The following is a 56,236-nucleotide window of genomic DNA, read 5'->3' as shown; positions in this document are numbered from 1 at the left end:
GGTCACCGCAAGTTCATGCAGTTCGGTTTCGGTCAAAAAAGGCGCGACGCGGTCGGCGCGCGCAACTTCAGCAAGGGCCAGCGCCGCAAAAGGTTTGCGAAACCCCGCCGGATCGTCGGGCGCGGCGAGAATCGCGGACAGGCGCACCAGGGCATAGCGCATCGCATCGGGCTTGATATGCTGGCCCCGGGATCCTTCGGTCCACAGGGCAAGCGCCAATTCGTCGCGCACCGCCGGATCAGTTTCGTCGAAACAGGCCAGCAAGCGGTCAATGTCTGACGCGCCGGCCGCCGGAAAATAGCGCGCCGCCACGGCCTTGAGATCGCCGTCGGTCGGAACGGCAAGGTGGCAGATTCGCCCCGCGTCCGGCTCCGTCTCGGTTGCGAACGTGGGCACGGCGCAAAGCATCATCGCCGCCATGATCGATTGTCGCATCCGCTGCCGCCCGTTTTCAAGAGAAGAGCCCGGCGAATTGCTTCGCCGGGCTCCCATGTTTCGTGGCTGTCCGTTCCGCTTATTCGCGGCTGCCCAGCAGATTGAGCAGAAAGGTGAACATGTTGACGAAGTCGAGGTAGAGCGTCAGCGCGCCCATCACCACCGACTTGCCGACAAAGTCGGTCCCGCGGACATAGAAATACATGCTCTTGATCTTCTGCGTGTCATAGGCGGTGAGGCCTGCGAACAGCAGTACGCCGATGACGCTGATCGCCATGCTGAGCGCGCTCGACTGCAAGAACAGGTTGATCAGCATCGCGACGAGGATGCCGACCACGCCCATGATCAGGAAGGTGCCGAATCCCGACAGATCCTTCTTGGTCGTATAGCCATACAGGCTCAGACCAATGAACGCCGCCGCGGTCGCGAAGAAAGTCGTCGCGATCGAGGTACCGGTAAAAGCGATGAAGATCGTCGACATCGACAGACCCATCACCGCGGCATAGACCCAGAACAGCGCCTGTGCCGCCGTCGTCGATAGCTTGTTGATGCCGAAGCTCAGCACCAGCACAAACGCCAGCGGCGCCAGCATCACCACCCACATCAGCGGGGTACCGACCATTGATGCGGTAAAGCCCGACTGGAAGGCGAGCAGCGCGACGATACCCGTCAGCAGCACGCCCGACGCCATATAATTGTAAACCGACAGCATGTACGACCGCAGGCCGGCATCGACGGCCTGGTCCATTGCGTTCGCGCCGGCCCCAAAACCGGAAGCCGCCATATTGGGGTCGTTCCAATTCGCCATTGTCATTACTCCATCACCGGTCAGCCCATACCGACCGTAGGTGGCAATATCGTGATTTTCTTCCCGGCTTTCAAGCGAAACCGGAAATTTGCCAAGTTTCGGTGGTGGCGCCAGCGCGAGCCATTATGCTGACAGCGCCATGTCGACCCACCGCCTGTTCGTCGCGCTGCGCCCGCCGCGCCCTGTCCGCGACCTGTTGCGCTCCGCCATGCACGGCATTTCGGCGGCGCGCTGGCAGGACGATGACCAGCTTCACCTGACGCTTCGCTTCATCGGCGAGGTCGACCGCCACCGCGCCGAGGACATCGCCGCTGCTCTGGGCGCGCTCCACGCCCCCGCGATCATGGCGCGAATTGCCGGGGTGGGTATGTTCGAGCGCAGGGGGTGGCCGCACACCGTCTGGGCCGGGGTCGAACCGGCTGCGGCACTGGCGGGACTACACCGTAAGGTCGATCAATCGCTTGCGCGGGTTGGTATCGCCGCCGAAACACGCACCTTTATGCCGCATATCACGCTGGCGCGGCTCAACCGTTCGGCGGGACCGGTGGCGCCCTTCCTGGCGTTGCACAGCGATCTGGCGAGCGCGGCCTTCCTTTTTGATCATGTCATCCTGTACGAAAGCGAGATGGGGCATGGCGGATCACGCTATCATCCGGTGGCGCGCTATCCGCTCGATGTTTCGGCGACGAGCGCCGCGGCAACCGCGCTGACGTCGGCCCAAGTTGCGGCGAAACCATCGTCGGCGCCGTAATAGGGATCGGTCACGCTCTCGCCCCGCCGTCCCGGGACCAGATCGAGCATCAGCCGCAGACGCGCGGTCGCATCGGGCGGCGCGAGCGCGCGGGCTTCGCGCAGATTGTTCGCATCGGCAGCGAGGATCAGGTCGAAGCGGTAGAAATCGTCCACCGCCAACTGGCGACCGCGCAGGTCCGAAATGTCCGTGCCGCGGCGCCGGGCCTCGGCCTGCGCGCGCTGGTCGGGCGGATGGCCGATGTGCCAGTCGCCGGTTCCGGCCGAATCGAGCGTGGCATCGATGCCGGCGTCGGCGAAGGCGGCGCGCGCGGCGCCTTCAGCGAGCGGCGAGCGGCAGATATTGCCCAGGCAGAGGAACAGGATCGCGGGTCTATTGTGCCCGTCGGTGCGCATCGGACTCCCCTTCGCGGCAAAGTTGAACCGACTTTCAACTTGCGCCTTTTGGCGGCTCTGCTAGCCATGGCTCATAACAGATAGTGGGTCAGGGAGAGGGTTGCCAGATGGCCGAGACCGCCAGCCAAACCAACGCGGCCGCCGCGCCGGAATTTCAGGAACCGAAAGCGACCGGCTATAGCTGGTACGTGCTGTCGGTGCTGGTTGTCGTCTATATCCTGAACTTCATCGACCGGCAGATCCTCAGCATCCTCGCCGTCGATATCAAGGCGGACCTCGGGCTGACCGACGCCGATATGGGCTTTCTGGGCGGCGCCGCCTTTGCGGTATTCTACGCGTTGTTCGGGATCCCGCTCGGGCGGCTGGCCGATAATTGGAGCCGGGTGAAGCTGCTGTCGATCGGCCTTGCCCTATGGTCGACCATGACCGCCTTGTCGGGCTTTGCGCGCGACCAGATGACGCTGACCTTTGCCCGCATGGGGGTCGGCGTCGGCGAAGCGACCGCAAGTCCGACCGCTTATTCGCTCATTTCGGACTATTTCCCGAAAAAGCAGCGCGCGACCGCGCTCGCGATTTATTCGTCGGGGCTGTATATCGGCGGCGGCGTGTCGTTGTTCATCGGGGCGCTGATCGTCAAGGCGTGGAACACCGCCTATCCGGGCGGGGGCCCGCTGGGGCTGGTCGGCTGGCAAGCGGCGTTTCTGGCGGTCGGCATTCCCGGGCTGATCGTGGCGCTGTGGGTCGCGTCGCTGCGCGAACCGGTGCGCGGCGCGATGGACGGGGTGGCAAGCCCCAGTTCACCCGCCCCGTTCCGCCAGTTCGCGCAGGACTTGTCGACGATCGTGCCGCCCTTCACGCTGATTGGCGCGTGGCAGCGCGGCCCCGCGGCGCTGGCGATCAACATCGGTTTTGCCGCCGCAATTGCCGCCTTTGCCTGGTGGATGATCGAATTGACCGGCAATCTGCCGCAATGGTCGGCGGTCGGGCTGGGCTATTACGCTGTGTTCTCGTGGGCCTGCACGCTGCGTGCGCGCGATAGCGCGACCTTTGGCCTGATCTGGGGCACTCCGGCGTTTATCTGCACGACATTGGGTTACGGGCTGGTGGCGCTCGCGGCCTATGCGCTGGCCTTCTGGTCCGCGCCCTATGCCGAAATCGTGCTCGGGCTACCCAAGCAGGAGTTGGCGTTCTGGCTGGGCGCCAATGGCGCGATCAGCGGTTTTGTCGGCGTGATCCTGGGTGGGCGCATCGCCGACGCGCTGCGCGCGAAGAATCCGGCTGGCCGCATCCTGATGATCATCTTTGGCGTCGTGGCGCCGATCATCCCCATCTGGGTCGGCTATACGACTGACAATACGACCCTATTCTATGTGATGAACTTTCTTGCGGGGATGTTCGGCGCGACGGCGCTGGGCGCTGCCGCGGCAACGACGCAGGATCTGGTGCTGCCAAGGATGCGCGGGACCGCAACGGCTGCCTTTTTCCTGGGTACGACGCTCGTCGGGCTATCGTTCGGTCCCTATATGGTCGGGCAGATTTCCGATCTGGCCGGGACGATCGTCGATGGCAAGCCGGTCGGCGACCTGCGCACCGGCATCCTTTCGCTGATCGGCGTGGCGCCGATTGCGCTGATCCTGCTGCTCTACGCCTATCGCGCCGTACCGCAGGCCGAAGCGACGATCGTCGAGCGCGCCGCCGCCTAAACGCTGCCGTCGCTTGAGCCGTGGGCGATCAACCCGCAGGCGCCGCCATAATCACGCCGCAGGCGATGCGGTCGCCGCTGTTGCCGCTGGGGTCGGTTTTCATGTCGTCGGGAGCGGCGTGAATCACGAAGCTGGCACCGTCGGCATCGAGCATCGCGCCGTCACCGGTCAGGCGGGTGCCGACCAGCTGCAACGTCGCGCGGCCGATGGTGTCGGGTTCGACGACCAGATTGGGCAGGTCGCCATGATGCGCGCCCATCGGGTTTTCGCGGCCATGCTGGGCGCCGGTCGGATTCCAGTGCGGGCCGGCGGTGGTAAATTTGGGGGCGTCGCACAGGCCGGTCGCGTGGACGTGCATCCCATAGGTACCCGCGCCAAAGCCGCGCGCGACCAGTTCGAGCCGCAGTCCGCTGCCATCCTTGAAAATATCGACGCGGCCGCGGTCGGCGCCGCGTGCATCGACGAGATTGGCATAGGCATCGGGAACCGGCAGGTTGGAAGTGGGCGTCTTATTCATATTGGCGCAGCCCGCAAGCGCCAGCGCGGCGAGCAATGTGGCGGCCGGGATCGTCCAGCTTTTCGCATATGGTGGCTTGATCATGTTCTGCTCCCCGAGTGGCGGTTTGGACATAGAACGCCGCAGCGGCGTTCGCGATCCCTCCGCGGATGACGATGCCCGGATTCGGCCCGAGTTCCAAGCCTGTATGTCGGTTTTGGGGTGGGGAGCGGACATACGATCCTCTCCCCTTGAGGGAGAGGATAGCGCAGCTTGGTCCGTCAGGAGCTAGCGAAGCTTGGTGAGGGGGTGAGCCGCCAGCGGGCGTAAACCCCTCTCAACTGCGGCTAGGCAGCAAGCGACCAACCTTCGTATCTCTCCCTCAAGGGGAGAGAGGAAGAACGTGCGACGTCCATTTCTGGCCGCTAGCTGCCATTTCCTATCTTCGTCATCCGGGACTTGATCCGGGATGAAGATGAGCAGACAATCGTCCCGGTCGCGCTGCCATGGGGCGGTTCCCACGGTCAGAGGCGGTCGCAGGCACCCAATTGCGCGCCACCAAGAGAAAAGGGCCGCGAATTGCTTCGCGGCCCCATCATTTTTGCCGGACGGCTTTTGATCAAAGATCAGAAGACGCGAGCATATTGTTCGTTGCCGACGAAGCCCAGCTTGCCGACGCCGCTGCGCTTGATCACCGCCAACACGCGATCGACGACAATGTAACGCGCATAGGGATCGGGCTGAACCTGCAATTCCGGTTCGACCGGCAGCGCCTTGGTCTGTTCCAGATATTGCGCCAGCTGCGCCAGATCGACCGGCGAACCGTTCCAGGTGATCGTCCCCGCGGGGTCGATCATGACCTTGTTCTTTTCCGGATCGACATTGCTGGTGCTGTTGTCAGCAATCGGCAGGTCGATCTTCACTGCATGGGTCTGCACCGGGATGGTGATGATGAACATGATGAGGAGCACGAGCATGACGTCGATCAACGGCGTCGTGTTCATGTCCATCATCGGTTCGTTTTCGTCCCGTTCTCCAACTGCCATGGACATGGGTCTATTCCTTTTTATCTATGCGGAAGGCGCCGTTAGAGGCGGCTCACCGCGATCGAACCAGCGGCCGGTTCGGAAATGAACCCGATTTTCTGGAAGCCCGCGAACTGCATCGTGTAGATCACGCCGCCAATACACTGATAGGGGGTGTTCACGTCGCCGCGAATATGGACTTCGGGGAAATTATCGTCGTTGATATTTTCCGGACCGCCAATATCCTCGATCAGCTCTTCGAGTTTCTTTTGTCCCCGCTCCAGCAACTGCTTCGAATCGATCGGGGTCTGCCCCCAATAGACTTCGCACGATGCGCTGTCGGCGTTGGGCAAGCCATCGCCGTCGGTATCGGCCGAGCGAATCGACAACAGCACATTTTCAGGCTTGGTCGTCGTCACTTCGAACGCCACGTCGGGAAGCTCGAGATTCACCGTCTGCACCACCACGGGAACCGTGATGAGGAAGATGATGAGCAGCACGAGCATGATATCCACGAGCGGTGTCGTGTTGATCTCGGACATCGGGGCATCTTCGCCCCCCTTGTCGCCTACACTCATCGACATAGGATCTTATCCTGTCACAAAAATTCATGTCACGGACATCGGGTTAACGGGCCATTGACCGTGCACCCTGTCCAGCGGACCCCGCCCCCGCCCAAAGACGGGCAGCGGGGATCCAGAGAAGCTTAGGCCTTTTTCGGTGCCGCGACCGGAGCAGCAGCCTTCGGTGCCGGACCAACCGGAACCGGCTTTACCTGACCGTTCGACATGATCGAACCGAGCACATCGTTCGAGAAGGTCGACAGGCGGCGGGCAATCGACTTGTTGCGGCTCTGGAGCCAGTTGAACGCGAGCACCGCGGGAACCGCCACGATCAGACCGATGGCGGTCATGATCAGCGCTTCACCGACCGGGCCGGCCACGGTGTCGATCGACGCCTGACCCGATGCACCGATCTTCACGAGGGCGCGCAGAATACCGATAACGGTACCGAACAGACCGACGAACGGTGCGGTCGAACCCACGGTCGCGAGGAAGGCGAGGCCGCTGTTCAGCTTTGAGTTGATGTGGTTCTGCGAGCGTTCGAGCGTCCCGTGCATCCAGTCATGCGCTTCGACGGGGTCGGTGAGCTTGTTATGCTCTTCGTTGGCGCGCAGGCCGTCTTCGACAACCTGGCGATAGGCGCTGTTCTTTTCCAGCTTGGCCGCACCTTCGGCCAGCGTCGGGGCGCGCCAGAAATTGGCATCGACGGCCTTGCCCTGGTTCATCACCTTGTTCTGTTCGAACAGCTTGGTGAACAGGATGTAGAGCGTGCCGACGAACATGATCAGCAGGACGAGGAACGTCAGCTGGCCAACGATACCGCCGTCGCAGAGCGCCGGAATCATGCCGTAAGGGCTGGCGCCTTCTTCTTTCACGCACATCGCCGCAGGCATCAGGGTGAGCCCTACGTCGTGGGCCGGTGCCGCAGCAGCGGCATTTGCGATCAGATTAAACATAATGGATATTCCCTCTCAAGAAATTCGGTAAAATTCGAAAACAGACAGCCGCGCGCTGAATCAGCGCGGGATCTGCCACCGGATACGATTGCTGTACGTGCCACCCGTCGGGTTGCCTGCGCGGTCCTTGCCCGGGTTGAACCGGCCACGGCGCTGAATGAGCTTGCAGGTTTCCGCATCGAGGTCGGCATGACCGCTCGACGCGGTGACCTCGCACGACGTGATCCGGCCATCGGTCCCGTAAGTGACGCGGAAACCCGTCGTCCCTTCACGCTCTTCGCGCATGGCACGAGCCGGATAGTCGTCGTTCGTCGCCCAACGGCCCGGGTTGCCCCGCGGCGTACCGGCGGCGCTGAGATCAGGCGTCGGCGGCGGCGGCGCGGGCGGCGCCGGCGGGATATACTGCGGCGGCGGGGGCGGCGGCACTTCGCGCACGGCCTGAACCACGTTCGGGCTGGGCAGTGCGACCGGCGGCCGCGGAATCACAACCGGCGGCGGCGGCGGCAGGACATTGTCCGGCGGCGGCGGCGGCGGCGGCTCTTCCGGTGGCGGCGGCTCTTCGACGTCCACCACATCCAATTTTTCTGCGATCGTTTTGACGATGCTGATGTTCAGGCCGTTGACGAGCCCATAGCCCATCACCGCCGTCAAAAAGCCCACCAAGACGATCGAGACCACCCTGCTTTTAGGGTCGACATTATCACCATAAGCCATTCAGGGACGACGCTCCTTGCTAGATCATCCTGACACCAATTCCCACCCGACGGGTTCAGTTGCCAAATGCCCGGATGATTCCGATGCGTTCCACAGACCCGGCGGAGCTACGTTCGGTTTATTATGTTCTGACCGGACGCTTCATCGCCGTCCTATCGCGGTGGCGCCGAGTTCGCAAACCCTTTATCAGGGGTTAATGTGGGGTGTCCCATGATGGGGACTATGCCGTCGCCACCGGCGTCAACCTTGATGGAAAGTGATAAATCATGCGCGTGTATCAGTCGGCGGCGATCGCCGGACTTTTGGCCCTGAGCCCCGGATTCGCTAGCATTTCTGCGATGCAGACGGCGGTGCCAGCGGTGACGGCGAGTCCGTACAGCTATGCCGACATCGCCGATCTGGCGACCGCGGCGCCGATGGCGCTGCACGCGCGCATTCACAGCAGCGTGGCGCTGAAACCAGCGCAGGCACCGGGCGTCGCGGCGGGGCAAAGCCGATTCTATGTCGAGGCCGATGTCGTCAGCCTGATTCGCGGCGCGGGTCCGCTGGCGTCGCGCATTTCCTATCTCGTCGATCTGCCGCTGGACGCCAAAGGCAAGCCGCAGAAGCTGAAAAAGAAACAGCCGGTCCTGCTGTTCGCGCGGCCGGTCGCAGGCGCCACCGCCGGGAGCAGCAACACGGGCAGTGTCCGGCTGGTCGCCCCCGACGCGCAACTGCCATGGGATGCGGCGACCGAGGCGCAATTGCGCGCGGTGCTGACCGAACTTGTCAAACCCGGCGCGCCGCCCGCGATCACCGGCATCGCCAATGGGTTCCACGTCCCCGGCACCCTGCCCGGCGAAGGCGAAACGCAATTGTTCCTGAACACCAGCACCGGTGAGCCGGTGTCGCTGACCATATTGACCGCCGCCGACGGGTCGCGGCGCTGGGCCGCGGCGTTCGGCGAGATCGTCGACGGGTCGGCCGCGGTCCCGGCGCGGGGGACGCTGGCCTGGTACCGACTCGCCTGCGGCCTGCCGCGCCAGTTGCCGCTGAACAAGCTGGCGGGAACCGCGCCCGAAGATCGCCGCAAGGCGGCGTCGGACTATGGCGTGGTGCTCGGCGCGCTCGGCCAGTGCACCCGGACGCGCAAGCCGCCGGTGGGCTGATAAAGATTTGCTACGGCGCGGCCAAAACGCGCCGGGCTTGTTTCCATGGCAAAAGCCGATAGGGCGCTCGCATCGGCGGGGCGTGGCTCCGCGCCTTGCACGGAGTCCCGCATGTCGCCCCATCCCGCCCCGTCCGCCCCCCGCCCGCCGCTGCGTGTGGCGCTCGCGGGAATCGGGGTGGTCGGGGGCGGCGTTGTCCGGCTGCTCGAAACCAACCGCGACCTGATTGCGCGGCGCGCCGGGCGCGCAATCGAAATCGTCGCGGTGTCGGCGCGCGACCGGCACAAGGACCGCGGCATCGATCTGTCCCGCTATCGCTGGGAAGATGATATGGACGTGCTGGTCGCGGCGGATGATGTCGATGTGGTGGTCGAAATGATCGGCGGCGCCGACGGATCGGCGCTCACCCTCGCTCGCCACACGCTGGGCGCGGGCAAGGCGCTGGTCACCGCCAACAAGGCCATGATCGCGCATCATGGGCTGGATCTGGCGCGGCTGGCCGAAGAACGCGATACGCCGCTGAAATATGAGGCCGCGGTGGCGGGCGGCATCCCGGTGATCAAGGCGATCCGCGAAGGCGCATCGGCGAACGAGATCGCGCGCGTTTATGGCATCCTCAATGGCACCTGCAATTATATCCTGACGCAAATGGAGCGGAACGGCGCAAGCTTTGCCGACGCGCTGAGCGCCGCGCAGGCGGAGGGCTATGCCGAGGCCGATCCGACGTTCGACGTCGATGGCATCGATGCCGCGCACAAGCTGTCGATCCTGGCGGCGCTGTGTTTCGGGACAAGGCTCGATATCGGCGCGGTGACGGCGAACGGCATCCGGAACCTGATCGCCGCCGACATCCGCGAGGCCGAGGCGCTGGGCCACCGCGTTCGCCTTATCGGCATGGCCGAGCGCAGCGATGCTGGCCTGTATCAGCATGTCCAGCCGTGTCTTGTGCCCGCCGACCATCCCCTCGCCTATGTCCCCGGTGCGCTGAACGCGGTGGTCGCCGAGGGCAATTTTGTCGGGCGGCTGTTCTTTGAGGGCGCCGGCGCCGGGGCAGGACCGACCGCCTCCGCCATCGTTGCCGACATCATCGATATTGCGCGCGACGAATATGGCCCCGCCTTTGCGATGCCGGTCGATTCGCTCGACGCCGCCCCTGTCGCCGACGCGGGGGCGCGGGTCGGCAAACATTATGTCCGCCTGATCGTCGAGGACCGCATCGGCGTGCTCGCCGAAATCGCGGCGGCAATGAGGGATGCCGGGGTGTCGATCGAAAGCTTTATCCAGCGCGGCACCGACGAAGAGGATGGTGTCGTCATCGTGCTGGTCACCCATGAAGGCCCGGCGCGCGCGATCCATGCGGCGCTGGCGATTCTGGCGGGATCGGACCATGTTGTCGGCGCGCCGATGCTGATGCCGATCCTGGCGCTTTAACCCCGCTTGAAAATGCCGCGCGCTTTGTTACCCCGTTGACCTGAAATTAGGGGGCAAAAATGGACATCCATATCCGGCGCGGACTGGCCGAAGCATGGGCGCTGGCGGGCGCGCATCGCAATATGCTGGCGGTCTATGTCGCCATCGGGGTCATCGTCCCCTTTTTGCTGCTGTCGAGCGAGCCGATTTTCAGTCTGCGCACGATGATGGCGATCCTGTCCGATCCCTGGACATACCGCGTCGGCGGATCGATCACCGGGCCGCTCTATCTGCTCGCAATCGTCGCGGTGATCGTCGCGGGGGCGATGCAGGCGGCATGGAGCGGCCTGTTTGCCGAAATGCGCGAAGGCTATTTGTCGGAGATCATGTTCGGCATGGTTGCCGGCTTTGCCTATCTGCTGGCCAATCTGGCGTTAGCGATCAGTTTTGGCCTGATCGCGGCACTGCCCTTGTTCATCCTTGGACCGCAGGCGATGCTGGGCGGCAGCGACGCAATGATGGCCGTCCTGGCAATCTACCGACTGGCCATCACCCTTGTCGGCAGCTGGGTCGCGGCGCGTTTTTGTCTGGCGGGCGCGATCATGGGCAGCCGCGGCAGCCTGGAACCGGTGTCGGCGTTCGCCGAATCGTGGCGCCGTACCCGGACGGCCCAAGCCAGGCTGTTCGGCTTTTACCTCCTTTATGGCCTTCCCTATGGCATTGCCGCGGGCGCGCTGATCGTTGCGCACGGTGCGATCATCCTGAACAATGCCCCGGGCAGTTTCGCCGAAACGCTGATGAGCCTTGGCTGGATTTTGCTGTTCGCGCTTTATTTCCTCGGCCAGATCCTGATCCCCGCCGGCTTTTATCGAACGAGCGAGCCCGCCGCGACGGCCAGCGAGATCTTCGCTTAACGCTCTGGTTCCGGCGGCGGGGGATGTCCCGTTTCAGGGTCGGTCGCGCGCTTTGCCTGTTCATACAGGGCGTTATACTCGGGACCGGGCGCGTAACGGCTGCCGATCGGCATCCAATTATAGGGCAGCTTGTCGAGGCTCATCGCTTTGGCTTCGGCGCGCGGCAGCTTTGGCGGCGCTTCGCGGCCCTCCTGCGCGATGGCGCGCAATTCGGGCGTCAGCCGGTGGCGCTGGGTGTCGGTGCCGCACACATTGATCGACCCGTCGTCGGCGGGTTTGCAGCGGCGGATGGGGTCGACCAGTTCTTTGGCATTAGCCGCGGCGGTTTCAGCATTGCGCGGTGGTGGCGGGGCCGGCGGACCCTGTACCTGCGCCAGAGTCGGTACGGTCGCTGTCACGGCGATGACGCACGATAACGCGACAGCGGCTCCGAATCGGGCGAAGCATCCTCGACAAGCAGCGCGGGCGACCATATGGGGCCACCTTGCCGAGATGGCGCAGCAAGTAAAGGCGGAGAGTGACCCATGACGAATAGCGGCAGCAACCTCGACCGGGTGCTCGTACTCGAAATGGTGCGCGTCACCGAAGCTGCGGCGATTGCGGCGGCCAAGCTGATCGGGCGCGGCGACGAGAAAGCCGCCGATGCCGCCGCGGTCGAAGCGATGCGCACCGCGTTCAACACGCTGTATATGGACGGCACCATCGTGATCGGCGAAGGCGAACGCGACGAAGCGCCGATGCTGTATATCGGTGAAAAGGTCGGCAGCGCGCCGGGCAAGGGGCCGAAGATCGACATCGCGGTCGACCCGCTGGAAGGCACGACGATCACCGCCAAGGCCGGTCCCAACGCGCTTGCGGTGCTGGCAATCGCCGAAGAAGGCTGTCTGCTCAACGCCCCCGACGTCTATATGGACAAGCTGGCGGTCGGCCCCGGCTATTCGCCAAACATCGTCAATTTCGACAACAGCATCCGCCAGAATGTCGAAGCCGTCGCCAAGGAAAAGGGCTGCACCGCCGCCGAGGTGATGGTGTGCGTGCTTGATCGCCCGCGCCACGAAGCGATGATCGCCGAGCTGCGCAGCTTGGGCTGCGGCGTCGCGCTGATCCCCGACGGCGATGTCGCCGGGGTCATCGCGACGACCAATCCCGACACCAATGTGGACATCTATATGGGCAGCGGCGGCGCGCCCGAAGGCGTGCTTGCCGCCGCGGCGCTGCGCTGCGTCGGCGGCCAGTTCAAGGGCCGCCTGCTGTTCCGCAACGACGACGAGCGCAAGCGCGCCGCGAAATGGGGGGTCGAGGATCTCGACCGGGTTTATGACCTGGAAGACCTGGCGAAGGGTGACGTGATCTTTGCCGCCACAGGGGTCACCGACGGATCGCTGCTGCGCGGCGTCAAGCACCGCCGCGACGGGGTGATGACGACGGAAACGGTGGTGATGCGCGCGTCGTCGGGGACTGTGCGGTGGGTGAAGGGCGAGCACCGCGCGGGGTGAGGGTTTTCGCGCTGCAGCCTGCATCCGTTGCATCGTCATCCCAAACTCGCCATCACGGGCTTCAGAAAATCCCCGCCGCGAGCCCCTCGGCCAGCGCGGCCCCCAGATCGCGGGCTGCGGCGAGGCGATCTGTTGCGATCGTTTTTGGCGCCAGAATCGCCTCGGGGGTCTGCGCGGCGGTGTTGACGATCACCGGATCGGCGATCCGTTTCAGCCGCCAGCCGGTCGCGATGCGGTCGAGCTGGCGCTGGGCGTTTTCGCCGTCGGAGCCCGCGCAGATGATCGTCGCATAGGGGCGGCCTTCGAGTTTCCCGAGGCAGGGATAATAGCAGCGGTCGAACATCTCCTTCATCATGCCCGACAGCGCAGCGAGATTTTCGGGGCCGATGAACAGATAGCCGTCGGCGGCGATGAGCAGGTCGGGCGTGACGTCCCCGGCGCCGACGAGGCGCGCTGCCGCCCCTGCCCCTCCAGCAGCGGCACGCGCCAGCGCTTCGCTGCCGCCGGTGCGGCTGTGCCATACAATCAGCAGGGTGGGCGCGTCGGTCATCCGCCGATGCTTGCCAAGCGGCGGACTGCGGCGCAAGCTGCCACCAAAATATGGGGGAGAATGACATGCGCCGAATGACCGCCCTGCTGCTCGCCAGCGCCCTGCCCTTTGCCGCCGTCGCGCAGGACGCCGCGAGCGAGGCGACGCGCACCGCGCAAGCTGAGCTCGCGAAACGCCTGCCGCTCGATGACCCGCGCGACGAGGCCAATGTGCTGCGCGGCAAGCTCGCCGAGATTCCGGGCGGGGTGATTTTGGACAAGGACGGCAAGACGGTGTGGGACCGGCGACCTTATGCCTTTCTCGAAACCAAGGTGGCGCCCGACACGGTCAACCCGTCGCTGTGGCGGCAGGCGCGGCTGAACGCGGTGCATGGCCTGTTCGAAGTCGTCCCCGACAAGATCTGGCAGCTGCGCGGCTATGATATTTCGGTGATGACGATCATCCGCGGCAAGAGCGGCTGGATCGTCGTCGACCCTTTGCTGTCCGAGGAAGCCGCGGCGGCGGGGTGGAAGCTGTTCGCCGACACGGTCGAGGCCAAATCGGGCAAGCGGCCGATCAAGGCGGTGATTTTTTCGCACAGCCACAGCGACCATTTCGGCGGCGTCGGCGGCATCGTAACGCCCGAGCAGGTCAAGAACGACAAGATCCGCATCATCGCCCCGCACGGTTTTTCCGAGGAAGCGACCGCTGAGAACGTCCTTGCCGGCACCGCGATGGGGCGGCGGGCGCTGTATATGTTCGGGGCAATCCTGGCGCCCGGACCCGCCGGACAGGTCGATACGGGGCTTGGCCCCAAGCTATCGTCTGGAACGATTGGTTATATGGAGCCGACCGAGACAGTTAGCGAAACGGGCGGTACGTTGACGATCGACGGGCTGGCGTTCGATTTCCTCGACGCGGGCGGGACCGAGGCGCCGTCGGAGTTCGTCTTCTACATCCCCGCCTACAAGGCGCTGCACACGACCGAAGTCGTCACGCGCACGCTGCACAATGTGCTGACCCTGCGCGGGGCGCAGGTGCGCGATGCGCTGCGCTGGTCGAAGGTGATCGACGCGACCTTGCTGAAATGGGGCGGCAAGGCCGAGGTCGCGCTGGCGTCGCACCATTGGCCGACGTGGGGCGTGGGCGAGGTGAGCGAATTGCTGGCGAACCAGCGCGACGCCTATCGTTATGTTCACGACCGCACGCTGTTCCTGGCCAACCGCGGCGCGACCTTGCACGAACTGGCCGATGCGACGCCCGAACCGCCGGTGCAGGGCGGCGATTTTTCGACGCGCGGCTATTATGGCACGCTCAATCACGACATGAAGGCGGTGTATCAGCGCTATTTCGGCTGGTGGGACGGCAACCCCGCGAATTTCAATCCGCTGGCGCCTGAACAATCGGCGCCCAAATATGTCGCGCTGGCGGGCGGCGCCGACAAGCTGCTGGCGGCGGGCAAGGCGGCGATCAAGGCGGGCGAGTATCGCTGGGCGGCGGAATTGCTGAACAAGCTGGTGTTTGCCGAGCCGGACAATCAGGCGGCGCGCGCGGCGCTGGCGTCGGCCTATGACCAGCTGGGCTATCAGGCCGAATCGGGGGCGTGGCGCAACTATTATCTGGCGGGGGCGGCGACGCTGCGCGGCAATGCGGTGCAGAGCCTGTCGGGCAATGGCCAGAGCCGGTCATTTGTCAGCGCGATCCCGACCGCGGTGTTTTTCGACGCGCTGGCGACGCGCTTCGATGCGGCCAAGGGGGCGGGGCTCAAAGGCACATTCCAGTTTGTCCTGCCAGACAGCAAGGAGACGGTGGCGGTCGTCGTTGGGGGCGGGGTGGAGGTGCCGCGCTATGGCGTCACCGACGCGGCGCCGACCGCGACGGTGACGCTCGATCGCAAAACGCTCGACGATGTGATGCTGGGGCAGGCGCAGTTTCCGGCGCTGATGCAGTCGGGGGCGATCCGGATCGAGGGGGACCGGATGGCGTTCCTGTCGTGGTTCGCGCTGCATCCGCCGGCGGACCCGCGCTTCAATGTAGTGGTGCCGTAAGCGTCTGCGCCGGAAACCAGCTTAAAACTCCGTTCGTGTCGAGCGAAGTCGAGACACCGTGAAGACAAGCAGGATCGATGGGTGTCTCGACTTCGCTCGACACGAACGGGATTAGATATTGGTTCAGTCCCGACCGATCACGCTCTAAAGGTGGTGGCATGACCGACACCCCCGCCATCCACGCGACCAATCCCTTCGACCCCGAGGCGCTCAACGCCGCCGAGGGGCTGGACCCGGTCGATCCCGCTTATGCCCAAGTGCTGCGCGTCGCGACCGCACTCAACCTGATCCCGCTCGCGATCGGGGCGAGCGTGTTCGATTATCTGCTGATCCGCCATATCGAGGGTCCCTACGGACTGATCACCGCGCTCGCCTGGCTGATCGCAATTACCGTCATCGCGACCTTCCCGTCACGGCGTGTCTCGCGCTGGGGCTACAAGATCGGCGAAGGGCAGCTGCGTGTCGCGCGCGGCTGGCTGTTTCGCACCGACACCATCGTGCCATTCGTGCGGGTCCAGCATATCGATGTCGGACAGGGACCGGTCGAGCGCTGGTTCAACCTGTCGCATCTGATCGTCCACACATCGGGCACGCACAACAGCACGGTCACCCTGCCCGGCCTGCCCGCCGACCTGGCCGCCGCGATGCGCGAGACGATCCGGCGCCACATCCAGACCGACTTCGCATGACCGACACCGCCGCGGCTGCGGCCGCTCCCATCATCGGCGAGGACGCGAACTGGCAGCGGTTGCATCCCGCGACGCTGGCGCTCGCGGTCGTCAAGCTGGGGCCGCGCAGCCTGAATTTCCTGCCCGCGGTCGCGGCGCTCGGCTTCACCGGCAACTGGGTCTATATCGTTCCCGCGATCCTCGCCTTCCTGCTGTTCTCACTCGTCGCTGCATGGTTCCACTGGCTGCGCTTTCGCTTTCTGGTCGGCGACGACGAGATCGTGATCGAAAGCGGGGTGTTCTCACGCCAGCATCGCACCATCCCGTTCGACCGCATCCAGGACGTCAGCATCGAACAGGGGCTGGTGTCGCGCGCGCTGGGCATCGCCAAGGTCGGGTTCGAAACCGGCGCCGGCGGCAAGGAGAATGACGCCGACCTCGACGCCATCGCGCTCGATAGCGCGCAAGCGCTGCGGACGACGATTCGCGCCCACCGCAGCGACGAGGTGGCGGTGGTTGTCACGGCCGATGCGCCCGAGGCAGCGCCAGTTCACGAAGACCGGCTGCTGTTCGCGATGACGCCGCGTCAGTTGCTGATCGCCGGATTGTTCAACTTCTCGCTGGCGGCGCTTGCGGTGGTCGGCGCCGCGATGCAGTTTTTCGACAATCTGCTGCCGTTCAAGTTCAACGCTTTCAACCCGATGGACTGGGTCGATCTCGCCGAGGATTACGGGCTCGACCAATGGCTGCTCGCGCATCGCTGGGTCGCGGGGATCGGCGCCGCGCTGTCGCTGCTGTTGATCGGCTTTGCTAGCGGCATCGCGACGATGTTTTTCGCCAACTGGAATTTCCGCCTGACCCGCGAACCGCGCGCGCTGCGTCGCACCCGCGGGCTGACGACGCGCACCGACGTCGCGGTGCCGGTGAAGCGCGTGCAGGCCGCGATCCTCGTTACCGGCTGGTTTCGCCAGCGCTTCGGCTGGCACGAGCTGCGTCTGCAGAGCCTGGCAAGCGACGGCGAGAAAGAGCGCGACCATCAGGTCGTCCCTTTTGCGCAGCTGGACCGAATCGACCCGGTGCTCGCCGAAGTTGCCATCGTCCGCCCCGATGGCGCCGCCGCGTGGCAGCAAAGCCACCGCATCATCGCCATCGGGCCGATCATCGGTGCGCTGTGCGCCGCAGTTGGTGGCGGCGTGGCGCTGTACCTGGGCAATGCCGTCGGCTGGCTTGGGCTGATCGCGGCGCCGCTGATCGCGATGCTTGCCTTCTGGGCCGCGCGCTTCCACCGCTGGACCGATCTTGGCGAGCAGGTCGCGATCCGCCGCGGCTGGTGGAAACCCAAGCTGACCTTGCTGCCGCACGCATCGGTGCAGAGCGTCGACCTCAAGAGCGACTTCATCCTGCGCCCGCTGGGCCTCGCGACTTTGGTGTTCGGCGTCCCCGGCGGCAGTTCACTGGCGAGCCATGAAATTCCCGCGATCCCCATCGCGACCGCGCGCGACCTGCGCGACCGCATCCTGACCGCGCGAGCGCGGGTATGAGCGACGCCGCGCTCGGTATCACCCGCTCGATCCTCGGCCAGCCCTGGCACTGGCGGCGAGCCAGCGCCGATATGGCCGCCGAAAATCTCGCCCCCGACGATCTGGTCACCCAGTTGCTGCTCGCGCGCGGGGTGAGCCGCGACGATCTCGACCGCCAGCGCGCCCCGACCCTGCGCGGCTTCATGCCCGACCCGTCGCTGTTCCGCGACATGGACGCCGCGGCGGCGCGGCTCGCCGATGCGGTCGAGCGGCAAGAGGCGGTGACGATCTTTGGCGATTATGACGTCGACGGCGCGACCTCGGCGGCGCTGCTGGTGCGGCTGCTGCGCGGGCTCGGGCTGCCCGCGGGCGCCTATATCCCCGACCGGCTGATGGAGGGCTATGGCCCATCGGGCGCCGCGCTGGTCAAGATCGGCGAGGCGGGATCTAAGCTGGTCGTCACCGTCGATTGCGGCGCGCAAGCGTTTGAAGCCATAGCAGAGGCCAATGTCGCGGGGGTCGAGGTGATCGTCGTCGATCACCACCAATGCGCCACCACCCTGCCCGCGGCGCTGGCGCTAGTGAACCCCAACCGGCTTGACGAAGCGCCTGACGCCACGATTCACGGCAATCTGGCCGCGGTCGGGGTCGCCTTCCTCCTCGGCGCTGCGCTGCTCCGCACCCTGCGCGCGCGCGGTTTCTTCGCGACGCGCGACGAACCGGCACTGATCGACCTGCTCGACCTCGTCGCGCTCGGCACCGTCGCCGACGTCGCGCGGCTGACCGGCTTCAACCGCGCGCTGGTGACGCAGGGGCTGAAGGTAATGGCGCGGCGCGGCAACACCGGCCTCGCGGCGCTGATGGACGCGGCGCGGCTGACCAAGCCGCCGACCGCGAGCGACATGGGCTTTGCGCTGGGTCCGCGGATCAACGCTGGCGGGCGCGTCGGCAAGTCGGACCTCGGCGTACGGCTGCTGACGACATCGGACCCGCAGGAAGCCGCCGATATTTCGCAGGAACTCAACCGGCTGAACGAAGAACGCCGCGCGATCGAGGCGGGGGTGCTCGAAGAGGCGATGGCGGCGAGCACCGCCTGCGGCAACGCCCCGGTCGCGATCGTCGCCGGACAGGGCTGGCACCCAGGGGTGATCGGCATCGTCGCCGGACGGCTGAAGGAACGGCTGCACCGCCCCGCGATCGTCATCGCGGTTGGCGAGGACGGGATTGGCAAAGGCTCCGGCCGCTCGATCAGCGGCGTCGACCTGGGCGCCGCGATCCTCGCGGCCAAGGAAAGCGGGCTGCTGGTCGCGGGCGGCGGCCATGCGATGGCGGCGGGGCTGACCGTCGAGGCCGACAAGGTCGATGCGCTCGGCGCCTACCTTAACGACCGCCTCGCCGCCGATGTCGAGCGCGCGAGCGGCGACAAGGCGCTGCTGATCGACGCCGTGCTGGCGCCGCGCGGGATTTCGCCCTTGTGGTGCGACGCGATCGAAAGCGCCGGTCCCTATGGTGCCGGCTGGCCCGCGCCGCGCGTTGCCACAGGCCCGGTGCGGATCGTCGAGGCAGGGATTGTCGGCACCGACCATGTCCGGCTGATCGTATCGGGCGACGACGGCGGACGGTTCAAGGCGGTGGCGTTCCGCAGCGCCGACACCGAGCTTGGCCAGACTCTGCTCCATGCGCGCGGCGGGCGAAAATTATGGCTCGCGGGGCGTGCCAAACGCGACGATTGGGGCAGCCGCCCGGCCGCGGAACTGCACCTGGAGGATGCGGCGTGGGCCGATTGAAACCACCCCGCGCAAGTTTTTTGCGCACGTGGGGCGCCAGCGCGCTTGACCGTATGGATATGCGCGTCTAATGCGCCGCTTCACCGAACGACGGCCCCTTCGTCTAGCGGTCTAGGACGTCGCCCTTTCACGGCGAAAACACGGGTTCGAGTCCCGTAGGGGTCACCATCGGCAGAAGTCTGCGGCTTAGCGCGTAGACGGGAAAGCCCGAAGCGGCGAGTTCCCCCAGCGGTTCCCCCCACACGTTCCCCTAACCAGCCTCAACGGCCCAATTGCGACATCGAAATCACCGCCACCCGAACGACGACGTCCGGGGCGATTTGGAGAGTGACGTTCATATACGAAGCGATAAGCCCGGACCATTCGCGGAGGAGACCGGTCATGGCGATGCTACGGACATCGAATGGCCTCCGCCATGCCAAGGCTGCTCAAGGCGAGGTTCGAGGCAATTTTGCGGTCAGCGGACAGGCACGTCGCGCCGAAAGATCAACTTTTCAACAGCTGTCGACGGCACAAAGCAGCGTTGCCGACCGATATTGGTATTAAAATGGTATTGCATATGTCTTACCGTAATGTTACGGGCCGTCAAATTGACAGAGGGCGTCAGTCGGAAGGGGTTTGGGCATGAGAGGGAAAACTTCGAAACTATTATATGGCAGCTCTGCGGTCCTAGGGCTGATGGCAGTCACCACACCAGTCAGTGCTCTGGCGCAGGATGCGACCGTTGCGGCAGAGGATGACGGCGGGATTATCGTTACCGGCACGAGGATCAAGAGCGCGGGCCTTTCGTCGACCAGTCCGATCAGCACGCTTGAGGGCGAGCAGATCCAGCTGCAGCGCGCCGTCACCATCGAAGATATTTCGGTCAAGATTCCGCAACTTGCCGGTGGTGTGAACTCGACATCGGTCGGCAGCGACGCCTTTGGTGCGCAGACCCTGGACTTGCGCAATCTTGGGCAGAACCGAACGCTGGTTCTGATCAACGGGACACGGGCATTGCCGTTCAGCTTTCGCAACGCCGTCGATGTCAATTCGATACCGGCACCGCTTCTGAAGCGCGTTGATGTTCTGACCGGCGGCGCAGCCGCGGTCTACGGCGCCGATGCGGTCGCAGGCGTGGTCAATTTTATCATCAACGACGATTTCGAAGGGCTGCAAGCGAACATCAACTACCGCGCCGTCGCCGGTGGCGGGTCGCAGAAAAGCGGCCATTTGATGGGCGGCATGAAGCTGGGCGATCGGGGCAGCATCGTCGGCTATCTGGAATATACCGATCGTGACGCGCTGCTTGCCGGCAATCGCCGCTTTGCGCGAAATGGCGCAGCCACCCTGCCGATCGGCGGCAATTTCACCGATGTCGCGAGCGGGCGTACATTTTCTTACGATGCCAATGGTGCCTTCACGCTGACACCGCAATCGACGGACTATACGCCGCTGTTTCTGCTTGCGCAGCCGCTCCGCCGGTTCAACGCCAATGCGTTCTTCAAATATGAGCTGTTTGACGGGGTCGAAACTTACGGCCGGGTCATGTATTCCAAAGTGGAAACGCAAGGGGGCACGCGCTCGGGGCAAAATCCTCCGACGACAGGCACCGCGGGCATCAATGTCCAGATTGCCGAAACCAATCCCTTCCTCGATCCGCAGGCGCGGGCGCAACTCACGTTCGTAAATGGCTTTGCCACCGTCAATGTCCGCCGTTCGCTTGGCGAACTGGGGCCGACCTTTGCCGAGAACGAGCGGGACAACATCCAGGCCCAGATTGGTTTGCGCGGCGAAATTACACCGGCCATCAGCTGGGATGCCTATTATCAATATGGCAGATCCAAGGAATCGATCACAGTTAAAGGGGACGGCCTGCGGTCGAGTTTCGCGGGCCTGGTGAACACCACCGATATTTTCGGCCCGGGCGGCGATTTCACCAGCGTGCTGCGGGATTTCGATTTTGGCGATCGCAAGCGCACCCAACAGGTGGCTTCAGCCTATATCGCGGGCGACACGAGCGATTTTTTCAACGGTTGGGCGGGCCCGGTCGGATTTACGGTCGGCTATGAGTTTCGCAAAGAAACCGGGCGCTTTGCCTATGGCTCCGATCTTGGGACTTCGTTCAATCAGGGCGCTGAATCTGCGCCACCGATCCCGCCGTTCGTCAAGGTCAACGAACTGTTCGGCGAGTTGGTCGTACCGTTGCTGTCCAACGTTCCACTGATCCAGCAATTGAATGTCGAAGGTGCCTATCGGAAATCCTGGTATGCAAAGTCGGTGGGGCCTTATCGCAGCTATGATACCAACAAGTTGGGCATCAACTGGACGGTGAGCGACGATCTGCGCTTACGGGCAACGCGCCAGACGGTCATTCGCGATGCCAATATCGGCGAGTTTGCCAACCCGGTGTTTTCGATCCCCTTCGCAAATCTGCGTACCGTTGCCCGGTTGTTCCCGCGTTATGCGGGTGACCCGTGCGTCGGCGCGACGAATGCCGCGACGGTGACCCAATGTACCGCGCAAGGATATCGCGCGGCGTATGATTCGAACAATCCGGCCAATCTTACGGGCGGCTACTTCTTTGGCGGCAATGCGAACATCGCGGCAGAGCGCGGCAAAACCTATACTGTGGGAGGGATATTCACACCGCGCTTCATCCCGGGTCTCAACCTCTCGGTCGATTGGTACAAGATCAATATCCGTGATGCCGTAGGCCAGATCCAGCCGATCGACGCGATCACCAGTTGTTATGTCACCGACCCGCGCGCCGACAACCCGTTGTGCGCCGCGGTCACGCGCGATCCGGTGACCGGTTTCATCAAGGACGCTTTCGTCGATGACAGGAACCTCGCCTCGATCAAGCAGGAAGGTATCGATGTCGATTTCAAATATGCGTTCGATGTCCCGTTCGGCCTGCCGGGCGACAATTGGAGCCTTGGCTATCAGGGCAGCTTCGTCACCGACTATACGATCCAGCGTAACGCGGTGCTCACGCCGGTCGATTGCAAGGCCCGTTATGGCGCGCCCTGCTCCTCCGATCTCGTCACACTGGTGGTGCCCGATTACCGTCACCGCGCCACCTTTACCTGGGACAGCGAGCCGCTGACCGTGCAATTCGGATGGAAGCGGATCGGATCGGTCAAAGACAGCACGGCGGGCAGCGTAGGCAAGATCGATGCGTTCGATTATTTCGATTTGAACATCGCGCTTCGCCCCCCCATCGAAGGGCTTTCGCTGACTTTCGGGATCGACAATATCTTTGCCAAGAAACCACCAATTGCGGTCAATCCGGGCGCATTCAATACATTCCCCGATACCTATGACGTGCTTGGCAGGACTTTCGGATTTTCACTGACCATCCGCAGATAAGCGGTTCGCGGAGGAGCGAATGATCGGTTCGCTCCTCCGCTGATCCGCCGCCGAAACCTTCATTCATCATGACATTCGCCTGGCTGGCATTTACTCTGCCGAGAATGGGGAGATTTGGCGAATGACGCCACTGCAGTTCACGGCGCTGGATTGGGGCATATTGGTTGGTTATGTTGGCATCCTTGCGGCTGCCGGCTATTTTTCGACCCGGCGCAATATGCAGAATGCCGACGATTATTTCCTTGCCAGCCATCACGCGCCAACCTGGCTGGTGGCGGTGTCGGTGCTGTCAACGGTCCAATCGGCAGCGACATTTCTGGGGGTGCCCGACAACAGCTTTCGGGGAAACTATACCTATCTCACCAGCACGATCGGCGCGTTGCTTGCCGCCTGGTTCGTTGCCCAAGTGCTCATTCCCCGATTTTATGCGATCGGCGCCACAACCGTTTATGAATTGCTCGAACAGCGTTTCGATGTGACCGCGCGCCGCGCGGCTGGGGCCATGTATCTGGTCGGCCGTATCTTCGCGAGCGGTGCGCGGCTGTATCTGGCGGCCATAGCTGTCTCGATGATCATGTTTCTTGATGTCGAACCACAGCATATCGTGATTGCGTCATTTACACTGCTCATATTCGGCCTTGCCTTCACTTTCATGGGCGGACTGAATTCCGTGATATGGAGCGATTTGGTGCAGGTGGTACTCTATGTCGGGGCAGCCGTCATGGTGCTGGTCTTTCTGCTAGTCAAAATACCGGTTCCCCTGCCCGAAATACTGGACAGCCTGACCATGACGCCGTCGGGCGACAAGACACAGGTCATCGACTGGTCCTTCAACCTGACGGCGCCTTTTTCGATATTTGCGGCTGTGACCGGGCTCGTGCTGCTGAATATCGGCAATTCGGGTCTCGATCAGGACACCACGCAGCGCCTGCTCGCCTGCGACAATGCCAAACATGGGAGCCGCGCGCTCTATGCGTCGGTCTGGGCGTCCATCCCGGTGATCCTGCTGTTTCTGGTCATCGGCTCGCTGCTGCACATATTTTACGAGCGTCCCGATCTGATGGGATCCAGCGGCCAGGACGTCGTCCAGACGTTTCAGGGCGAAAAGATCACGGTGTTCATGCATTTCATACTCAGCGAAATCCCGCCGGGGCTCCGGGGGCTGGTGACGGTGGGCGTCATCGCGGCGGCGGCCATCAACTCCGGCCTGATCTCAATGGCGGCCGTGCTGATCAACGATTTCTACCGGCCGTGGAAAGAACCGCGCGGCGCTGCCAGTGAAAAGCACTTCATTCTGGCGGGACGTGTGACCACCGTGCTGCTGGGGCTGGCGCTCTTCATCATGTCGATCCTGTGCTACTATTGGCAACGTTACAGCAGTCTGCCGCTGCTGGAATTCGTGCTGGGGGTCATGGCTTTCGCTTATTCCGGATTGCTCGGGGTTTATTTTACGGCACTGTTCACAAAGCGTGGATCGTCGGCCTCTGTCATCGCGGCGCTGATCGCAGGCTTTCTTACCATTGTCGCCTTTCAGGGATATGTCGTCGATATGCTGGGCCTGCCCGCCGCCATGAAAACGATCGCATTCCCCTGGCAGCTGTGCGTCGGGACGGCCGTTGCGACGGTCGTGTGCCTGATGGGCTCTCAATCGAAATCCGTCACACCGAGTATTGCAAATGCCTAATACCGAAAGCCTCAATCCGCGATTTGCCGACATCGACAGCTGGCCGACCATAGAAGCCGTTGAAGCCATGCTCGAAGGCCAGATGGCTGCCATCGCTTCGTTAAAGAGCCAGACCCCGCACATCGCCGCCGCCGCAGAGGCGGCCGCGGCGCGGCTTCAGAAAGGCGGTCGGCTTGTCTATGTCGGCGCCGGAACGTCGGGACGGGTTGCGGTTCAGGACGGCGTCGAGCTGGGGCCGACCTTTGGATGGCCAGCCGAGCGTTTGGTATATCTGATGGCAGGCGGCATCGACGCGCTGGTCCATAGCGCCGAAGGCGCCGAAGACGACGCGGACGATGCCATATCAAGGATCAGCGAATCCGGCGTCAACGCGGATGATGTTGTCATTGGCGTTGCGGCCAGTGGTCGCACGCCCTTTACCATCGCGGCGCTGACCGCAGCAAAGGAAGCCGGCGCACTGACGATTGCCATCGCCAATAACGCGGAAACCGCACTGCTTCACGCGGCGCACCATGGCTTATTGGCCGCAACGGGCAGTGAAGCCATTGCCGGGTCGACGCGGATGAAGGCCGGAACCGCGCAAAAAGCCATCCTCAACCTTCTCTCCACCGCGATCATGCTGCGGCTTGGCCGCGTGTATCGCGGGCTGATGGTGGATATGGTCATTTCCAATGACAAGCTGCTGAACCGGGCCTTTGGGATCGTCAGAGCTTTAAGCCATTGCAGCGAGGCTCTGGCCATCGAGGCCGTGCATCTTGCCGGAAATGACATCAAGACGGCGGTGCTGATCGCCCTCGGGAAAGACCCGTCGGAAGCAGCAGCACTGCTGCGCGACCATGGCGGCATATTGCGCGATGCGATCAAGGCCATGGACGGAAAAGCGCCGTGAAATCGGCTTCGGCCCATAGCAGCGAGCACAGCAATTCGCCGATCTACATCAAGCTCGCCCATCGCTTGCGGCAGCAGATAGAGGATGGCGCGATCAGCGCAGGCGAGGCGCTTCCATCCGAGCGTGATCTTTGCAAGATCATGGGCGCGTCGCGGGTTACCGTGCGCAAGGCGACCGAACTGCTGATCGAAGAAGGATTGCTGTCGAGACGCCAAGGGTCGGGAACCTATGTGACGCCGCGCATTCAGGCACCAGGCTCGTTTCTCAGCAGTTTCAGCGAAGACGCCGAGGCGCGCGGCGAAGCGACGGACACGATCTGGATCATGAAAGCGATCGGTTCGGCGACCGAAGAGGAAACCCGGATCCTGGAGTTGCCAAAAGGCGCCGATGTCGCGCGGCTCAGCCGCGTTCGCATGGCCGGCGGCGAGCCGTTGGCGATCGAGAATGCGGTTGTTCCGGCCGACATGCTGCCCGACATCACGCATTTGGGAAATTCGCTTTACCAGGCGCTCGACCAGCGCGGCAACCGGCCCGTGACCGGCCAGCAGAAGATCCGCGCGGCGCTGGCGGGGTCAACCGAAGCCAGCCTGTTGTCCATCCCGGAGAATAGCGAAATCCTGCGGATCGAACGGCTTACTCGCCGGGCAGACGGACGGCCGGTCGAACTCACCCGGTCGGCTTATCGCGGCGAACGCTATGAATTTGTGAGCGAACTGCGCGGGCCTTTTGTGGTCTTGTGAGCAAGGCTGTACCCGATCGCGATCCATCGCTCGACAGCTTTCGCGGCGTCGACGTGCTGTTGATGATATTGGTGAACATACAGGGAGATGGAGCGACCGCATTTGCGACGCTCCGGCACGCCGAATGGAACGGCCTGACATTTGCCGACCTGGTATTTCCGATATTCCTGTTGATCGTCGGGCTGTCGGCGCCGTTGGCGCTCGACAAGCCGGGCCATGTGTTCAGCTGGGCGGCGATTGGGCGGCGCGCGTTTCTGCTCTTCCTGATCGGCGTCCTATTGAGCTGGCTCATCAGACCGACACTCGATCCTGAACTGATCCGGTGGACGGGCGTGTTGCAACGTATCGCGATCGTCTATCTGATCTGCGCCGCGGTCATTGTCATCAGGCGCAGCGCCGTGCTGCCCCTGTTCATCGCCGGGTTGCTGCTCTTATTTCACTCATGGATGCTGCTGACGGTCGGAACACCGGCGGGAGCGCCGCCCAGCATGGAACCGGGCAAGGGGATCAGCGGGTGGCTCGATCAAAATCTTATCCCGGGCCGGGTGTTAAGGCAAAGCTGGGATCCCGAAGGCGTGTTGTCGACGCTGAGTGCGGCAGCCAATGGCTTGATCGGCGTTGCGGTGATGCGCTGGATCAAGCGCCATGTCGTTTCCAACCCGCGCCTTGCGCTGGCGGGTTTGCTCCTGCTGGCCGCAGGGCTGGCGCTGACACCTGTGTTGCCACTGAACAAAAATCTTTGGACCGCCAGTTTCGCGCTGGTCACTTGCGGCATCGGGATTCTGTTCTGGACATCTCTCAAATCGATATGGCCCAGCATTGGCGGGAACAAGGTCGCCCGGTGGACCGCAAGTCTCGGCCAGGCCGCGCTTACGCTCTATGTCATTCATATGGTGCTGATCGCGATCATCGTCCGCGAGCTGCCGAGCGGCGCGACGATATGGGCGGTGACATATCAGGGTCTTGCCCGCGCCGGACTGCCGGCGCCGATCACATCCCTGCTCTACGCCATTCTGGCCGCGGCGATTTCCTGCGCCATTCTTCCGTGGCTCCGGCGGCGCGGCTGGGTGCTCAAGGTTTAGAGCCTGTCCAGAAATATCTTGCCGGGGTTGAACAGGCCTGACGGGTCCAAGGCATCCTTGATCCGCCGCATCGTCGCAACGCTTTCGGTACCATGTTCGCGCTGCATCGCCTGTCGTTTGCCCAGCCCGATACCATGTTCGCCGGTGCATGTGCCGCCGACCGAGAGTGCGTGGTCGATCATGGCTTCATTGATGATGCGGGCTTTGTCCCAGCTGGCCCGATCGTCAGCCTGCAATATGAAGAAGATGTGGAAATTGCCGTCGCCAACATGGCCAAGGATCGGCGCAAAGAGGCCCGACGCTTCGATGGCGGTTTTGGCGCGGGTGATTGCATCGCTCAGCTGGCTGATCGGGACGCATATATCGGTGATCCAGGCGACGGCCCCGGGCACCATATTTTTGGCAGCCCACAGCGCCTGGTGGCGCGCCTTCCAGAGCGCATTCCGATCTTCGGTCGCGGTCGCAAACTGAAGCTGGCCGCCGCCATTCCCCTCGCCGAAAAACCGAACGAGGGACAATTGGTCGGCCACGCTGGCCTCCGATCCGTGAAATTCAAGGAACAGCATGGGTTTTTCCGGCAGCCCCAAAGCGCTTTGCCGGTTGCAGGCCCGGATTGCCGCCTCGTCCAGCAATTCCATCCGCGCGATCGGCACGCCCGACTGAATGGTTGCGATGACCGTATCAACCGCACCCTCCACCGTGCCGAAGTCCCATGTGGCAGCGAGGATTTTGTCTGGCTGGCCATGCAGCCGCAAGCTTGCCTCGACAATCAGGCCAAGCGTCCCTTCCGCCCCGGTAAACAGATGGGTGAGGTCATACCCCGAGGCGGACTTGCGCGCGCGCGTTCCCGTCGAAACGACACGACCATCGGCTGTCACCACTTTCAGCCCCATGATATTGTCGCGCATGCTGCCGTAGCGGACGGTGGTCGTCCCCGAAGCACGCGTCGAAATCATGCCGCCGAGCGAGGCATTGGCACCGGGATCGACGGGGAAAAACAGCCCGGTGGCGCGGATGTCTTCGTTCAGCTGCTCGCGGGTCACGCCGGGTTCGACGACGCACAAAAGATCGGCGGCGATGACGTCGAGGATGCGTGCCATGCGGCTGAAATCCACGCAAAGACTGTCGGCGTGGGTTATCGCCGCATTGCCCTCCAGCGACGTTCCGGCGCCATAGGCAACGATCGACCAGTTTTCTTCGGCGGCTGTTTTCACCAGCAGCTGTACGTCTTCGACCGTATCCGGCTGAGCAACCAAGGACGGTGTTCGATGCGCGTGATGACCTTCGCTCTGGGCATATTGCGCCCGCGCCGAAGGTGCGGTGATAAGGCGCGTACCAAATCGGTCAGCAAGTGCGTTTACAAGCCTGTCCATATCGTCTCCCCGACCCTGATAGCAGCCTTGCATCCTTTCGTAAATTGGTATTATATAGGTATTATATGAAAAACCCGAGCCAAACAGCGATGTACAGCGAAGCGTCGCAAGCCAGCGAAGTTGCCGCCCGGCAATATGCGTCGAATGCCGCGCTGATAAGTGACCTTGGTCAAAGGCTGCGCGCGCTCGACCCCCAGATCATTTTCACCTGCGCGCGCGGCAGTTCGGATCATGCGGCGACTTATGCCAAATATCTCATCGAAACGCGGCTTCGGGTGCCTGTCGTGTCGCAGGCACCGTCAATCAGTTCCATTTATGGCGCGCCGCTGCTCCATATGAAAAACCAGCCGTTCATTCTCATCTCGCAATCGGGCAAAAGTCCTGACCTCCTGTTGTCAGCAGAGGCGGCGCGAAAAGCCGGGGCGCTGGTTATCGCATTGGTGAACGATATGGACTCGCCGTTGGCCGACCTTGCCGAAATTGTCGTGCCTTTACATGCGGGGCCAGAGAAAAGCGTCGCCGCGACCAAAAGCTATATCGCGACCCTTTGCGCATTGGCGCACCTTGTCGGTGAATGGACCCGGTCGGCTGAGACGCAGGAAGCCGTAAAAATGCTTCCACGGCTGCTGAATGCGGCTTGGGCCGATGACTGGGGTGCGGGGGCCGAGATGCTTCGGGATGCCGAAAGCATGTTCGTCCTCGGCCGCGGCCTGACGCTCGGCATCGCGCAGGAAGCTGCGCTCAAATTCAAGGAAACCAGCGGGATCCACGCTGAAGCGTTCAGTATGGCTGAGGTCGTGCACGGCCCCATGGCGCTCATAAAGTCCGGCTTTCCGCTGCTGATATTTCCGCCGCTGGATAAGGCTGCGGCGGGATTGGAGCCCATTGTGCAACAGTTTCTTGGTCGCGACGCCCGAATAGCGGTTGCGGGTCGCCAATTTGACGGGGCTGTATCGCTCGGGCTTCCCAAGGAGGTCGATAGTGTCACCGCCCCGATCGCGATGGTACAGAGCTTTTACGCGATGGTGAATGCCATATCGGTGCAGCGAGGCTATGATCCGGATCGCCCGCCGCTGCTGCAAAAGGTGACCGAGACGATATGACCGAGACCGCTTTGGTGGGCGCTCGCATACTGGCGGGCGAAACATGGTATGACGAACACGCGCTTGTCATGAGCAGTGGCCGGATCGAGAGATTGCTGCTCGCAAAGGCTTTGCCGGACAATATGCCCGTACAGAAGCTTGATGGCGGCGCTCTGCTGCCCGGCTTCGTCGATACGCAAGTGAATGGCGGCGGCGGCGTCCTGTTCAACGACGAGCCGAGCGTGGATGGCATAATTGCGATCGCCGAGGCGCATCGAAAATTCGGTACAACCGCGATGCTGCCCACTTTGATCAGCGACGATCTTGACGTGATTGCCAAAGCCATCGGGGCGGTCGATGATGCCATTCAGGCAGGCGTTCCGGGAATCGTCGGAATTCATATCGAAGGCCCGTTTCTCAATCCCGGCAAACATGGCATTCACGACGCCGGCAAATTCCGGTCCCTGGATGCCGACACCGTCGCGCTTTTGTCGTCGCTGAAACATGGCAGAACCCTGGTCACGCTGGCGCCCGAGCTCGCCCCTGAAGGCGCCATCGCCGCACTGGTGGCAGGCGGTGTTGTCGTCGCGGCCGGGCATTCATTGGCGACTTACGAAGACATGCAGCGGGCGATCAGAGAGGGGCTTTCGGGCGTCACGCATTTGTTCAACGCGATGACGCAAATGGAGAGCCGGGCGCCGGGCGTCGTAGGGGCGAGCATGGACAGCGGTCTGATCTGCGGCATCATTGCGGACGGACATCATGTCCATCCGGCATCGCTGCGCGCCGCATATCGCGCGAAAGGCAGCAAGGAATTGATGCTGGTCACCGACGCCATGCCAACGGTCGGCTCGGAGATTACGTCCTTCACGGTCGGGGGAACCGCGGTCACGGCGCGTGAAGGGATGCTGCGATCGGATGACGGTACGCTCGCGGGTTCGGTTCTTGATATGACCAGCGCATTGAGAAACTGCGTGGCGCTGATGCAGGTCGATCTCGGTTCGGCTTCGCAAATGGCGAGTGCGACGCCAGCGGAATTCATCGGCATCGGGGACGCTTATGGCCGGATATCGGAAGGCCATCGAGCCGACCTAGTCCATCTGGACGACAGGCTGAACATTCAGAATGTCTGGATCGCAGGTGACATGGCATGATGCCGGAACTGGGCGTCATCGAGGGCTATTTCGGCCGGGCCTGGAGCTGGGCAGAGCGTCGCGACGTGATCGACCGGCTGGCACCGGCTGGCTATGCCTTCTTCCATTATGCGCCCAAAATCGACGGCAAATTGCGCCGCGACTGGCGCCAATTGCATGATGACGCAGAAACGCAGAGCCTGCGGCAATTCGCCGGGCATTGTGCAGCCCATAATATGCGGTCGGGTATCGGGCTGACGCCTTATGGCGCGCATCTCGATTTTGACCGCAGCGCGCGGCAAGAATTGAAAGCCAAGATCGCTCATCTCGACACGATCGGCATCGACGATCTGGTTATTCTGTTCGATGACATGCGCGGCGATCTTGTCGATCTGGCAGAGCGACAGGCCGAAATCGTTGACTGCGCCATAGGGTCCAGCAAAGCGTCGCGTTTTTTCATGTGTCCGAGCTATTATTCCGACGATCCGTTGCTTGATCGCGTGTTCGGGCAACGCCCCGAATCTTATCTGGAAAAGCTCGGCAAGCTGCTCGACCCTGCAATTTCGGTTTACTGGACTGGCGAGGAAATATGCTCGCGCGAATTCAGCGTCGGCCACTTGGCCAGCGTCGCCGACCGGCTTGGCCGCAAGCCGTCCCTTTGGGACAATTATCCTGTCAATGACGGACCACGCATGTCGAACCACCTGCATTTGCGGTCATTCACGGGGCGCCCGGCAGCCATGGGTCCATATCTCGCGCATCATGCCATCAATCCTGCGTCGCAGCCGATGCTGAGCTGCATTCCGGCACTGACCTTGCCGTCATGCTACGCCAAGGGCGACGACTACCGCTACGCATCCGAATTCCTCGACGCAGCGACCCGCATCTGCGGGGCCGAATTCGCGCTCATGCTTCAGCGCGACCTCAACGCGTTTGAGGATCGCGGTCGATTGGGGATTGCCGATGAGGTTACGGAATTCTGCCGCAAATATGCTGCCGTCGATAGCCCTGCCGCCCGCGAGATTATCGACTGGCTGACCGGCGGTTATGTCATCACGGGCGAGATGCTCCGGACCCAATAGGGCGGCCTGCCAGGATCAGGGCGCCGTCGAGCGCATCCCCCAAAGCATCCTGCAATTGCGCCACAATCCGGACGCGCAACCACGGCTTCATCCGCTCCGCCAGCCCGCCCATCAGCACGCATCGCGGCGCTCCGCGCGATAGGATGGTTTCAATAAATCGTTCGACGTGCAGCGCTGCGTCGCGGACAATCGACAAGGCGATCTCGTCGCCAAGGTCCGCATAATCCATAACCAGCGGCGCAAAGCTTGCGTAATCGCCCGGCGCTGCGTCGTCCATCCACGCTATCACCCGGGGAATTGCGTGGTCGAATTGCTTGGTCACAGCCTGGCTCAACGGTGAAGGCCTGGTCCGCCCATCGAGCGCGCGCAGCGCATGGCGGATGGCACTCAGCCCAAGCGCCGCGCCGCTGCCTTCGTCGGATATGGGAAAGCCGTAACCGCCGATGCTGAAACTGTCTTCGCCGCGTTTGACCAGGCCGACGCTGCCGGTGCCGATAATCAGGATCGCACCGTCGTCGCCCATATGGGCGCCCAGATTGGCGATCATCGCGTCGCTGGTGAGCTGGACGTTTGCAAATGGAAAGGTCAGCCCCTGAATCTTTTGTTTCATGCCCATACGGGTGATCCCTGCGATCCCCATGCCGCAGCGGATCTTGCCGGCATCTTCGGCACTCAAGCCGGCGGCCCGGATGGCCTGCATCGAAACATCGAGCAACGTGGCGTGGAGGGCATCCAGGCCAATGCGGGTATTGGCCGGTCCCGCATGACCCGAACCCAGGATATTGCCATGCTCATCGGTCAGCCTGGATTTGCTCGAGGTGCCACCGGCATCGATTCCGAGAAACAACGTCATGCCGGGATTTTTCCCGCAACGACCCGCTCGGGCTGCGTCAAAACGCCTCCTGACATGGGTTCTGCCACGCCGGTGGTGCCGGGATATGTGATCGGCAAGCCGTGCAGACAGCGATAGGCGAGATAGGCAAATCCCTGCGCTTCGATAGCGTCGCCGTCCCAGCCCAGCTCGTCCGTAAGGACCGTCGGAATCCCCGAATATCTCTCGATCATCTTGAGCATTGTATCATTCTTGCGTCCTCCACCACAGACAATCAAGCGTTGCGGTCGAACAGGAAATTGCCGCAAGCCCAAGGCGACGGCTTTGGCAGAAAACGCCGTTAAGGTCGCAGCCCCGTCCGGCGCCGAGAGGCGTTCCACCCTGTCTAGGCCAAAGTCTTTACGGTCCAGTGACTTTGGCGCTGGCGCAGAAAAGAACGGATGATCCAGCATCGTCTGCAATGCCCGATCGTCGATCGTGCCTCGCGCTGCAAATTCACCGCCTGCGTCGAACGGATAATTGGTTTTTCGACCCATCCAGTCGTCGATCAACGCGTTCGCCATTCCGCAATCAAATGCGATCAGCGCGCCGTCGGTGCCGATGAAGGTGAGGTTTGCGACGCCGCCAAGATTCAGCACCGCCACGGGCTGCGAAGCATTCGAAAACAGCGCACGGTGAAAGACGGGAATGAGCGGCGCGCCCTGGCCGCCGAACATGACATCGAAATGGCGCATGTTCGACATCACCGGGATGTTCAGCCGGTTCGCCAAAAAATCGGGCTTGCCGATCTGCCAGGTCCAGCCCAGATCGGCGCGATGCGCGATCGTATGGCCGTGCAGCCCGATCACCGCGACGTCGTTGGCCGGTACACCGGCCTTGCGCAGCACCATTTCGGCGGCCGCCAGATGGCGCTGGTCCAACAGTTCTTCGCAATCGTCTATCAACCGGCTGGGGACACGCTGCGTACTCGCCATTGCCAGGTCGCACGCATCGGCAATGACGGCTTTCAGATCATCCGGATAGGGTTCAAACTGAAAGGCAACCGCTTCGACGGAATTGAGGCCGTCGGTTCTGATCAGCGCCGCATCAACCCCATCGCGCGAGGTTCCCGACATCAGTCCTATGACATATTGCATTGCGATGCTGCCCACCCCAGATTGGTATTGAATTGGTATACAACATAGAATGGCTTTGGTCTAGGCCAATGTCAGTCGTGACCATGGTACGTGCCTTCTCCCACACCGGCAAAGCGCATTTGTCATGGGATCGGTGCATATCCAGCGTTTCGGAAGGCAGGCAAGACGCGAAAGACGGTTCGTCTGCGAATCCGGTATCGCCCCAGTCGGCCCGCAGCCGCTATGTCAGCGCAGCCATCCCGCAGCCTTGGCCAAGGCGCGCGTTTCAGTGCAGTGGCGCTTGCGCTGTTCTTCATCAAGGCGGGGCAGGACGCGGGCGTAGCCGCGCAGTTGCAGCGCGATAAGGTCGGCACTCAAATCGGGAAGCTTGGCCGCAAGGAGCTCGCGGATCGCTTTTTCATCGACGCGGAACCCGCACAGATCCTGTGACGCGATCGCGATGGTCGTACCGTTGAGAATATCCTCCTCGCTGTAACGGGACGGGCTGTCGGCGACGACAGGCGCGGCAGACAGCGCGGCGAGCGAGAGGGCGAGACTGGCATGGGCCGGGCGTATAGGCATGGCACGTCGTTGGCGGCGCCATCTGGTTGGGCAATAGTGTTCCGCGCACTGGTGCATTTCAGATCGCCCCGTCGTGCCAGCGGCAACACCTCGTCAAACCGCGGTTGCGTAAGGATTTCGCTCGACATTCCGCCCAAGATTAACCTTATCTTGAAGCGCCGCGCCTAGTGGCAGACCGCGGATAGACCGAAAGATCGTCGATGACATTGCGCCTGTTTCTTCTCATTCTGGCCAGCGTCAGCCTGTCGGCGCTGGCGCAGCTGGCGCTCAAGATCGGTACAACCGCGGCGGCGGGCGGACGGTCGGGGGGTATCAGCGGAGAGATTGGCGGCCTTGCCCAATCGCCGATGATCTTGCTGGGCCTGACGCTTTATGGGGTCGGCGCGCTGCTCTGGCTGTTCGTGCTTGGCCGCGCGCCGCTGTCGCTCGCCTATCCGTTCGTCGGCATCGGCTTCATATTGACGATGCTCGCCGGTGCCTATTGGCTCGACGAAAGCCTGAGCGCCGCGCGCATTGCCGGAACCCTGATGATCGCCGCCGGCTGTGTGCTGGTTGCGCGCTCCGCCTAAATCCGTGCCGCGGCGCTCCGAAATCATCCGATGACCCCGCGCGCACCCACTCTCGAACGCTTGCCATCGACGCTTTCGCCGCGAACTTGCACGGTGCTGCTCGTTGCCATCATGGTTCTGGCCGTCGCGCTCCGACTGGCGGGCGCATGGGCGTTGCAACATCCGCTCGAAAGCGACGCGCTCGCCTATTTTACAATGGCCGAGGGATTGGCGGAACGTGGCGTGCTTGCGGACCATTACGGGCAGCACGCTTTTTACAGCGCGGGCTATCCGCTGCTGCTCGCACCGTTCTTCAGTATCTTGGGAAGTTCGGTGGGCGCAGCCATCGCGGTTAACCTGCTCTTGTGCATCGCGAGCATCTGGCTGATCTACCGGCTCGGCCTGGCGCTGTCCGCCCGCCGCGAAGCGGGGCTGCTCGCCGCCGCAGCCTATGCGCTGTGGTTGCCCGGGCTGTGGAATGCGACGATGCTGGCGAAGGAAAATCTGACCACGCCCTTGCTGCTTGGGATCGCTCTCAGCGCAATCGCCATCGCGCGCGACCAGCGCCGGATGGCGGCCGCGACGGTCGCGGGCCTGTTGTGGGGCGCGGCGTTGGTCACCGGCGGATCGGCGCTGCTGCTCTGCCTGGGCGTGGCCACCGCGCTGCTGATGCTCTGGCGCGTGCGCGGCAGCTTTAAACCGGCTTTATCTGCGGGGATGTGCTTCGTCGCCGGGGCGGCGGTGCTGCCGGCGCCCTGGCTGTATGCGACCAACCAGATGGTCGGGCGACCGGTGCTGACCACCAACGCCGCCTTTAACATGTATCTGGGCAACAACCCCGCCGCGACGGGCAAGTTCGTCAGCATCGCCGACACGCCGTTGGGTGAGGACTGGAACACCACGCGCGTGCGGCTGGGCGAGGTCGCCAACGCTGATCGCCTGCAAGCCGCCGCGATTGACTGGATCAGGGCCAACCCCGGTCAGGCCGCCAAGCTGGCAGCGCTCAAACTGGTCTATTTCTGGGCACCCAATTTTCCTGACGCCGAGGATATCGCGGCTTCAAAGACAGTCGCTGCGATCCGGCTGTTGGAGGTCGTGCAATATGGCTTGATCCTCCTGCTCGCCTTGTTCGCTTTCGCTTCGCGGCTGGTCGCGCGCGACGGCAAATGGATATTTGCGGCGATGATCGCGGGGTTCTGGCTCGTCCATGCCGCCGCGTACATTATCGTCCGTTACCGCGACCCGGCGATGCCGCTATTGATCGCTATGGCCGCGGTTCCGGTTGCCGCGTGGATCGAGCGCTTCCTGGCGCGTAAGGGCTTGGCCCATGTTGCCTGACCAGCCTGCCGCCGCGGATAAGGCCGTGCCGCTGTTGGTCGATGTCGACGGGACGCTGACGCGCGCCGACATTTCGCTCGAAAGCTTTGTGCGGATTGCGCGATCGGGCGTCGCCGCGTTGATCGCGCTGCTGACCTGGCTGGTTGCGGGGCGCGCCGTCGCCAAAACGATGGCGGCGCGGCGCGACCGCATCGACGCAGCGCGACTGCCGTACCGATCCGAGGTGCTCCAGCTGATCGAGCAGGCGCAGGCCGATCATCGCCCGGTCATTCTGGCGAGCGCCAGCCACTGGCGGCATATCCGCCGCATTGCCGATCATCTGAAGCTGGCGGATCCGGTCATCGCAACGCGCGGTCGCTCCAATCTCAAAGGCCAAGCTAAACTCGCCGCGATCCGCGCCCGCATCGGCCCCGATGCACCGTTCGACTATATTGGCGACAGCCGCGCCGACACCTGCCTGTGGACCGACGCGCGCCATGGCTGGTCGGTCGGCCATATCCCGGCGCGGTCGGCGGTCAAACGCCTCGGCGATCCGCGCCCTTCCCCCGCCCGCGCCATTTTCAAGGCGATGCGGCCGCATCAATGGGCCAAGAATGCGCTGGTGATCGTACCTGCTTTTACGTCGGGCGAATTCACCAAGCCCGCGGTCTTGCTGACGGCGGTGGCGGCGGCGCTGCTCATGTCGCTGATTGCCTCGTCGATCTATTTGCTGAATGACCTGCTCGATCTCGATGCCGACCGCGCGCATCGCACCAAGTGGAAACGGCCGCTGGCGCATGGCGACCTGACCATCCCCGCCGCGCTGGGGCTGTCGCTGCTGCTGGCGGCGATCGGCCTGGTCGGGGGATGGTGGCTCGGCGGCCCCGAACTCATGCTCTGGTTCCTCGCCTATATGGCGATCACCACCGCCTACTCGTTCCGGCTGAAGGCGGTAATGGTCGGCGACGCGATCGTCCTCGCCTCGCTCTACACGATCCGCATCTGGATTGGCGCGATCGCGATCGGCGTGCCCCTCAGCTTCTGGTTGCTGCTGTTTTCGGTCTTTCTGTTCCTGAGCCTCGCCTATCTGAAACGCTATGTCGAAATGCGCGACGCGATCGAGCCACAGCGGTTGCTCAGCGGGCGAGGATATGTCGGCGGCGATCTGGACGTCGTGATGATGTCGGGCATTTCGGCGGGGATGGTCGCGATCCTGGTGCTCGCGCTGTTTGCGCATGATCCGGCGACTGCAGCCCATTATGCGCTGCCCGAAATGCTGTGGCTGCTCTGCCTGCCGCTGCTCTATTGGCTCAATCGGATCTGGATCATGGCCCGGCGCGGCGAAGTCGAGGGTGACCCGGTTGCCTTTGCGATCAAGGATCGGCGCAGCCTGCTCATCGGGGCGGTGACCGCCTGTATCTTTGTCGTCGCGCTCTATGGACCGGCGTTGATCACCGGCTGACCGCACCGGCCACCGCAAGCAGCGGGCGATTGCTCCGGAACGGCGCCGCCGCCGATCAATAGGTGGTGGCCGCACGCGTGCGGTCGGGGCAGCAGGTTCGGGTGAGCGATGTTGCGGACCATATCCATCTGATCTTGCCCGACCCGACCGAACGCGCGGCCTGTTTTCGCGCGCTGGCGGCGAGCGGCGGCCGGGTTGTTCGTTGCTTTGCCAGCGCCGACGATTGGCTGGCGGGCGAAGGCGATAGCAGCGGTGCGATCCTGCTCTTCCGCTGGCACCAGCCGGGGAGTATCGGCGGCGCGGCGTTACTCGAGCGGATCGCGGGGCGCGCCGATATTGCGGCCTTTGTTGCTGCCGCGCAGCTGAGCATCGCCGAATCGCGGGAGATCCTGCGCAGCGGCGCCCGCGATCTGTTGCCTGCGCCGCTCGATCCGCAGCATGTGCGCCGCGTCATCGACGCCGCGCTGGACGAGTGGTCCGTGCGGCAAGCGGCAGTGAACCGGCACCGCGAGGCTGAGGCACGGCTGGCGGCGTTGACGCCGCGTGAGCGCAACATTCTGGACGCGATCGCCGCGGGGCTGGGCAACAAGGCGATCGCGCGGCAGCTGGATTTGAGCCCGCGCACGGTCGAGGTGCACCGTGCCAACATCATGCGGCGCGCCGGGGCGGGCAATGTCGCCGAGCTGCTGCGGTGGCAATTCATTGCCGAACAGGCGCGTAGCGCGCCGGTCAATCGGGTCCATTTCGGTGCATGATCGCCGCGCCGCGCGGCCAGTATCGCGGTGCCCATCCTATAAGGATCATGAACGGCGCACCGCCCTTGAGTTGGTCCCCATGGGCGCTGCCGTTCATCCGCGCGGGGTCAACCCCACCTGATCCCGCGCGACCGACAGGGTCGGCAGGGGAATGTTCCTTCCTCTGCCGACCCTATTCGCGTCCGGTCACAGCCACGCGTTGTTCGGCGCGGCCCATCGACAGCAGGATCGGATCGGATGCCTGACGCGCGGCGAAATCAGCCTTGCTCGCGATCCCCTGCCAGGTGATGCCGATCAGCGATTGCGCAATCGCGCCGCCGAGAGTGTCGCCGGGGCCGGGCAGGATGATGACGTCGGGGGCATATTCCCTGACCGCGACCTGCACCGAGCGCGCGAAATCATAAGGCGCGAGGATCTGGTGGCCGAAGGTGTAATCCCAGACGGCGGCGGGATCGCTGGCAAAGCGGCGCCAGATGTGGCCGCGGCCATCCACCAGCGGGATTGCAGGGGCGCCGAACAGCGAAGCGGGCAATTCGGCCTTCGCCTTGTCCGAACTACCGAACATCAGCGGAGTGTGAAACGGCCCGTGGCCCGCGAGGCGCAGCGGATCGCGGCCCGGGGTCGGCGGCGCCTCGGCAAGCAAGGCGGCGAGGCCCGCTTCATTGCCCGCGAAGACGAGCATCCCGGCGAGGTCGATCGACAGCGCGAGGTCGTGGTCGGGGCGCGCTGCGATGGCATCAACCAACGCGAACAATGCATCGCGCAAGCCCGGAACCGGGCGCCAGTCCTCGTCGACGACTTGCAGCAGGATCTGCCCGCCGGGGCCGTGCGTCTGGCTGTTGAGGCCCATTGCGTTGCTGATGCGGAAACCGTCCTCGACCGACACCGCGCCGCCCAAAGCGAGCGCGCTGTACCAGCCCATCGAATTGCCGGCGACGGCGACGATGTCATATTGTTCGCGATCGATGCTCAGGAAATCAAGCGCGGTCGCGGTGTAGATGAGCGGGGCCGCAACATCGCCGCGCATGTGGGTCGCGACGCTAAAACGCTCGGCGCCATCGAGTTCGGTGACCGTTGGCTGACCGCGGGCGCGGCGCTGGGCATCGAAATTGGCGATGACATCGGCGAAGCGGGCGCCGTGGAGGCGCGCGATGCTGCCGAGTTCGCCCTTGCCATAGGTGCCGCGCCCCGGGGCGACGACGAGCGCGGTCTTGCGCGCGGTCATGCCAGCAGCTCCTTCGCGGCGGCGTAGATCGAATCGCGGCTCGGCAGGGTCAGCGTCGCCGCGCGGCCGAGCGGGATGAAGCTGTCGGCGGCGGCGATCCGGGCGAGCTTCTTGCCCGGCGTCTGTTCGATAAACAGCGCCATCAGCGCCTCGCTCTGCGAGCCGGTGATGCGACATTCGTCGACGATCAGGATGCGTTTGGCGCCGCCGACCGCGGCGACGAGCTTCTCCTCGTCAACCGGGCCAAGCCAGCGCAGGTCGATCACGCGCGCCTTGACGCCATCAGCCGCGAGCAGCTTTTCGGCCTGCCGCGACAGATAATAGCCATTGCCATAGGTGACGATCGCAAGGTCGGTGCCGTCGCCATGGACGCCCACCTCGCCAAATCGGATCGACGCCCCGTCACCCGGTGCTTCATAGATGCTCGTCCACAGGCCGTCCCCGTCTTCGTGCAGATCGCGGGTCATATAGAGCGCGATCGGTTCGACGAAGACGACGACGCGCTGTTCCTCGCGCGCCAGCCGCACGCATTCGCGCAGCATCGCCACCGCATCGCGCCCGTTCGACGGCACCGCGAGGATCACGCCCGGAATGTCGCGGAAGACGGCGAGGCTGTTGTCGTTGTGGAAATGACCGCCAAAGCCCTTCTGATAGCCGAGCCCCGCGATGCGGAGGACCATCGGATTGGTATATTGCCCGTCGGAGAAGAAGCTGAGCGTCGCCGCCTCGCCGCGGATCTGGTCCTCGGCATTGTGGACATAGGCGAGGAACTGAATTTCGGGCATGGGCAGGAAGCCGTTGTGCGCCATGCCGATCGCGAGCCCGAGAATCGCCTGTTCGTCGAGCAAGGTGTTGACGACGCGCGCCGACCCAAAGCGCTGATGCAGCTTGGCAGTGACATTATAGACGCCGCCCTTTGGCCCGACATCCTCGCCCGCGACGACGATCTCCTTGTGCGCCAGCATCAGGTCGGCGAGCGCCCAGCTCAAGAGCCGCGCCATATGCTGGGGTTTGTCCATCGCGCCCGCGTCGCTGCCGAACATCGCCTTGCGGTCTTCGTCCGACGGCGTGTTGGCGCGGACGATGTCGCGCGGGGGCGGGACGATGCTTTTCATCACATGTGCCGGGGTGTTGATCTTGGGGCGCAGGATCGCCGCCTCGGCCTGTCGCGCCAGCGTGGCACCGATGTCTTCATAAGCGTCGGCGATTTCGGCGGGGGTCATCCAGCCCTGCTGCGCCATCAGCGCCGCGCCGGCGAGCAGCGGATCGCGCGCCTCGTCGGCCTCGATCAGTGCCTTGGGCAGATAGGCGCCCTGCACGTCGGACCCGGCGTGACCATAGAGCCGCACCGTCGCCATGTGGAGGAACACCGGCTTGCGATAGCGGCGCGCATAATCGGCGGCCTCACACGCCCCCGCATAGGCCGACACGAGATCGCTGCCATTGCACTGGATATAATGCAGCGCGGCGCGGTGGCGAAACTGCGCCTCGATCCAGCCGGTCGGGGTGCGGGTCGAAATGCCGATGCCATTGTCTTCGCAGAGGAAAATCAGCGGCATCGGTGAACCCTGGAACGCCGCCCAGCCCGCGGTGTTGAACGCGCCTTGCGCGGTCGAATGATTCGCCGAGGCGTCGCCGAAGCTGGTGAGCACCACCGCATCGTCGGGTAGTGGCAGCCCTGTCATGCCCAAGCGGCGCGCGATGCCGATCGAGAAGGCGGCGCCGACGGCTTTGGGCAGGTGCGACGCGATCGTCGAGGTTTGCGGCGGGATGTTGAGCGGTTTCGACCCGATCACCTTGTGGCGCCCGCCCGAAATCGGATCCTCGCTCGACGCCGCAAAGCTCAGCAGCATGTCCCAGGTCGGGGTCTGCCCCGGCACCTGCCGCGCGCGGTGAAGCTGGAACGCGTTCGAGCGATAGTGGAGGAATGCCATGTCGGTGACGCGCAGCGCCGCGGCGACCGCGGCGTTCCCTTCATGCCCCGACGATCCGATCGTGTAGAACCCCTCGCCGCGCGCCTGCAACGTGCGCGACAGCCGGTCCATCTGGCGGCTTGTCAGCTGCGACAGGAAAATGTCGGTGGCGTCAGCGCGCGACAGGCGCGCGGTCGCCGGATCGGGCGCATCGGCGCGGTCCGGCAAGCGACCACCCGCGAGCGCCGCGAGAAATTTTTCATGTACTGCCTGCGCCGCGTCCACCGACATCCTCCCGTTCCGTCCTGCCTTTCTGGCGGCTGACTACGCGCGCAACCATCGGACCCATGCGGCAGCGCGCTATAACGGGGCAGACCGGTACGCAAGCATCTCTTGCCTTGGCGCGCCGCCTCGCGCTACGCCTTGGCGCGATGACAATGCACGGCGGAACAGTCTTTTGGGCATGATGTCGCTGTGGATCGCTCAGGCGTCGACGGCCGCCGAAGCGCCGAGTGCAGGTGGCGGCTGGCTGATCGACCCCGAACTCGTCGATCCGGCCTATAGCCAGACCATTGCGGGCGGCGAAATCCAGACGGTATTTCCGCCGCCGCCGCCCCCACCGCCACCGACGCCCGAATGGCTGAAATCGCTGTTCGATGGGATTGCCAACTTTTTCCAGTGGAGCGCCCCCGCCGCCAAGCCGTTGCTGTGGATCGGCGTCGCGCTGCTAGCGCTGTTCCTACTCTATCATTTCGTCCCCGCCTTTGCGCGCTGGGTCGACAATCTACCGTTCCGGCGCAAAGCGGGCGACGACGATGGCGCCGATGATGTCGGGCTGGCCGAAGCCGGCGCGGCACGCGCGCTGCTGAGCGAGGCCGATGCGCTGGCCGCCGAGGGCCGCTTTGCCGAAGCCGTCCACCTGCTGCTCTATCGCAGCGTTGAGGATATCGAGGGCCGCCGTCCCGGGCTGGTCAAGCCCGCGATGACCTCCCGCGATCTCGCCGAGGCGCGCGACCTGCCCGGGGTCGCCCGCGACGCGTTCAGCCGCATCGCGCGCGCGGTCGAGATCAGCCTGTTCGGCGGGCGGTCGATCGACGCGGGCGCTTGGCAGCAATGCCGCAGCGCCTATGCCGAGTTGACGGTCCCGAAGAATTGGGCGCGGGCATGAGCGGCGGGGTAGCAAACGACGGCGGCTTCAACCCGCGGCTAATCGCGGGCGTCGTGGCGATCGGGGTGATCGCGTTCATCGCGCTGTGGGCGCTGATCGCGCTCGGCCCGCAGCTGAGCAGCGGCAATGACGGCGGAGACCACGCGCTGTCGAAAGCCGCACCGGGCTATGCCGGGATCGTCGACCTGCTCGAACGCAGCGACGCGGTGGTGGACCTCCGCCGCCGCGAAGAGGCGCCGGCGCTCGAAGATCCCGAGCTGCTGATCCTGACCCCCGGCCATACGACCAAAACCGATGATCTCGCTCGCCTGATCAGCGAACAGCGCGGCGGGGCGGTGCTGATCATTTTGCCGAAATGGCGCACCGGCCGCCACCCGTCGAAAGCGGGCTGGGCGGCGGGCGGCTCGGCGTCTGCGCCATCGCCCAAGATGCTGCCGCCCGCCGCCGGACGCATCGAAAAAATCGGCAGCGAGCCCAACGCGCGCGGCGCGCAGGCAAGGGGCTATCTGGGCGGCTATCCGATTACGCTAACCTTGCCGAATCTGCGCACGCAGGTGCTGACCGCGCCCGATCTGGAAACGCTGATCGCCTTTCCGCACGGCGGCGCGGTGCTGGCGAAGCAGCCCGATGCGCCGATCTACATCCTGTCCGATCCCGATTTCGTCAACAATCTGGCCTTTGCGAGCCGCGACCGCGCCCGCGCGGCGGCGCTGCTGATCGATGCGGTGGCCGAAGATGCCGGGGCGTATAGCGTCGCGTTCGACGTGACGCTGAACGGCTTTGGCAGCCAGCGCTCGCTGCTGCGCTTTGCGTTCGTGCCGCCATTCATCGGCATCACTTTGTGCCTGATCGCCGCGGGGCTGCTCGCGCTGTGGCAGGCGTGGATGCGCTTCGGTCCGGCACTGAAACCCGCGCGCGCGATTGCTGTGTCGAAAGCGGCGCTGATCGCCAACAGCGCTGACCTGATCAAACAGGCACGGCGCGAGCTCGACGGCGCAGAGGCCTATGTCCGCAGCCAGCGCAGCGCGATTGCGCGGCGGCTGCATGCGCCCGGCGGGCTCGACGACGCGGCGACCGACCGCTGGATCGACAAGCATCTGCACGGCGGCGGCGAAACATTTTCCGCGCTCGCACGGCGGCTGCCGCTCGCGCGCAACACCCATGAATTTTTGGCAGACGCGCAGGCGCTGCACGACATCAGGAAGGATTTACTGCGTGACAGCCAATAATGACATCGCGAGCGTTCAAGCGCTCGGCGCCGCGATCGAGGCCGAGGTCGCCAAGGTCGTGTTCGGGCAGGGACCGCTGACCCGGATGGTAACCATCGCGCTGCTCGCGGGCGGCCATGTCCTGCTCGAAGGTCCGCCGGGAACCGCGAAGACCCTGCTGGCACAGGCCTTTGCGCGCGCCACCGGGCTGGCGTTCGGGCGCATCCAGTTCACCCCCGATCTGATGCCCGGCGACATTCTGGGATCGAACCTGTTCAACTTCCAGACGTCGAGCTTTACGCTGACCAAGGGACCGATTTTCACCGAGCTGCTGCTCGCCGACGAAATCAACCGCACCCCGCCCAAGACGCAGGCCGCACTGCTCGAAGCGATGCAGGAGCGGCGCGTGACGATCAACGGCGAGGCGCATGTGATGAGCCCGCGTTTCACCGTGCTGGCGACACAGAACCCGATCGAACAGCAGGGCGTCTATCCGCTGCCCGAGGCGCAGCTCGACCGCTTTCTGTTCAAGCTGGTCGTCGATTACCCCGCCGCCGACGAGGAGCGGCGCATCGTCGCCGATCATGGCGGGCGCTTCAAAAGTCCTGCGGTCGGGGATTTCGGGGTGACCGAGGTCGCAAACGCGGCGACCATTGAGGCTGCGATCGATACCATTGCGACGGTGCGGCTGGCCGATGAGATCGTCGACTATATCGTCCGCCTCGTCCGCGCGACACGCGAGAGTGCCGATCTGGAGTGCGGCGCCTCCCCGCGCGCCGCGACACTGCTGGCGCGCGCCGCCTGCGCCGCCGCGGCGCTCGACGGGCGCGACTATGTGATCCCCGACGACATCCAGCGCCTCGCCGCCGGGGTGCTGCGCCACCGCGTCATCCTGTCGGCAGCGGCTGAAATCGAGGGGCGCAGCGTCGAACAGGTCGTCACCGCGCTGCTCGACCGCGAGGAAGTGCCGCGGTGATCGGCACCAGCAATCGATCCTCCCTGTCGCGCAGCGATGGGGAGGTGGCAGCGCGAAGCGCTGACGGAGGGGCTATGGCGCTACCGTCGCCGCCCCTTCACCATCCGCTTCGCGGACGGTCCCCCTCCCCACGGCTTCGGCACAGGGAGGACAGATTGTGATCTACCCGACTCGCCGGGCCATTTATCTGCTGCTGCTCGGCGCGCCGATGGCGCTCGCGCTCGGGCTGGTGCGGCCCGAGCTGTGGCTGGTTGCGCCTGGGTGGATCGGCGTGATCGTCGCGTGCCTGATCCTCGACACGATTGCGGGCGCCAGTCCGCGCCACCTCGCGCTCGACGCGCGCTTTCCGCATCAGGTCGGGGTCGGTGACCCCTTCGACCTCGCACTCGCCGCGACCGGCCCCGCGGTCCCACCCCGCGCCGAACTCGCGCTCGCGCTCGACGAGCGATTTGTCGAGGGCGGACGGCTGGCGGGCGATATGCGCCGGACGAGCAGCGGCGAAGCCTTGACCCGCACCCTCTCGCTCACCGCGTCGCGGCGCGGGCAGGCGTTGATCGATGCGCTGTGGATCCGCTGGGCGGGACCGTTGGGGCTCGTCTGGAAACAGCGGCGCTTTGCAATCGACGGTGCGATCAGCGTCGTCCCTAGCCTGCGCGCGGTGACCGACGAGGGCAGCCGGTTGTTCCAGCGCAACAGCTGGTTTGGCCTTCGCCAGCAACGCCTGCGCGGCGAAGGCACCGAGTTCGAGGCACTCGCCGAATATCAGCCGGGGATGGACCGCCGCGCGATCGACTGGAACGCGTCGGCGCGCCACGTCAAATTGCTCGCCAAGGAATATCGCGTCGAACGCGACAACCGCGTCGTGCTGGCGATCGACAGCGGGCGGACGATGGCCGAACCCGTCGGCGGCATGCCGCGCGTCGACCGCGCGGTGTCGGCGGCGCTGCTGCTCGCCTATGTCGGGCTGAAGCTGAACGACCGGATCAGCCTGTTTTCGTTCGCGGCCAAGCCGCACACGCTGACCCCTGCTTACATGCACACGCAGGATTTCCCGGCCCTGCAACGCGCCGCGAGCCTGATCGACTATGCCCATGTCGAAAGCAATTTCACCCTCGCACTGACGACCCTCGGCGCCCAGCTCAACCGACGATCGCTGATCATCCTGTTCACCGAATTTACCGATGCGACGAGCGCCGATCTGATGATCCGCGCCGCGGGGCGGCTGGTGAAGAAGCACCGGCTGCTGTTCGTCGTCATCCGCGACGAAGAGGTCGAGGGCGAGGAGCGCCGCCGTCCCGAAACCGGCGCCGATGTCACGCGGTCGAACGTCGCCGCGGCGATGCTGCGCGACCGGCAGCTGGTGATCGCGCGGCTCCAGCGCCTCGGCGCCGACGTGATCGAAGTACCCGCCGACGCGATGGGTGCCAGCGCGGTCGAGGCCTATCTGGGCATCAAGCGGGCGGGGACGCTGTGATTCCATCGCCCGCCCCCGCCCGCGCGCCCGATGCCCCGAGTTTTTCGACCGGCCGCTTTCGCGCCGAGCGCGAGGCCGACTGGATCGCGTTCGACCTGCTGCTCACCAAGCTGGAAAAGAAAGGCGCCAAGGCGCTAACCAGCGACGAGCTGTTGCAGTTGCCCCTGCTCTATCGCGCCACCCTGTCGTCTTTGTCGATCGCTCGCGCGACCAGCCTCGACAAGGCGCTGCTCGACCATCTTGAGGCGCTCTCGATCCGCGGCTATTTCCTCGTCTATGGCGTGCGCGAGACGCGCTGGAGCCGCATCCGCCGCTTTTTCCTCTACGACTGGCCTGCCGCAGTGCGGTCGGTGTGGAAAGAAACGATCATCATATCGCTGATCATCCTGCTGGGCGCGATCACCAGTTACTCGCTCGTCGCCAGCAACCCCGAATGGTATTATAATTTTGTCGGCGAAGACATGGCGGGCGGCCGCGATCCGCGCGCGACCGCCGAATATCTGCAATCGACGCTGGGGCATGGCAAGGCGGTGAGCGAGAGTGAAAGCGGGCTGCACGTCTTTGCGACCTATCTCTTCACCCACAACAGCCGCGTATCGATCCTGTCCTTTGCGCTGGGCTTTGCCTTTGGCGTGCCGACGATGATGCTCGAATTTTATCAGGGCATTGGCCTCGGCGCGATGATGGCGGTGTTCGCGGGCAAGGGGCTGGGGTTCGATTTCGGCGGCTGGCTGTTCATCCACGGCACCACCGAGCTGTTCGCCGCCGCGCTGTCGGGCGCCGCCGGGCTGCGCATCGGCGCCGCGGTCGTCTTTCCCGGCGCGCGCAGCCGGTTACAGGCGGCGGCGGAAGCGGGACGCACCGCGGGCAAGGTGATGGTCGGGGTCATATTGATGCTGTTCATGGCCGGGCTGCTCGAAGGGTTCGGGCGCCAGCTGATCACCGACACGATGCTGCGCTATGGCATCGGCACACTGATGCTGCTGTTCTGGATCGCCTATTATTACATCCCGCGGCGCGAGGATGTGACATGAGCGCCGCCGCCGCCCAGGCCAATGCGAAGTCGCGCGCGGCGCGGGCAAAGAAGGTTCGCCAGTTCATCACCCCCGAGGGGGTCGATCTGGAGCTGCGGATCGCGAGTTCCGGCTTGCGCTTCGGCGCGCTGTTGATCGATCTGATCCTGATCGTGCTGGCGCTCGTCCTGTTCTCGCTCGTGATGCTGTGGATCGGTTTTGCGTCGCAATCCGACATCACCATGGTCGTCTGGATGCTCGGCGCCTTTCTGCTCCGCACCTTCTGGTTCATCGGATTCGAGCTGGGCTCGCGCGCCGCGACCCCGGGCAAACGGCTGATGGGCATTCGCGTCGTCGCGCGCGACGGCGGCCGTTTGACCGCCGATGCCGTGGTTGCGCGCAATTTGATCCGTGAGCTTGAGCTGTTCCTGCCGCTGATGATGCTGGGCGTGGGCGCGGCGGAGGATGCGGTGTCGGGGTGGACCATGGTAGCGGGGGTGCTCTGGTCGCTGACGCTCAGCCTGTTCCTGCTGTTCAACCGCGACCGGATGCGGATGGGCGACCTGATTGCCGGGACTTGGGTGGTGATGGCGCAGCGGGTGAAACTCGACGCCGACATCGCGACCGACGGCGCGGGCGACACGATGATCTTCAGCGAAGCCGAGCTTGCGGTCTATGGCATTTTCGAGTTGCAGGAGCTCGAACGGGTGCTCCGCGCCAAGGATGCGCGCTCGATGCGCGAGGTCGCCGACACGATCCGTGCCAAAATCGGCCGCCCGGTCGCCGAAGAGGATGACGTCTTCCTGCTCAGCTACTACCGCCAATTGAAAGCCCGGCTCGAACGCAAACTGCTGTTCGGCAAACGGCGAGAGGATAAACATGCCAGTGACTGACCCGCTTTCCGTAACCGCCGCCCTGCACCAGCGGCGATCGATCCGAAAATTCACCGACCAGCCCGTCGATCCCGCGCTGCTCAAGGATATTTTCGCCGCAGCGCAGCGCGCGCCGTCGGGCGGCAACCTCCAGCCCTGGCAGGCGACGGTGCTCACCGGCGCGCCCTGGCAGGCGGTGAAGGACGCGGTCGCGGCGCGACTCGCGATGGGGCGCGAAGGGTATCAGCCCGAATATGACATTTATCCCAAGGGGCTGACCGATCCGTGGGAAGCGCGCCGCTTCGGCGTCGGCGAGGGGCTTTATGCCGCGCTCGGTATCCCGCGCGAGGACAAGGCGGGGCGACTCGCTCAGTTCGTGGAGAATTACCGGGGTTTCGGCGCACCGGTGATGCTTTTCCTCCACTGCTCGCGCATCATGGGGCCGCCGCAATGGTCGGACATGGGCATGTGGCTGCAATCGGTGATGCTGCTCCTCGTCGAGGCCGGGCTCGCCAGTTGCCCGCAGGAATGCTGGGCGATGTATGGGAAGACGGTGCGCGAGACGCTGGCGCTGGGCGACGACCAGATTTTGTTCACCGGCCTCGCGATCGGCTATGCTGATGAAGGTGCCGCGGTGAACCAGTGGCCGGTCCCGCGCGTAGGACTGGACGAAGTGATCGATTGGCAGGGATTTTGAAGATGAAGCGGCAAGCGATGTGGACACGATACGGGCTGATGGTGCCGGTGATGCTGGCGGTCGCCGGTTGCGCCGCGGTGCCGACCCCCGCGCCGCCGCCGCGCCCCGCGCCGGTTGCCGCCGCGCCAGCCCCTGCCCCGCTACCGACCCCGACCCGCGGCTGGGAGGAACGCGCCGTCGATGCGGGTAGCTGGCGTTATGACGCGGGCAGCCGCGCCGCGACCTTCGTGCCAACCGGCAGCGCCAATCCGCTTCTCACCATGACATGCAGCGGCAGCGCGATCCGCCTGACGTCGGCGCTCGCCGGTGCCGTCAGCCTCCGCACCAGCGCCGGGACCGACCAGATCCGCTTCGATGGCGGCAGCGCGACGCTGCCGAATCGCGACCCGCGGCTCGACCGCATTGCGTTCAGCCGCGGGCGGTTCGCGCTGGAAACGCCGGGCGGCGGCGCGCTAACGCTGCCGGTGCAGTCGGAAATCGGGCGGGTGATCGAGGATTGCCGGTAAAAATCCTCCCTGTCGCGCAGCGATGGGGAGGTGGCAGTCCGAAGGACTGACGGAGGGGCGATGACACCACCGTCGGCGCCCCTCCACCATTCGCTCCGCGAACGGTCCCCCTCCCCATCGCTGCGCGACAGGGAGGATTGAAAGTCATCCCCCCAGCTGCACCGTTCCGCCGCGGATCCAGCCCCAGCGGCATGGACCCTGATATTCGCGCGCGTCGCGCACCGATTTGCCGACCCCGCACATATCAGGATCGGTGCCGGGGGCCGCGAAGACTACCCCGAACCATGCATCATTCTCGGCCGCTTCGCATAGCGACACATTGGCGCCGCCCGCCAGCTTTGCCTTGACCGCGCGCGTTTCGCCCGGTGCCCAATACACGTCGGTGCCGCCCGCCTTGACCCGGCTGATGCTCGAACAGGCGGGCAGGCTTGGCCCTTCGGTGCCGATCATCACCGCGCGCGTCGCGAGCGGTTCGCCCGCCACGGCGGGAGCGTTTTCGGCGGGCGGTGCGGGCTGGCTGCACGCGGCGAGCGGCAACGCCAGGACGACAAGCAGCGACAGCGTTCTACGCGGGGGGAGGATAGTTTTCATGGCCCGAATCTAGCCGTCGCGGCGTGACCATGCAACGCTCGTCGCGATAACGCCAAGACCCGCATTTTCGCTTGGGTTTTGCCGCCTGCGACCCTATATAATCGGCATGACGGACACCCCTGAAAATGCGGCGCCGAGCGCCAACGCCAACCTTCCCAATGCCAATGCTTATGGCGCCGATTCGATCAAGGTTCTCAAGGGCCTGGATGCGGTACGCAAGCGCCCGGGCATGTATATCGGCGACACCGACGACGGGTCGGGGCTGCATCACATGGTGTTCGAAGTCAGCGACAATGCGATCGACGAAGCGCTCGCGGGGCATTGCGACCTTGTCCTGATCACGTTGAACAGCGACGGATCGGTCAGCGTCGAGGACAATGGTCGGGGCATTCCGACCGGCATTCACGCCGAAGAAGGCATTTCGGCGGCCGAGGTCATCATGACCCAGCTCCACGCCGGCGGGAAGTTCGAGAACACCAGCGACGACAATGCGTATAAGGTGTCGGGCGGCCTGCATGGGGTCGGCGTCAGCGTGGTCAACGCGCTGTCCGAATGGCTTGAGCTGACGATCTGGCGCGATGGCGAGGAGCATTGGATGCGCTTCGAGCATGGCGATTCGGTCGCCCCGCTCAAGGTCACCGGCCCCGCCCCGGCAGGCAAGAAGGGCACGCGCGTCACTTTTCAGGCATCGACCGAGACCTTCAAGAACGTCCTCGAATTCGATTTCGAAAAGCTGGAACATCGTTACCGCGAGCTCGCGTTCCTCAATTCGGGGGTACGGATCAAGCTGGTCGATGCCCGCCATGCCGAGCATCAGTCCCACGATCTTTATTATGAGGGCGGCATCGGCGCCTTCGTCAAATATCTCGACCGCAACAAGAATGCGCTGCTGCCCGATCCGATCGCGATCAGCAGCGAACGCGACGGCATTGGCATCGAGGTCGCGCTCGAATGGAACGACAGCTATTATGAAAATGTGCTGTGTTTCACCAACAACATCCCGCAGCGCGACGGCGGCACCCACTTGGCCGCGTTCCGCGCCGCGCTGACGCGCACGATCAATGGCTATGGCGACAAGTCGGGCATCCTGAAGAAAGAGAAGGTCTCGCTGACCGGCGACGACATGCGCGAGGGGCTGACCGCGATCGTGTCGGTCAAGCTGCCCGACCCGAAATTCAGCTCGCAGACCAAGGACAAGCTGGTCAGCAGCGAAGTGCGCCAGCCGCTCGAAAGCCTGATGGCCGACCGAATGACCGAATGGCTCGAGGAAAATCCCGCTTATGCCAAGGCGGTGATCCAGAAGGTCATCGATGCCGCCGCGGCGCGCGAAGCCGCGAAAAAGGCGCGCGAGCTGACGCGGCGCAAGGGCGCGATGGACATCGCCAGCCTGCCCGGCAAGCTCGCCGATTGCCAGGAGCGCGACCCCGCCAAATGCGAACTCTTCCTCGTCGAGGGTGATTCGGCCGGTGGATCGGCCAAGCAGGGCCGCGACCGCAAGGTTCAGGCGATTCTGCCGCTGAAGGGCAAGATTTTGAACGTCGAACGCGCGCGTTTCGACCGCATCATCTCGTCAAAAGAAGTCGGGACGCTGATCCAGGCGCTGGGCGCCGGGATCCGCGACGAGTTCAACATCGAAAAGCTGCGCTATCACAAAATTGTGATCATGACCGACGCCGACGTCGACGGCGCGCATATCCGCACGCTGTTGCTTACCTTCTTCTATCGCCAGATGCCCGAGATCATCGAAGGCGGCTATCTCTACATCGCCCAGCCGCCGCTCTACAAAGTCGCCAAGGGGCGCAGCGAAGTCTATCTCAAAGACGATACCGCGCTCGAAAATTACCTCGTCGATGGTGGGATCGACGCGCTGATGCTCGAAACCACCGGTGGGGCGCGCTCGGGCAACGACCTGCGCGATCTGATCGACCATGGCCGCCGCCTGCGCGCGCTGATGCGCTATGTCCCGCGCGGTCATAATTACGAACTGGTGGAGGCGCTGGCCTTGAACGGCGCGCTCGATCCGGCGCTCGACAGCGCCGGACGCGCCGCCGCGGGCGTGCGCGCCGCCGAATGGCTCAACGCCGCCGAGCGTGCACTGACCGGCGGTAGCGAGGCGAAATGGACGATCACCGCCGGCGACGGCGGCTATACGCTGGAGAAGCGCTGGCGCGGGGTCAGCGACCATCATGCAATCGACGCTGCGTTCCTGGCGAGCCAGGAAGGCCGCCGCCTGCACAAGCTGGCCGCCGAACAGGCCGAGACCTATGCCCACCCCAGCCGGTTGGTGAAGGGCAGCAGCGCCGCGGCAATGGCGGCCGATGCCGCCGCGCTGGCCGCAGCCGAAGTCGCCGAAGACGATGCCGAGGCGAGCGACAGCGACCTGCCCGCCGCCAGCACCGGCAAGGTCACCCCGATAACCCGCCCGTCCGAACTGCTCGAGGCGATCTTCGCGCACAGCCGCAAGGGGCTCGCGATCAGCCGCTACAAGGGGCTGGGCGAGATGAATGCCGAGCAGCTCTGGGAAACCACGCTCGATCCGTCGAACCGTTCGCTGCTGCGCGTCGAGGCCGAACAGGCCGACATCGCGCACGAAATCTTCGAGCGACTGATGGGCGACGAGGTCGAACCGCGGCGCGAATTCATCCAGACCAACGCCTTGTCCGTCGCCAATCTCGACGTCTGACGGCGCGGCCGCGCATATCATGGCCGCCGACACGCTGATCCTGCTGCTCGGCGACCAGTTGAGCGCCGAGATCAGCAGTCTGGCGGGCGCCGACCCTGCGACGTCGATCATTCTGCTCGCCGAAGTCGCGACCGAGGCGGACTATGTGTGGCATCACCGCAAGAAACTGGCGTTCGTGTTCAGCGCGATGCGCCATCACGCCGCGGCGTTGCGCGGCGCGGGCTGGACCGTCGATTACATCAAGCTCGACGATCCGCAAAACAGCGGCAATTTGCAGGGCGAGGTCGCACGGGCGCTGGCGCGCCACGGCGCCGGTCGCGTGGTCGTCACCGAAGCGGGCGAATGGCGGCTGCGCGACGAGATGGCCGGCTGGGCGTCCGCGCTGGCGGTGCCGGTGGACATTCGCGCCGACGACCGATTTTTTGCCAGCGAGTCCGATTTTTCTGCCTGGGCGGAAGGCCGCAAGGCACTGCGCATGGAGTATTTCTACCGTCAGATGCGTCGCTCGACCGGATTGCTGATGGAGGGTGACGATCCGGCGGACGGGCGCTGGAATTTCGACAGCGAGAATCGCAAGCCCGCAGCGCGCGACCTGTTGATGCCGCGGCCACGGCAATCCGCGCCCGATACGATCACGCAAGGGGTGCTGGCCATGGTCGCGGCGCGCTTTCCCGATCGCTTCGGCAGCCTCGACGATTTCTGGTTCGCGGTGACCGCCGCGGATGCCGAGGCGCAGTTCGATGCGTTCGTTGCCGAGGCGCTGCCGCGCTTTGGCGATTATCAGGACGCGATGCTGGTCGGCGAACCCTGGCTATATCACAGCGTCATCGCGCTTTACCTCAACATCGGCCTGCTCGACGCGCGCGCGGTGTGCTGGCGCGTCGATGCGGCGTGGCGCGCAGGCGACGTGCCGATCAATGCCGCCGAAGGCTTTATCCGGCAGATTCTGGGCTGGCGCGAATATGTGCGCGGCATTTATTGGCGCGAAGGCCCCGATTATGCGCGGCGCAACGCGCTGGCGGCGCAGCGTCCGCTGCCCGATTTCTACTGGAGCGCCGACACCGACATGGCGTGCATGCGCGCCTGCATCGAACAGACGCGCGACACCGCTTATGCCCATCATATCCAGCGGCTGATGGTGACGGGCAATTTCGCGCTGCTCGCCGGGATCGATCCGCATGCCGTCCACCTGTGGTATCTGGCCGTTTATGTCGATGCCTATGAATGGGTCGAACTGCCCAACACGATCGGGATGAGCCAGTTTGCCGACGGCGGACTGCTGGCGTCGAAACCCTATGCGGCAAGCGGCGCCTATATCGACCGCATGTCGGATTATTGCCGTGGCTGCCGTTATGACGTGAAGGCGAAAGCGGGCAGCGGCGCTTGTCCGTTCAATCGCCTCTATTGGCCGTTTCTGATCCGTCACCAGCGGCTGTTGAGCGGCAACCCCCGCATGGCTCCGATGTACCGCACGCTCGCGAAATGGGACGCCGCGCGCCGCGCTGCCCTCGTCGCCGATGGCGACGCCTGTCTCACCGAATTACGGATTGCTGACCTCTGAAATCATGCATTCGACCGCAATTTCGGCGCGGCGTGTCGCTGCCCGCTTGCATAGCGGGCAGCCGCGACGAAGAAGCGGGCGCAGAATTTTGGGGGACAATTTCCATGCGCCGTCTTGTCGCAATCACGCTGCCGCTGTTGCTGGCCATTCCGGCCGCCGCGCAGGAATTGCCGGTCGACCAGGCCGCCGAAAATAGCGAAATCGGCAGCGGCATGGCCAGCTATTATGGCCGCGAACTCGCGGGCAACCGCACCGCCAGCGGCGAACGCTTCGATCCGGCGCAGCTTACTGCGGCGCACCGGACGCTGCCCTTCGGCAGCCTGGTCCGCGTCACCAATACCGCCAATGGCGATAGTGTGGTCGTTCGCATCAACGACCGCGGCCCCTTTTCGCACGGCCGCGTCATCGACGTCAGCCATGCCGCCGCGCGCGAGATCGGAATGCACCGTAGCGGCACCGCGCGCGTGAAGCTGGCGCTGCTGAACGACGATTGAGAATCAGTCAAACACCGACCACCCCGCCGCATAGGCAAAATGTTCGAGCGCGGCGGCGCCCGCCAGCGACGTCCCTGCTTCATTGAGCCCCGGCGACCACACCGCGATCGAGCCCTGCCCCGGCGCGATGCAGAGGATGCCGCCGCCGACGCCGCTTTTGCCGGGCAGGCCGACGCGGAAGGCGAATTCGCCCGAATTGTCATAATGGCCGCATAGCATCATGATGGCGTTGATGCGGCGCGCGCGGTGCGGCTCGATCAATTGCTCGCCGGTCAGCGGGTCGCGGCCTTCCATTGCGAGGAACAGTCCGGCGCGGGCGAGCTGGCGGCAGCTCATCGCGATGGCGCATTGCCGGAAATAGACGCCGACAACGGTTTCGACGGGATGCCGGAGGTTACCGAAGGCATCCATGAAATGGGCGAGGCTGCGATTGCGGGCGCCGGTTTCGGATTCGGAAAAGGCGACGTCGAAGTCGATCGCGACACTGTCGGCGCCCGCCCGTCCGCGCATGAAATCGACGATTTCTTCGGCGACCGCGTCGCCCTCGCGCCCGTCGATCAGCCGGTCGGTCGTGGCGATGGCGCCCGCGTTGATCAGCGGGTTGCGCGGGATGCCATGTTCGCTTTCGAGCTGGACGACCGAATTGAACGCGCTGCCCGACGGCTCGCGTCCGACGCTGGTCCACAGATCGCTGCCAACGCGGCGCAGCGCGAGCGCCAGCGTGAACACCTTGGACACCGACTGGATCGAAAAGGCTTCGTCGGCGTCGCCCGACGTGTGCACGGTGCCGTCGGGCAGCGCCAGCGCAAAGCCGAGCTTGTTCGGGTCGATCTTGGCCAGAGCCGGGATGTAATCGGCGACGCGGCCCTGCCCCAGCTGCTCGTTCGCCAGCAGCATGGCTTCGTCGATATGGTGGCGGAGGTTCTCGGTCATCCGCGATGCGTACCGCAGGAGCGCCGAACGGGAAAGGCTTGCCGCCGCCTCATCGCGGCCCCACCTTCTCCCTATGAACCTCCCCGCCCCTTTTACCGACTGGTTCGCGGCGCGCGGGTGGCAGCTGCGGCGGCATCAGGCCGATATGCTCGGCGCGGGCGCCCGCAGCGAGCATGCCTTGCTGGTCGCGGCGACGGGGGCGGGCAAGACGCTGTCGGGGTTCCTGCCGACGCTGGTCGATCTGACCGCGCATCCCACCGACCGGCTGCACACGCTCTATGTGTCCCCCCTCAAAGCCCTCGCTGCCGACGTCGAGCGCAATCTGCTCGGCCCGATTGCAGAAATGGAACTCGACATCAGCGTCGAGAGTCGCAGCGGCGATACGTCGTCGGACAAGAAAGCGCGCCAGCGCAGCCGCCCGCCAAATATCTTGCTGACGACCCCCGAATCGCTGTCGCTGCTGATTTCCTATCCCGACAGCTTCACAATGTTCGCCGACCTGAAGACGGTGGTGATCGACGAGATCCAC

The 56,236-nt window shown here is 64.3% G+C and carries 52 protein-coding genes and 1 tRNA gene (2 of these 53 running past the window's edge); 35 read left to right on the top strand and 18 right to left on the bottom strand.

Annotated features, from left to right (window positions below; genetic code table 11):
• Both VGN68_RS11300 and VGN68_RS11295 read right to left on the bottom strand, forming a co-directional pair.
• A protein-coding gene (locus VGN68_RS11300) for a DUF2785 domain-containing protein (protein WP_327476702.1) crosses the window boundary here: on the bottom strand, window positions 1-435 show its start. 468 nt of this gene lie to the left of the window's left edge; the window shows 435 of its 903 coding nt (coding positions 1-435); its start codon is at window positions 433-435; its stop codon lies beyond the left edge, outside the window.
• Window positions 436-514: 79 nt separating this feature from the next.
• A complete protein-coding gene (locus VGN68_RS11295; RefSeq protein WP_327476700.1) occupies window positions 515-1,243 on the bottom strand; it encodes a Bax inhibitor-1/YccA family protein in 729 nt (242 codons plus the stop codon).
• 139 nt (window positions 1,244-1,382) lie between these two features.
• On the opposite strand from VGN68_RS11295, the gene thpR reads away from it, so the two are divergent.
• Window positions 1,383-1,994, top strand: coding sequence for an RNA 2',3'-cyclic phosphodiesterase (gene thpR / locus VGN68_RS11290; RefSeq protein ID WP_327476698.1), 612 nt, complete (start codon window positions 1,383-1,385; stop codon window positions 1,992-1,994).
• Here the strand turns inward: thpR and VGN68_RS11285 are convergent.
• Entirely contained in the window at window positions 1,907-2,389 is a 483-nt protein-coding gene (locus VGN68_RS11285; RefSeq protein ID WP_327476696.1) for a low molecular weight protein-tyrosine-phosphatase, read from the bottom strand. The two genes, thpR and VGN68_RS11285, sit on opposite strands and share 88 nt — an antisense overlap.
• Window positions 2,390-2,496: 107 nt before the next feature.
• Here VGN68_RS11285 and VGN68_RS11280 point away from each other — a divergent pair, with 107 nt between their 5' ends.
• Window positions 2,497-4,092, top strand: a complete 1,596-nt coding sequence (locus tag VGN68_RS11280; RefSeq protein ID WP_327476694.1) for an MFS transporter — start codon at window positions 2,497-2,499, stop codon at window positions 4,090-4,092.
• Between the two features lie 28 nt (window positions 4,093-4,120).
• Here the strand turns inward: VGN68_RS11280 and VGN68_RS11275 are convergent, their stop codons facing one another.
• From VGN68_RS11275 to VGN68_RS11255, 5 genes are all read right to left on the bottom strand, one after another.
• Window positions 4,121-4,693 carry a superoxide dismutase family protein gene (locus VGN68_RS11275; RefSeq protein ID WP_327476692.1) on the bottom strand — a complete coding sequence of 191 codons (573 nt, stop codon included), beginning with the start codon at window positions 4,691-4,693 and terminating at the stop codon, window positions 4,121-4,123.
• Between the two features lie 521 nt (window positions 4,694-5,214).
• The gene (locus VGN68_RS11270; protein WP_293700143.1) at window positions 5,215-5,640 is read right to left on the bottom strand and encodes an ExbD/TolR family protein; all 426 of its coding nucleotides are present in this window, start codon (window positions 5,638-5,640) and stop codon (window positions 5,215-5,217) included.
• 35 nt (window positions 5,641-5,675) lie between these two features.
• Window positions 5,676-6,197, bottom strand: a complete 522-nt coding sequence (locus tag VGN68_RS11265) for a biopolymer transporter ExbD (RefSeq protein WP_327476690.1) — start codon at window positions 6,195-6,197, stop codon at window positions 5,676-5,678.
• A gap of 122 nt (window positions 6,198-6,319) precedes the next feature.
• Window positions 6,320-7,132 (bottom strand): MotA/TolQ/ExbB proton channel family protein, encoded by an 813-nt coding sequence (locus VGN68_RS11260; protein WP_293700139.1) that lies wholly within the window; start codon window positions 7,130-7,132, stop codon window positions 6,320-6,322.
• A 60-nt stretch (window positions 7,133-7,192) separates the two neighbouring features.
• Window positions 7,193-7,846 (bottom strand): energy transducer TonB, encoded by a 654-nt coding sequence (locus VGN68_RS11255; protein WP_327476686.1) that lies wholly within the window; start codon window positions 7,844-7,846, stop codon window positions 7,193-7,195.
• Window positions 7,847-8,184: 338 nt separating this feature from the next.
• On the opposite strand from VGN68_RS11255, the gene VGN68_RS11250 reads away from it, so the two are divergent.
• The 3 genes from VGN68_RS11250 (at window position 8,185) to VGN68_RS11240 (ending at window position 11,318) form a co-directional block, all read left to right on the top strand.
• On the top strand, window positions 8,185-8,994 hold the full coding sequence (locus VGN68_RS11250) for a hypothetical protein (RefSeq protein WP_327476684.1): 810 nt from the start codon (window positions 8,185-8,187) through the stop codon (window positions 8,992-8,994).
• Between the two features lie 111 nt (window positions 8,995-9,105).
• Window positions 9,106-10,425, top strand: coding sequence for a homoserine dehydrogenase (locus VGN68_RS11245; protein ID WP_327476682.1), 1,320 nt, complete (start codon window positions 9,106-9,108; stop codon window positions 10,423-10,425).
• Window positions 10,426-10,484: 59 nt separating this feature from the next.
• Window positions 10,485-11,318 carry a hypothetical protein gene (locus VGN68_RS11240; RefSeq protein ID WP_327476680.1) on the top strand — a complete coding sequence of 278 codons (834 nt, stop codon included), beginning with the start codon at window positions 10,485-10,487 and terminating at the stop codon, window positions 11,316-11,318.
• Here the strand turns inward: VGN68_RS11240 and VGN68_RS11235 are convergent.
• The gene (locus VGN68_RS11235; protein WP_327476678.1) at window positions 11,315-11,716 is read right to left on the bottom strand and encodes a hypothetical protein; all 402 of its coding nucleotides are present in this window, start codon (window positions 11,714-11,716) and stop codon (window positions 11,315-11,317) included. The two genes, VGN68_RS11240 and VGN68_RS11235, sit on opposite strands and share 4 nt — an antisense overlap.
• A gap of 126 nt (window positions 11,717-11,842) precedes the next feature.
• Here VGN68_RS11235 and glpX point away from each other — a divergent pair, with 126 nt between their 5' ends.
• Window positions 11,843-12,814: a class II fructose-bisphosphatase gene (glpX, locus tag VGN68_RS11230; RefSeq protein ID WP_327476676.1), complete on the top strand. Its 972-nt coding sequence runs from the start codon at window positions 11,843-11,845 to the stop codon at window positions 12,812-12,814.
• 61 nt (window positions 12,815-12,875) lie between these two features.
• Here glpX and VGN68_RS11225 read toward each other — a convergent pair whose 3' ends face one another.
• Window positions 12,876-13,364 carry a flavodoxin family protein gene (locus VGN68_RS11225; RefSeq protein ID WP_327476674.1) on the bottom strand — a complete coding sequence of 163 codons (489 nt, stop codon included), beginning with the start codon at window positions 13,362-13,364 and terminating at the stop codon, window positions 12,876-12,878.
• A gap of 65 nt (window positions 13,365-13,429) precedes the next feature.
• Between VGN68_RS11225 and VGN68_RS11220 the strand changes: the two genes are divergently transcribed.
• The 10 genes from VGN68_RS11220 (at window position 13,430) to VGN68_RS11175 (ending at window position 27,112) form a co-directional block, all read left to right on the top strand.
• Window positions 13,430-15,391 carry an alkyl/aryl-sulfatase gene (locus VGN68_RS11220; protein ID WP_327476672.1) on the top strand — a complete coding sequence of 654 codons (1,962 nt, stop codon included), beginning with the start codon at window positions 13,430-13,432 and terminating at the stop codon, window positions 15,389-15,391.
• Window positions 15,392-15,549: 158 nt separating this feature from the next.
• On the top strand, window positions 15,550-16,080 hold the full coding sequence (locus VGN68_RS11215; RefSeq protein WP_327476670.1) for a PH domain-containing protein: 531 nt from the start codon (window positions 15,550-15,552) through the stop codon (window positions 16,078-16,080).
• Window positions 16,077-17,600 (top strand): PH domain-containing protein, encoded by a 1,524-nt coding sequence (locus VGN68_RS11210; protein ID WP_327476667.1) that lies wholly within the window; start codon window positions 16,077-16,079, stop codon window positions 17,598-17,600. Before VGN68_RS11215 ends, VGN68_RS11210 begins: the two co-directional genes overlap by 4 nt.
• Window positions 17,597-19,366, top strand: coding sequence for a single-stranded-DNA-specific exonuclease RecJ (recJ, locus tag VGN68_RS11205; protein ID WP_327476665.1), 1,770 nt, complete (start codon window positions 17,597-17,599; stop codon window positions 19,364-19,366). The genes VGN68_RS11210 and recJ overlap by 4 nt, the downstream gene beginning before the upstream one ends.
• A 92-nt stretch (window positions 19,367-19,458) precedes the next feature.
• A tRNA-Glu gene (locus VGN68_RS11200) sits at window positions 19,459-19,534 on the top strand.
• Between the two features lie 510 nt (window positions 19,535-20,044).
• Window positions 20,045-22,717, top strand: coding sequence for a TonB-dependent receptor plug domain-containing protein (locus VGN68_RS11195; protein ID WP_327476663.1), 2,673 nt, complete (start codon window positions 20,045-20,047; stop codon window positions 22,715-22,717).
• Between the two features lie 121 nt (window positions 22,718-22,838).
• On the top strand, window positions 22,839-24,401 hold the full coding sequence (locus VGN68_RS11190) for a sodium:solute symporter (RefSeq protein ID WP_327476661.1): 1,563 nt from the start codon (window positions 22,839-22,841) through the stop codon (window positions 24,399-24,401).
• Complete coding sequence (locus VGN68_RS11185) at window positions 24,394-25,290, top strand: N-acetylmuramic acid 6-phosphate etherase (protein ID WP_327476659.1); 897 nt, start codon at window positions 24,394-24,396, stop codon at window positions 25,288-25,290. Before VGN68_RS11190 ends, VGN68_RS11185 begins: the two co-directional genes overlap by 8 nt.
• The gene (locus VGN68_RS11180; RefSeq protein ID WP_293700116.1) at window positions 25,287-26,030 is read left to right on the top strand and encodes a GntR family transcriptional regulator; all 744 of its coding nucleotides are present in this window, start codon (window positions 25,287-25,289) and stop codon (window positions 26,028-26,030) included. Before VGN68_RS11185 ends, VGN68_RS11180 begins: the two co-directional genes overlap by 4 nt.
• A complete protein-coding gene (locus tag VGN68_RS11175; RefSeq protein ID WP_327476657.1) occupies window positions 26,027-27,112 on the top strand; it encodes an acyltransferase family protein in 1,086 nt (361 codons plus the stop codon). Before VGN68_RS11180 ends, VGN68_RS11175 begins: the two co-directional genes overlap by 4 nt.
• On the opposite strand, the gene VGN68_RS11170 is transcribed toward VGN68_RS11175, so the two are convergent.
• Window positions 27,109-28,368 carry an FAD-binding oxidoreductase gene (locus VGN68_RS11170; protein ID WP_327476655.1) on the bottom strand — a complete coding sequence of 420 codons (1,260 nt, stop codon included), beginning with the start codon at window positions 28,366-28,368 and terminating at the stop codon, window positions 27,109-27,111. The genes VGN68_RS11175 and VGN68_RS11170 overlap by 4 nt on opposite strands.
• 182 nt (window positions 28,369-28,550) lie before the next feature.
• Between VGN68_RS11170 and VGN68_RS11165 the strand changes: the two genes are divergently transcribed.
• Genes VGN68_RS11165 through VGN68_RS11155 form a run of 3 tightly spaced genes read left to right on the top strand, consistent with a single transcriptional unit; the run spans window position 28,551 to window position 31,782 of the window.
• Window positions 28,551-29,588, top strand: a complete 1,038-nt coding sequence (locus VGN68_RS11165; protein ID WP_327476653.1) for an SIS domain-containing protein — start codon at window positions 28,551-28,553, stop codon at window positions 29,586-29,588.
• Window positions 29,585-30,721, top strand: a complete 1,137-nt coding sequence (nagA, locus tag VGN68_RS11160) for an N-acetylglucosamine-6-phosphate deacetylase (protein WP_327476650.1) — start codon at window positions 29,585-29,587, stop codon at window positions 30,719-30,721. The genes VGN68_RS11165 and nagA overlap by 4 nt, the downstream gene beginning before the upstream one ends.
• Window positions 30,718-31,782 carry a beta-N-acetylglucosaminidase domain-containing protein gene (locus tag VGN68_RS11155; RefSeq protein WP_327476648.1) on the top strand — a complete coding sequence of 355 codons (1,065 nt, stop codon included), beginning with the start codon at window positions 30,718-30,720 and terminating at the stop codon, window positions 31,780-31,782. Before nagA ends, VGN68_RS11155 begins: the two co-directional genes overlap by 4 nt.
• Here VGN68_RS11155 and VGN68_RS11150 read toward each other — a convergent pair.
• The 3 genes from VGN68_RS11150 to VGN68_RS11140 all read right to left on the bottom strand — a co-directional run bounded on the left by VGN68_RS11150 (window position 31,754) and on the right by VGN68_RS11140 (window position 34,311).
• The gene (locus VGN68_RS11150; protein ID WP_327476646.1) at window positions 31,754-32,635 is read right to left on the bottom strand and encodes a BadF/BadG/BcrA/BcrD ATPase family protein; all 882 of its coding nucleotides are present in this window, start codon (window positions 32,633-32,635) and stop codon (window positions 31,754-31,756) included. The two genes, VGN68_RS11155 and VGN68_RS11150, sit on opposite strands and share 29 nt — an antisense overlap.
• Window positions 32,632-33,750, bottom strand: coding sequence for an anhydro-N-acetylmuramic acid kinase (locus VGN68_RS11145; RefSeq protein ID WP_327476743.1), 1,119 nt, complete (start codon window positions 33,748-33,750; stop codon window positions 32,632-32,634). Before VGN68_RS11145 ends, VGN68_RS11150 begins: the two co-directional genes overlap by 4 nt.
• Before the next feature lie 225 nt (window positions 33,751-33,975).
• On the bottom strand, window positions 33,976-34,311 hold the full coding sequence (locus tag VGN68_RS11140; protein WP_327476644.1) for a hypothetical protein: 336 nt from the start codon (window positions 34,309-34,311) through the stop codon (window positions 33,976-33,978).
• A 200-nt stretch (window positions 34,312-34,511) separates the two neighbouring features.
• Here VGN68_RS11140 and VGN68_RS11135 point away from each other — a divergent pair, with 200 nt between their 5' ends.
• The 4 genes from VGN68_RS11135 (at window position 34,512) to VGN68_RS11120 (ending at window position 38,393) form a co-directional block, all read left to right on the top strand.
• On the top strand, window positions 34,512-34,880 hold the full coding sequence (locus VGN68_RS11135) for a hypothetical protein (RefSeq protein WP_327476642.1): 369 nt from the start codon (window positions 34,512-34,514) through the stop codon (window positions 34,878-34,880).
• Between the two features lie 30 nt (window positions 34,881-34,910).
• Complete coding sequence (locus tag VGN68_RS11130; protein ID WP_327476640.1) at window positions 34,911-36,197, top strand: hypothetical protein; 1,287 nt, start codon at window positions 34,911-34,913, stop codon at window positions 36,195-36,197.
• Window positions 36,187-37,638 (top strand): UbiA family prenyltransferase, encoded by a 1,452-nt coding sequence (locus VGN68_RS11125; protein ID WP_327476639.1) that lies wholly within the window; start codon window positions 36,187-36,189, stop codon window positions 37,636-37,638. The genes VGN68_RS11130 and VGN68_RS11125 overlap by 11 nt, the downstream gene beginning before the upstream one ends.
• Window positions 37,639-37,739: 101 nt before the next feature.
• Window positions 37,740-38,393, top strand: a complete 654-nt coding sequence (locus tag VGN68_RS11120; RefSeq protein ID WP_327476637.1) for a response regulator transcription factor — start codon at window positions 37,740-37,742, stop codon at window positions 38,391-38,393.
• Window positions 38,394-38,565: 172 nt separating this feature from the next.
• On the opposite strand, the gene VGN68_RS11115 is transcribed toward VGN68_RS11120, so the two are convergent.
• Both VGN68_RS11115 and VGN68_RS11110 read right to left on the bottom strand, forming a co-directional pair.
• The gene (locus tag VGN68_RS11115; RefSeq protein ID WP_327476635.1) at window positions 38,566-39,618 is read right to left on the bottom strand and encodes an ACP S-malonyltransferase; all 1,053 of its coding nucleotides are present in this window, start codon (window positions 39,616-39,618) and stop codon (window positions 38,566-38,568) included.
• Window positions 39,615-41,822 carry a dehydrogenase E1 component subunit alpha/beta gene (locus VGN68_RS11110; protein WP_327476633.1) on the bottom strand — a complete coding sequence of 736 codons (2,208 nt, stop codon included), beginning with the start codon at window positions 41,820-41,822 and terminating at the stop codon, window positions 39,615-39,617. Before VGN68_RS11110 ends, VGN68_RS11115 begins: the two co-directional genes overlap by 4 nt.
• 172 nt (window positions 41,823-41,994) lie before the next feature.
• Between VGN68_RS11110 and VGN68_RS11105 the strand changes: the two genes are divergently transcribed.
• The 8 genes from VGN68_RS11105 to VGN68_RS11070 all read left to right on the top strand — a co-directional run bounded on the left by VGN68_RS11105 (window position 41,995) and on the right by VGN68_RS11070 (window position 49,445).
• Window positions 41,995-42,699 (top strand): DUF4129 domain-containing protein, encoded by a 705-nt coding sequence (locus VGN68_RS11105; RefSeq protein WP_327476631.1) that lies wholly within the window; start codon window positions 41,995-41,997, stop codon window positions 42,697-42,699.
• Window positions 42,696-43,928: a DUF4350 domain-containing protein gene (locus VGN68_RS11100; protein WP_327476629.1), complete on the top strand. Its 1,233-nt coding sequence runs from the start codon at window positions 42,696-42,698 to the stop codon at window positions 43,926-43,928. The genes VGN68_RS11105 and VGN68_RS11100 overlap by 4 nt, the downstream gene beginning before the upstream one ends.
• Entirely contained in the window at window positions 43,915-44,883 is a 969-nt protein-coding gene (locus VGN68_RS11095; protein WP_414713039.1) for an AAA family ATPase, read from the top strand. Before VGN68_RS11100 ends, VGN68_RS11095 begins: the two co-directional genes overlap by 14 nt.
• 157 nt (window positions 44,884-45,040) lie before the next feature.
• Window positions 45,041-46,357 (top strand): DUF58 domain-containing protein, encoded by a 1,317-nt coding sequence (locus tag VGN68_RS11090; protein WP_327476627.1) that lies wholly within the window; start codon window positions 45,041-45,043, stop codon window positions 46,355-46,357.
• Complete coding sequence (locus tag VGN68_RS11085) at window positions 46,357-47,391, top strand: stage II sporulation protein M (protein WP_414713040.1); 1,035 nt, start codon at window positions 46,357-46,359, stop codon at window positions 47,389-47,391. The genes VGN68_RS11090 and VGN68_RS11085 overlap by 1 nt, the downstream gene beginning before the upstream one ends.
• Complete coding sequence (locus tag VGN68_RS11080; RefSeq protein WP_293700088.1) at window positions 47,388-48,263, top strand: RDD family protein; 876 nt, start codon at window positions 47,388-47,390, stop codon at window positions 48,261-48,263. Before VGN68_RS11085 ends, VGN68_RS11080 begins: the two co-directional genes overlap by 4 nt.
• Complete coding sequence (locus VGN68_RS11075; RefSeq protein ID WP_327476623.1) at window positions 48,250-48,939, top strand: nitroreductase; 690 nt, start codon at window positions 48,250-48,252, stop codon at window positions 48,937-48,939. The genes VGN68_RS11080 and VGN68_RS11075 overlap by 14 nt, the downstream gene beginning before the upstream one ends.
• A 2-nt stretch (window positions 48,940-48,941) precedes the next feature.
• The gene (locus VGN68_RS11070) at window positions 48,942-49,445 is read left to right on the top strand and encodes a hypothetical protein (RefSeq protein ID WP_327476621.1); all 504 of its coding nucleotides are present in this window, start codon (window positions 48,942-48,944) and stop codon (window positions 49,443-49,445) included.
• 144 nt (window positions 49,446-49,589) lie between these two features.
• On the opposite strand, the gene VGN68_RS11065 is transcribed toward VGN68_RS11070, so the two are convergent.
• On the bottom strand, window positions 49,590-50,036 hold the full coding sequence (locus VGN68_RS11065; protein ID WP_327476619.1) for a hypothetical protein: 447 nt from the start codon (window positions 50,034-50,036) through the stop codon (window positions 49,590-49,592).
• A gap of 106 nt (window positions 50,037-50,142) precedes the next feature.
• Between VGN68_RS11065 and gyrB the strand changes: the two genes are divergently transcribed.
• The 3 genes from gyrB to VGN68_RS11050 all read left to right on the top strand — a co-directional run bounded on the left by gyrB (window position 50,143) and on the right by VGN68_RS11050 (window position 54,774).
• Window positions 50,143-52,719, top strand: coding sequence for a DNA topoisomerase (ATP-hydrolyzing) subunit B (gene gyrB / locus VGN68_RS11060; protein ID WP_327476617.1), 2,577 nt, complete (start codon window positions 50,143-50,145; stop codon window positions 52,717-52,719).
• 19 nt (window positions 52,720-52,738) lie between these two features.
• Entirely contained in the window at window positions 52,739-54,280 is a 1,542-nt protein-coding gene (locus VGN68_RS11055; protein ID WP_327476615.1) for a cryptochrome/photolyase family protein, read from the top strand.
• Between the two features lie 104 nt (window positions 54,281-54,384).
• Window positions 54,385-54,774 (top strand): septal ring lytic transglycosylase RlpA family protein, encoded by a 390-nt coding sequence (locus tag VGN68_RS11050; protein ID WP_293700080.1) that lies wholly within the window; start codon window positions 54,385-54,387, stop codon window positions 54,772-54,774.
• A 3-nt stretch (window positions 54,775-54,777) separates the two neighbouring features.
• Here VGN68_RS11050 and VGN68_RS11045 read toward each other — a convergent pair whose 3' ends face one another.
• Window positions 54,778-55,671, bottom strand: coding sequence for a glutaminase (locus tag VGN68_RS11045; protein WP_327476739.1), 894 nt, complete (start codon window positions 55,669-55,671; stop codon window positions 54,778-54,780).
• A 109-nt stretch (window positions 55,672-55,780) separates the two neighbouring features.
• Between VGN68_RS11045 and VGN68_RS11040 the strand changes: the two genes are divergently transcribed.
• Window positions 55,781-56,236: the start of a ligase-associated DNA damage response DEXH box helicase gene (locus VGN68_RS11040; protein WP_327476610.1), read on the top strand. Its footprint extends 1,953 nt past the window's final position; the window shows 456 of its 2,409 coding nt (coding positions 1-456); the start codon lies at window positions 55,781-55,783; its stop codon lies off the right edge, out of view.

The organism is Sphingopyxis sp., assembly GCF_035998965.1.
In the GTDB taxonomy this organism is placed as follows: Bacteria; Pseudomonadota; Alphaproteobacteria; order Sphingomonadales; family Sphingomonadaceae; genus Sphingopyxis.
Note: the sequence above shows the minus strand (reverse complement) of the source record. Positions and strands in the feature narration are given on the sequence as shown.

Excerpts from the sequence above, each read along its gene's own strand:
- VGN68_RS11295 (WP_327476700.1), bottom strand. The coding sequence starts at position 1,243 with ATGGCGAATTGGAACGACCCCAATATGGCGGCTTCCGGTTTTGGGGCC.
- thpR (WP_327476698.1), top strand. The coding sequence starts at position 1,383 with ATGTCGACCCACCGCCTGTTCGTCGCGCTGCGCCCGCCGCGCCCTGTC.
- VGN68_RS11285 (WP_327476696.1), bottom strand. The coding sequence starts at position 2,389 with ATGCGCACCGACGGGCACAATAGACCCGCGATCCTGTTCCTCTGCCTG.
- VGN68_RS11280 (WP_327476694.1), top strand. The coding sequence starts at position 2,497 with ATGGCCGAGACCGCCAGCCAAACCAACGCGGCCGCCGCGCCGGAATTT.
- VGN68_RS11275 (WP_327476692.1), bottom strand. The coding sequence starts at position 4,693 with ATGATCAAGCCACCATATGCGAAAAGCTGGACGATCCCGGCCGCCACA.
- VGN68_RS11270 (WP_293700143.1), bottom strand. The coding sequence starts at position 5,640 with ATGTCCATGGCAGTTGGAGAACGGGACGAAAACGAACCGATGATGGAC.
- VGN68_RS11265 (WP_327476690.1), bottom strand. The coding sequence starts at position 6,197 with ATGTCGATGAGTGTAGGCGACAAGGGGGGCGAAGATGCCCCGATGTCC.
- VGN68_RS11260 (WP_293700139.1), bottom strand. The coding sequence starts at position 7,132 with ATGTTTAATCTGATCGCAAATGCCGCTGCTGCGGCACCGGCCCACGAC.
- VGN68_RS11255 (WP_327476686.1), bottom strand. The coding sequence starts at position 7,846 with ATGGCTTATGGTGATAATGTCGACCCTAAAAGCAGGGTGGTCTCGATC.
- VGN68_RS11250 (WP_327476684.1), top strand. The coding sequence starts at position 8,185 with ATGCAGACGGCGGTGCCAGCGGTGACGGCGAGTCCGTACAGCTATGCC.
- VGN68_RS11245 (WP_327476682.1), top strand. The coding sequence starts at position 9,106 with ATGTCGCCCCATCCCGCCCCGTCCGCCCCCCGCCCGCCGCTGCGTGTG.
- VGN68_RS11240 (WP_327476680.1), top strand. The coding sequence starts at position 10,485 with ATGGACATCCATATCCGGCGCGGACTGGCCGAAGCATGGGCGCTGGCG.
- glpX (WP_327476676.1), top strand. The coding sequence starts at position 11,843 with ATGACGAATAGCGGCAGCAACCTCGACCGGGTGCTCGTACTCGAAATG.
- VGN68_RS11225 (WP_327476674.1), bottom strand. The coding sequence starts at position 13,364 with ATGACCGACGCGCCCACCCTGCTGATTGTATGGCACAGCCGCACCGGC.
- VGN68_RS11220 (WP_327476672.1), top strand. The coding sequence starts at position 13,430 with ATGCGCCGAATGACCGCCCTGCTGCTCGCCAGCGCCCTGCCCTTTGCC.
- VGN68_RS11215 (WP_327476670.1), top strand. The coding sequence starts at position 15,550 with ATGACCGACACCCCCGCCATCCACGCGACCAATCCCTTCGACCCCGAG.
- VGN68_RS11210 (WP_327476667.1), top strand. The coding sequence starts at position 16,077 with ATGACCGACACCGCCGCGGCTGCGGCCGCTCCCATCATCGGCGAGGAC.
- recJ (WP_327476665.1), top strand. The coding sequence starts at position 17,597 with ATGAGCGACGCCGCGCTCGGTATCACCCGCTCGATCCTCGGCCAGCCC.
- VGN68_RS11195 (WP_327476663.1), top strand. The coding sequence starts at position 20,045 with ATGGCAGTCACCACACCAGTCAGTGCTCTGGCGCAGGATGCGACCGTT.
- VGN68_RS11190 (WP_327476661.1), top strand. The coding sequence starts at position 22,839 with ATGACGCCACTGCAGTTCACGGCGCTGGATTGGGGCATATTGGTTGGT.
- VGN68_RS11185 (WP_327476659.1), top strand. The coding sequence starts at position 24,394 with ATGCCTAATACCGAAAGCCTCAATCCGCGATTTGCCGACATCGACAGC.
- VGN68_RS11165 (WP_327476653.1), top strand. The coding sequence starts at position 28,551 with ATGAAAAACCCGAGCCAAACAGCGATGTACAGCGAAGCGTCGCAAGCC.
- nagA (WP_327476650.1), top strand. The coding sequence starts at position 29,585 with ATGACCGAGACCGCTTTGGTGGGCGCTCGCATACTGGCGGGCGAAACA.
- VGN68_RS11155 (WP_327476648.1), top strand. The coding sequence starts at position 30,718 with ATGATGCCGGAACTGGGCGTCATCGAGGGCTATTTCGGCCGGGCCTGG.
- VGN68_RS11150 (WP_327476646.1), bottom strand. The coding sequence starts at position 32,635 with ATGACGTTGTTTCTCGGAATCGATGCCGGTGGCACCTCGAGCAAATCC.
- VGN68_RS11145 (WP_327476743.1), bottom strand. The coding sequence starts at position 33,750 with ATGCAATATGTCATAGGACTGATGTCGGGAACCTCGCGCGATGGGGTT.
- VGN68_RS11140 (WP_327476644.1), bottom strand. The coding sequence starts at position 34,311 with ATGCCTATACGCCCGGCCCATGCCAGTCTCGCCCTCTCGCTCGCCGCG.
- VGN68_RS11135 (WP_327476642.1), top strand. The coding sequence starts at position 34,512 with ATGACATTGCGCCTGTTTCTTCTCATTCTGGCCAGCGTCAGCCTGTCG.
- VGN68_RS11130 (WP_327476640.1), top strand. The coding sequence starts at position 34,911 with ATGACCCCGCGCGCACCCACTCTCGAACGCTTGCCATCGACGCTTTCG.
- VGN68_RS11125 (WP_327476639.1), top strand. The coding sequence starts at position 36,187 with ATGTTGCCTGACCAGCCTGCCGCCGCGGATAAGGCCGTGCCGCTGTTG.
- VGN68_RS11115 (WP_327476635.1), bottom strand. The coding sequence starts at position 39,618 with ATGACCGCGCGCAAGACCGCGCTCGTCGTCGCCCCGGGGCGCGGCACC.
- VGN68_RS11110 (WP_327476633.1), bottom strand. The coding sequence starts at position 41,822 with ATGTCGGTGGACGCGGCGCAGGCAGTACATGAAAAATTTCTCGCGGCG.
- VGN68_RS11105 (WP_327476631.1), top strand. The coding sequence starts at position 41,995 with ATGATGTCGCTGTGGATCGCTCAGGCGTCGACGGCCGCCGAAGCGCCG.
- VGN68_RS11100 (WP_327476629.1), top strand. The coding sequence starts at position 42,696 with ATGAGCGGCGGGGTAGCAAACGACGGCGGCTTCAACCCGCGGCTAATC.
- VGN68_RS11080 (WP_293700088.1), top strand. The coding sequence starts at position 47,388 with ATGAGCGCCGCCGCCGCCCAGGCCAATGCGAAGTCGCGCGCGGCGCGG.
- VGN68_RS11075 (WP_327476623.1), top strand. The coding sequence starts at position 48,250 with ATGCCAGTGACTGACCCGCTTTCCGTAACCGCCGCCCTGCACCAGCGG.
- VGN68_RS11070 (WP_327476621.1), top strand. The coding sequence starts at position 48,942 with ATGAAGCGGCAAGCGATGTGGACACGATACGGGCTGATGGTGCCGGTG.
- VGN68_RS11065 (WP_327476619.1), bottom strand. The coding sequence starts at position 50,036 with ATGAAAACTATCCTCCCCCCGCGTAGAACGCTGTCGCTGCTTGTCGTC.
- gyrB (WP_327476617.1), top strand. The coding sequence starts at position 50,143 with ATGACGGACACCCCTGAAAATGCGGCGCCGAGCGCCAACGCCAACCTT.
- VGN68_RS11055 (WP_327476615.1), top strand. The coding sequence starts at position 52,739 with ATGGCCGCCGACACGCTGATCCTGCTGCTCGGCGACCAGTTGAGCGCC.
- VGN68_RS11050 (WP_293700080.1), top strand. The coding sequence starts at position 54,385 with ATGCGCCGTCTTGTCGCAATCACGCTGCCGCTGTTGCTGGCCATTCCG.
- VGN68_RS11045 (WP_327476739.1), bottom strand. The coding sequence starts at position 55,671 with ATGCTGCTGGCGAACGAGCAGCTGGGGCAGGGCCGCGTCGCCGATTAC.